This window comes from Nocardia ninae NBRC 108245 (assembly GCF_007990755.1).
In the GTDB taxonomy this organism is placed as follows: Bacteria; Actinomycetota; Actinomycetes; order Mycobacteriales; family Mycobacteriaceae; genus Nocardia; species Nocardia ninae.
Genome location: NZ_BJXA01000039.1, coordinates 1 through 55,542, shown reverse-complemented (window position 1 = coordinate 55,542; position 55,542 = coordinate 1). Strand labels below are relative to the sequence as shown.

The window sequence follows — 55,542 nt, the reverse complement described above, 5'->3', positions numbered from 1 at the left end:
TACTCGGTGGTGCTCGGCATGGGCATTCCGTGGGAGGTGGCGCTGTCCGGCACCCTGCTCTCCGGCATCATCTTCTTCCTGCTCGCGGTCACCAAGGTGCGCGAACGCATCCTCAATGCGATTCCCATGCAGATGAAGCTGGCCGTCGGCGCGGGCATCGGGTTGTTCGTGGCGTTCCTCGGCTTGAAGAACGCGGGCATCGTGGTGAACAGCGAAGCCACCCTCGTCACCCTGGGCGACTTCACCAAGGGCACCACGTTGCTCGCGCTGTTCGGGCTCGTGATCACCGTGGTCTTCCTCGTCATCGGCTGGCACGGCGCGGTGCTGTACGGGATCGTGCTCACCGCGGGTGTGGGCATCGTCAGCGGGCTGGTCGATCTGCCCAACGGTGTCGTCGCGGCGCCGAAGGGGCTGGACCAGACCTTCGGTCAGGCGATCATCCATCTGCCCGACGCGTTCACCGGCCAGATGGCCGTCGTGGTGCTGACCATGCTTTTCGTGGACTTCTTCGACGCCTCCGGCACCCTGATCGGTGTCGCCAACCAGGCGGGTCTGCTCGACAAGGACGGCAAACTGCCGCGTGCCGCGAGCGCGCTGGCCGCCGATTCCGTCGGCACCATGGCGGGTGCGGTCATCGGCACCTCCACCACCACCGCCTACGTCGAATCCACCGCGGGTGTGTCCGCGGGCGGGCGCACCGGATTGACCGCCGTCACCACCGCGGGGTGGTTCCTGATCGCCATGTTCTGCTACCCGATTTTCGCGGTCGTCGCGGGATCCGGCGAGGTCACCGCCCCGGCGTTGATCGTGGTCGGTGTGTTGATGTCTCGCGCACTCGGCGAGATCGACTGGAATCGGCTTGAATACTCGGTACCCGCATTCATCACGATCGTGATGATGCCGCTGACGTACTCGATCGCGAATGGCCTGGCCATGGGAATGCTGTTCTACCCGATTGTCATGGTCGCGAAGGGTCGGATCAAAGACGTGCACCCGGCGATGTGGGCACTGCTGGTCGTGTTCCTGGGTTACTTCTTCTTCCTCACGGAGTGAACCGAACCGGGGACGGAAAACGTAGTCAGGAATAAGACCAGGGTCTTGGAAGTTGAGATGGCCCGTGCGAGAATCGGACCGCAGTCCGCTTCAGCGCCGAAGCTATCTTGACCAGCTGTTTGGAATCTGACTTGCAGGGACGAGGACCAACATGACCACGAAATCCGTACTCGAAAGAGCTACCACCAACACCGAACTGGACGGCGTCGCCGCCGACATCGGACTCATGATCATCCGCGTCGCATTCGGCGGGCTCATGGCCGTGCACGGTGCCCAGAAACTGTTCGGCTGGTTCTATGGCTACGGCCTGGAAGCCACCGCCGCAGGCTTCGATGGCATGGGTTACAACCCCGGCAAGGTCTTCGGCACCCTCGCGGGCCTCACGGAACTCGGTGGCGGTCTGCTCCTCGCCCTCGGCCTGCTGACGCCGCTGGCCTCCGCCATCGTGCTGGGCACCATGATCAACGCGATCAACGCACTGTGGCCCATGGGCTTGTTCGGGGAGAACACCTACGAGATGCCGTTGCTGTTCGGCGTCGTAGCCGCGGGATTCGCCTTCACCGGCCCCGGCAAGTTCTCGCTGGATCACGGCCGCCCCTGGGCGCAACGGGGATTCGCGGTCGGCGCGGCGGCGATCGTGCTCGCCGTGATCGCCGCGGTGATCACCCTCATCCTGAAGTGGGTCATCTGACCTACTGGCCACACCTCTCGATCGCGGCGCGGTGACCCATTCGGGTCACCGCGCCGTTGTCATGTCACAGTCCGCGACGCTGCGTCGTCGTCTTCTTGTTCGGAACAGTTGAGAAATAGGAGACGGTGATGGCTATCGAGATCAGCAATCCTGCGGAGCTGCACGATCCGACGGGGTTCGGGTACAGCCATGTGGCGCGGGTCAGTGGGGAGCTGGTGCTCATCGCGGGTCAGTACGACTCGGATGCGGAGGGGCATACTACGAGTGCGGATTTCGGGGTGCAGGTCGACAATGCGTTTGCCAACCTCGGGATCGCTTTGCGCTCAGTGGGATTGGACTTCGCGGACGTTGCGCAACTGCGCACGTTCATTGTCGACCACAACCTCGACAAGCTTGCGGTGATCGGAAAGAAGATCGCGGAGATCTGGGGTGAGCGTCCGCCGGTGCAGACGTTGGCGGGGGTTGCCGCGCTCGCGTTGCCGGGGATGTTGTTCGAGGTGGATGCGGTAGCTGTGCGAGGTTGATCGGGGTCGGCCGCCGAGTTCCGCGGGTAGGGGTTGGCGCGGGATTCGGCGGCCGGACTGGAACGATCCAATTGGATTGCTCTAGTTTGAAGGGGAACCAGGGGGAGATCGTGTGCGTCTTATCCTGTGTCGGGGTGTCCCGGACCTAAGTCAGGAGAGATATGCGAACCGCCATTGTGTCGCCGAAGGTCGCGGTGCGGACGGTGCTCGCCGGGGTGGCGGTGGTCGGGTTGGTGGCGGGGTGCTCGCCGACCAAGGAAGGGACGCCTACGACAGAGGTCAGTGGGAAGCCGACGAATGGTGAGCCCACGGTGCAGTACAACCCGTGTACCGAGTTGTCTGATGACGCGTTGCGCACCATCAAGGTGGACCTTGCCTCGAAGAAGACCGTGACCGACGCCCCGTCGGGGCCGGTTACCTGGCGAATGTGTCAGTGGGCTTCGACCGATGGACCGTACGCGGTGACCGTGGGTGCGAGCTCGCACACCCTCGACGAAGCCCGAAAGAACGACACCGTCACCGGGTTCCGCGACGTAAAGGTCGGCCCGCGGGCAGGCCTGATCTACCAGGACAAGGCCGACGAGAACAAGCTGCGATGCTATGTGAGCATGCCTTCTTCGAAGGGCATGTTCGTTGTGATCATTGGCTGGTTCTATGGCCAGCGCGCCTCTCTCCCGCAGGCGCCACCATGCGACCTCGCTGCTCAGCATGCGGCACAGCTAGAGCCTTACCTGCCGAAATAGACGTCGATGAATCGACTGGCCACTGCCGGTGAATGTCGGGCGGCCTTCGCGGTTGGCAGTAGGTGCGATTGAAAGCGATGGAGGAGAGATGTCAGAGTCGGAGCAAGACACTGAAACTCAGATGCAGGGCATGCTGACGCGTTGGCAAACACTGAAGACGCAGGCCGAAAGCGGCGAACTTCGGTTGGACACCGAGATCGGCACAGCATTGGCTCGACACGCCCAGCGAATGAGTGACCAGCTCAGCCTCATGATGGACAGGGCGAGCAGTCTGGCCTTCTTGTCCGGTTTCGGCACCCTCCAGTCTGCGGACGCGCTGCGCAACAAGTTCGCGCAGAAGGCCAACAACGGCAATGATTCAGCCGTCAAACGACTGCAGCAGAGCATCGACGTCGTCACCCTGATGAAGGAAACCTACGAGCTCGCCATCGGCAAACTCCAGGAATCCGACCAGTCCGCCGCGGACAAGCTCGCCGCCCTGAACATGGGTGGTGCCTAATGCCTTCCTTCAACGACTGGCTCGTCGCGATCGGCGCGGGCCGTCTCACCGGCTCTCCGCACGAGGCGGACAAGAACAAGCAGACCGATCAGCAGCGTGCCGCCGACGAGAAGACGAAGTGGGATCAGGACCGCGGTTTCGTCAACAACGAGTGGTCGAGTTTGCTGTCCGAGTACGGCGGTGGCACGTTCGACGCGCCGGCCATCAAGGCGCAGGATCCGTTCGAGACGATGTCGCATCAGCAGATCTACAACGCACTCGAAGGGGTGCAAGAGGGCGAGATCAACGCCAAGGCCGACGGCTGGCGGAATCTGTCCACCGACGCGCGTAACGCCGTCGAAGAGTTCAAAAAGGGTGTCGAGCAGGACATTACGGAGCACTGGAACGGTAAGTCGGGCACGAGCGCGATCGATGCGACGCGCGAATTCTCGACGTCGTTCGCGAAGCTGGCCGCCACGTTCCAGATGGTCGGACACGGTCTGGACCTGACCCAGGGGCACCTGGCGCAGGCGAAAGCCAGTGTGGGGAAGCCGGATAGCTATACGGTCGGTGATCGATTGATCGACGCTTTGCCCTTGCAGAACGTCATCAAGGGCCCCACTCATCGCGCGCAGGAGGCGGAGAGTGAGGCGCGGTTCGTGATGACCCAGTACTACCGTCCCGGCGTGAACGAGGTCGACAAGATCACCCCGATCCTCCCGGAACCCACCACCACGGTGGACAAGAACAACCCGGGTGGCCCGATCAGCAACCCGAGCTCGAACCCGACCGGCAACCCGACCAGCGCCGATCCGACCGGCTCGCCGAATGCGACGGATCCGAAATCTGCGGACGATCCGAAAAAACCGGACACCACCACCCCGCAGTCGACGCAACCGGCCGGCACGAACCAGAACCCCACCTCGGACAAGCCGACCAGCACAACGCCGGCCTCGACCACCCCGGCGACCCCGAGCAACACCGACGATCCGACGAAATCACGCACCCCGTCGACCCCGTCCAGCACGCCGTCCACGACCTTCCCCGGCACCCCATCGCGCACCCCCGGCACCCCGAGTTCCACCCCGTCCCCGGGAAAAAGCGTGCCGGGCAAGGCAGCCACGCCCACCACCACGGCCGCATCGACCGCCGCCCGCGCGGCGTCGACGGGCAAGGCGGGCGCGGCAGGCATGCCGGGCATGGGCGCGCCCGGCGCGCGCGGCAAAGGCGACGAGGACGGCGAGCACAAAACCCCGGATTACCTGATCTACGACCGTGGTTCGGAATTGCTCGGCACGCAGCCGCCTGCACTGCCGCCGGGCGGGGTCATCGGCGGATGAGCGAATCCCGCTGGCGCCTGGACGGTTTGATGTTCGAGCTGGCGCTGGAGGCGCTCGGGCGGGACCGGCTGCCATATCCGTTGCGCTACACCGTCGATGGCGTGGAGGCCTACGAGGACTATCAGCGGCTGCGCGAGAATGCCGCGCGGCAGCTGTCGGGGTTCGCGACTCCCGACTTGTTCAATGCCTTGAATGTGTTGCTGGAACCGCAGGTTCGGGTCGAGGTGCACGGATTCTTCGGGCGCGACTTCAAACAGGTGGTGCGGGTGCACGCGGGTATGACGGCGCGCGCCGCGACCGTCGCGGTCCAATTACCCGGTCCCACGCAGGAATACGGCCGCGATATTCTGCTGAGCCGTTGTCCGCCCCAGGCTTTGCCCGGGCAGATCGCCGCGCAGTTCCCGAATTGTGTCGGCGGCAAATATCCGCCGATCAGTGGGCGCCGCTCGGATGTGCACCGGGTGGAGTACGCCAAGCACCCCACGCGCCTTTCACACACCGAGCAACTCAATCGCATCGTGCGCCGCCCACGCTCCGGGCTCGGCGAAGTCGGCGTGTTCGCGGGCGGCGCGATCGACAGCAGGCCGACCACCGACGGTCGCGGTTTCCACTGGATGGATTACCTGCCCGCCGACGGCCGCTACCTGCTGCACAACCACGGCGACGACGAGTTCACATTGACGCCGGGGCCGACCGAGGAGCTCCAGCGACAGCTGCACCGGCTCATCGAGACCACCTACCGCGCGGTGGCACACAGCTGGTGATCAGGGGTGTAAGACGAGCATCGTGTGCGCCCCGTGGTGGAATTCGTAGCCGGTTTCTCGCAGGCTGGTTCGGATGCCTTTGTCTTCGAGTTCCTTTCGGACGTGCGCGACCAGATCGTCCTGTTGGTTACCGAGGTGGTCGACCAGCGGATAGGCGCGGACCTCGCCGGTGCCGACCCTGGCCAGCTCGAGCAGGGCGGTGCGGTGGAAGTCGGCGTTGAGCCGATCGGCGTAGGTGAACAGCAGGTGGGAGCTGAGGACCAGGTCGAAGCTGTTATCGGGGAAGGGCAGCGACGGCAGTTCGGCGGCGACGTACCGATCGGGGCGGACGGTCTGATCGGCACCGAACAGCAGGGCGGCGGCGTGGCGCATCTCGCGGTGCTGCTGCGGGCCGCCGTACCAGTCCCACCGGTATCTGGCCGAATGTGCCGTGGCCCAACTGCTTCCGCGATCGGTTTCGGCGACCGCGAGAATCCGTAGCTCCTCGGCGGAGCGGGCGTAGACCGGATCGGCGGCGGTGACGTGGGCGCCGAGTGCACTCGCCTCGGCCGTGAAACTCGCTGCGCCGCCGGGGCAGTCGAGAATTCGGCCGTGCAAATCGGCGTCGGAGAGCATGAATATTGCGCGATACTCGGCCAATGATCTTGCACTGACCAGAAATTCGCCTAGGACATCGCTGTCTGCGGGGTGCTTCATCTGGAAACGGTCTCATGTGCGGACCGCGCGCGAGGGAGGATTTGTGGTGTCCCCGCGCCGCGTGCAGGGCTTGGCGCGGGGACCGCCGATACATTCGGTGTGGGAATTGGGGTTCACCGAAGTACCACCCTTAATTTACTTCTGTTCGGAAGTATGCGCGAGTATCGGCGCGGCGATGTGCGCGGTATCACACCGCGTTTTCGGTGAGTCGCTTCAGCGCCTTCACCACGACCTCGGGGTCGGCGGTCTCCCAGTACGGCGGCAGCGAGGCGCGCAGGTAGCCGCCGTAGCGGGCGGTGGCCAGCCGGGAGTCGAGGATCGCGACCACGCCCCGGTCGTCGACGCTGCGCAGCAGCCGGCCGGTGCCCTGCGCGAGCAGCAGCGCCGCGTGGTTGGCCGCGATCGCCATGAACCCGTTGCCGCCGCGCGATTCGACCGCGCGCTGGCGCGCGGTGAGCAGCGGATCGTCGGGGCGCGGGAACGGAATTCGATCCAGGATGACCAGGCTCAGTGACGGGCCGGGCACGTCGACGCCCTGCCACAGCGACAGCGTGCCGAACAGCGAGGTCTCCGGGTCGTCGGCGAACTTGCGGACCAGCGCGCCGGTAGAGTCGTCGCCCTGGCACAGCACGGGTGTGTCCAGCCGCTCGCGCAACGCCTCGGTCGCCGCCTTGGCCGCGCGCATCGAGGAGAACAGGCCGAGGGTGCGGCCGCCCGCGGCCTTGATGAGCCGCTCGATCTCGTCCAGGTAGGCGGGCGCGAGGCCGTCGCGCCCGGGCGGGGGCAGGTGCTTGGCGACGTAGAGGATGCCGGACTTGGCGTGGTCGAACGGCGAGCCGACATCGAGCGAACTCCAGCGCACCTTGTCGGCGTCGGCGGGTGCCTCGGCCCCGTTGGCCATGCCGGGATCGGACTGGCTCGACGATTGCGCGGGCAACCCCCAAGTGATCGCGAGTCCGTCGAACGAGCCGCCGATCTGCAGCGTCGCCGAGGTGAGGACCACGGTCGCGGTGCCGAACAGCCTGCTGCGCAACAGCCCGCCCACCGAGAGCGGCGCCATCCGCAGCGAGCGCCGGGTGACCCCGCGCATCTCGTCGGCGGACAGCCAGATGACGTCGTGCCGTTTCGCCGGATCTGGTTCGTCGAAGGCGGTGAGCGCGCGGACCGCGCTGTCGTGGATCTCATCGATCGCGGCGAGCGCCTGGGTGCGGGCCGCGGCGGTCTCGACGTCGCCCTGCTGGGTGGTGCCGCCCTGCGGGGCCAGCGCGGTGCGGGCGTTCCACGCGGCATCGCGGATCAGCGCGAGCACCGGGGCGACGCCGTCGGGAATCCGTTCCCAGCGGGCGGCGGGCAACTCGTCGAGCACGTCGTGCCACGCCTCAGCGGCGCCTTCGAGGCGGTCCACCTCTTTCTCGTCGATCAGCTTGGCGCAGCGCCGCGCGGCCGCGCTGATCGCCGTCGAGGCCAGCTCGGCGGTGGCCACGCCGGTGACGCGGTCGACCAGTTCATGGGCCTCGTCGATGACCACCACGTCGTGTTCGGGCAGCACCTGGATGCCGCTGATCGCGTCGATGGCCAGCAGCGCGTGGTTGGTCACCACCACGTCGGCCTGCGCGGACTCCGCCCGTGCACGCTCGGCGAAGCAGTCCTGACCGAACGGGCAGCGTGACTTGCCGAGGCATTCGCGCGAGGAGACGCTCACCTGTTTCCAGGCGCGGTCGGTCACGCCGGGCACCAGTTCGTCCCGGTCGCCGGTCTCGGTGTCGGAGGCCCACTCGTTGAGCCGCTGCACCTCGCGGCCTAGCCGGGAGATGGCGAACGCGTCGAACAGCTCGGCCTCGGGCTCGTCCGGGATCACGCTGTTGATCTTGTTCAGGCACAGATAGTTGTTGCGGCCCTTGAGAATCGCGAACTTCGCCGCGCGCCCGAGCGGCTTGCTCAGCGCCTCGGACAGCCGGGGCAGATCGCGATCCACCAGTTGGCGCTGCAGCGCGATCGTCGCGGTCGACACCACCACCGTGCGCCCGGTGCGCACCGCGTGCCGCAGACTGGGCACCAGGTAGGCCAGCGACTTGCCGGTGCCCGTTCCGGCCTGCACCGCAAGGTGCTCCTTGGTGTCGATCGCGTGGTCCACAGCGGTCGCCATCGTCACCTGCCCGACGCGCTCTTTCCCGCCGAGCGCCTGCACGGCAGTGGCCAAAAGGTCGGGGACGGCGGGGAGTTCGGGCACGCGAGCAGCCTACTGCCCGGGACCGACAGCGCAGGCGGCCGTCACGGTGATCGGTTAGCCGGAAACGCTTCCTTCGAGGTCGACGCCCGCGGCGCGCATATGACCCAGCGCGGCGTCGGTCGTGTCGCGGGAAACCCCGGCCGTCAGGTCGAGCAGCACACGGGTGTCGAAGCCCTCGATGCGCGCGTCGAGCGCGGTGGCGCGGACGCAGTGGTCGGTGGCGATGCCGACGATGTCGACCGACTCGATGCCGCGCGCGCGCAACCAATCGGCCAGGGTGGTGCCGTCCTCGGCGGTGCCCTCGAAACCGGAGTAGGCCGCGGAATACTCGCCCTTGGAGAAGACCTGCTGGACCGCCGAGGTGTTCAGATTCGGGTGGAAATCCGCGCCCGGGGTACCCGCGCGACAGTGCGGCGGCCAGGAGTCGACGTAATCGGGCTGCGCGGAGAAGTGGTCGCCGGGGTCGATGTGATGGTCCCGGGTCGCGACCACCGCGGTGTAGTGGGTGGCCGCGAGCAGGTCACTGATGCGCGCGGCGACCGCGGCGCCGCCCGCGACGGCGAGCGACCCGCCCTCACAGAAATCGTTCTGTACATCGACGATGATCAGGGCTCGGGTCATGCTGACCTCCCGCGGTGTGAACTGAGTACCCGTATTGCATTGTGCCGCTTCGCGAGACTGCCGACCCGGGCGGATCGGCAGGGCGGTGGTCAGCTCACGAAGGTCGTCGGCACGGCGGGCTCGCCCGCGGACAGCTTCAGTCCCTCCCACGGCAGGCTGATCAGCCCGTTCGCCACGTGATCGCGGCTGTCGGACAGCGTCGGCAGATCGTCGACGAGCTTGCCCTCGCGCACCAGCGGGACCAGCAGTTCGCGCGCCTCGAACCCGTTCGCCTCGGGCATCGGACCGGCCGCCGGGTAGACGATCTCCTCGACGATCGTGCCGGTCTCCCTGGACAGCCGGATCGCCTTCTTCGTGCCGCCGCGCGACTCCTTGTGACTGCTGCGCTTGGCGACCGGCACGCCCTCCACCTCGACCAGCTTGTAGACCATGCCCGCGGTCGGCGCGCCGGAGCCGGTCACCAGCGAGGTGCCGACGCCGTACACATCCACCGGCTCCGCCCGCAACGCGGCGATGGCGTATTCGTCGAGATCACCGGACACCACGATGCGGGTCTTGGTCGCGCCGAGCCCGTCCAGCTGATCGCGGACCTGTCTGGCCAGCACGCCGAGGTCGCCGGAGTCGATCCGCACCCCGCCCAGCTCCGGCCCGGCTACCTCGATCGCGGTCGCCACACCGCGGGTGATGTCGTAGGTGTCCACCAGCAGCGTGGTGCCGATGCCGAGCGCCTCGACCTGGCTGCGGAAGGCGGCCGCCTCACTCTCGGCCGCCCCGACACCGGCGCCTGCCGCCCCCGCGTGCAGCAGCGTGAACGCGTGCGCGCTGGTGCCCGCGCCGGGCACGCCGTAGCGACGCACCGCCGCCAGATTCGAGGTCGCGTCGAAGCCGGCCAGATAGGCGGCGCGCGAGCTGTCCGGCGCGGCGAGTTCATGGGTGCGCCGCGACCCCATCTCGATCATCCGGCGCCCGCCCGCCGCGCTCACCATCCTGGCCGCCGCGGACGCGATCGCGCTGTCGTGATTGAGGATCGACAGGACTAGCGTCTCCAGCACGACGCACTCGGCGAAGCTGCCGCGCACCGAGAGGATGGGGGAGCCGGGGAAGTACAGCTCGCCCTCGGCGTAGCCGTCGATATCGCCGGTGAACCGGTAGTCGCGCAGCCAATCGACCGTCTTGGCCGGCAGGAACGGCGCGATCACGGCCAGCTCCGGTTCGCCGAACCGGAAGTGCTCCAGCGCGTCGAGGACCCGGCCGGTACCGGCGACCACACCGTAGCGGCGGCCGTGCGGCAGGCGACGCGCGAACACCTCGAAGGTGCAGCGGCGATGGGCCGTATCGTCGGCCAGCGCGGCGGCCAGCATGGTCAGTTCGTACTGGTCCGTCAGCAGAGCGGTGCTGCCGACGCCGTCGCGGATGTCCACGCAGCCACTGTAGACAGACCGGTCCGGTATAGAGCGCTTGCGAGTGCGATACATGATAGGTGGGCGCTCGCTCGGTGACTTGTGAAATGCTCGAATCAGGTCCGATCGGGGTGTTGCTCATCCGGAGTCGAGTCGTACCCTTGACGTTATGGCCTTGTGCAACATAGTCGGAGGCGGCGTCGGGGTAGGCGCCGTGGACGCGACACTGTCAGCGGCACAGGCGACCCCCGAGGCGGTCGAATACACCGAGATCTTGGAGGCAGAAGATCGCCCGTGGGTCACTGTGGTCTGGGACGACCCGGTCAACCTCATGCACTACGTCGCCTACATCTTCCAAAAGCTCTTCGGCTACAGCAAAGCGAAGGCGACCGAGCTGATGCTCTGTGTGCACAACGAGGGTAAAGCGGTCGTCTCGTCGGGTTCGCGGGACAAGATGGAACACGACGTCCAGCGGCTGCACGCCGCCGGACTCTGGGCGACCATGCAGCGAGACGACTGACCAGGACGACTACCCTGACGCCGTGCGGAAGTGGAGCAGAAAGAACTCGCTGAGCGGTCTCAAACTGCGATCCGAGATGGACGCACGCGAGGCCAATGTGCTGCGCTCGCTGGTCGGTGCGGTCTCCGGGCTGCTCAGCGAGCGCGCCGAAGCCGCGCCCGAGGACGACCTCGCCGCGCTGACCGGGCTGCGTACCGGCAACACCGCAGCGCCGGACGATCCGCGGCTGCGCCGACTGCTGCCGGACTTCCATCGCAGTGAACCCGGTTCGCCCGACGCGGACCGGGCCGACCTCAACAGCGCGCTGCGCGGTCTGCACGAGCCGGAGATCATCGACGCCAAACTGGCGGCGGGCAGCGTCATCCTGAACACCGTGCCGACCTCGGGCGGCAAGATCGTGCTCACGCCCGAGCAGGCCGACGCCTGGCTGACCGCCCTCACCGACGTGCGCCTCGCGCTGGGCACGGTGCTCGGTATCGACGCCGACACCCCGGACCAGCTGAGCCCGGACGATCCGCGCGCGCCGCACCTGGACGTGTACCACTGGCTCACCTGGATGCAGGACTCGTTGCTGCAAGCCCTGGCTCCCTGAGGCGCGCGCACCGCCCCGCGCGAACCGGACCGGACAGGTAGAACAGAACCTGGATACGGGCGCAGTCGCGCCGCGACCGAGAGTCAGGAGCAACTGTGCAGGTGCAAGCGGGGCAACGTAATTCGCTCACCGACGTATCCGGTCTGCTGGTCGGGCACCACTACGCACTCGACCCGGACGCGACGCTCGGCTCCGGCGCGGCGACGGGCTCCACCGTCGTCTTCGCCCCCGGCGGCGCGACCGCCGCGGTCGACGTGCGCGGCGGCGGGCCGGGTACCCGGGAAACCGACGTGCTCGACCTGGCCACCACCGTGCGCCAGGTGAACGCGCTGCTGTTCACCGGTGGCAGCGCGTACGGGCTCGCGGCGGCCGACGGGGTGATGCGCTGGCTCGAAGAGCGCCGCGAAGGCGTCCCGATGGACGCGACCGACCCGAGCCGGGTGGTGCCGATCGTGCCCGCCGCGGTGGTCTACGACCTGCCGCTGGGCGCGTGGGACATTCGGCCCACCGCTGACTTCGGCTACCGGGCCGCGGACGCCGCGGCGCTCGACTTCGAACGTGGCGTGGTCGGCGCGGGCGTCGGTGCGCGGGCCGGTGCGCTCAAGGGCGGCATCGGGTCCGCGAGCGTGGTGATCGGTGAGGGTGTGGCGGCGGGCGCCACGGTCTCCGCGCTGGTGGTGGCGAACTCCGCGGGCTCGGCCTTCGATCCGCGCACCGGCCTGCCGTGGGGCGTCGGCACCGATGGGCCCGATCATTTCGGGCTGCGACCGCCGACCGCCGAGCAACTGGCCCACGCCAACACGTTGCCTGCGAAAGGTATGCGGCTCAATACGACCATCGGCGTGGTGGCCACCGACGCGCCGCTGAACCCGACGGGTTGTCAGCGCCTCGCGACCGCCGCGCACGACGGTCTGGCCCGCGCGATCCGCCCCGCGCACGCCCCGTTCGACGGCGACACCTTCTTCGCGCTGGCGACCGGTAACTGGGAGCCACCAGAGAGTTTCCCGCTGCCGCCGGCGTTCCCGCCGGACGTGTTCCTGGTCGACGTGCTGTGCACCGCCGCGGCCCTCTGTGTGGAACGCGCGATCGTCGACGCAATCTTGTCCGCGCATTCGGTCGGCGAAGTCCCCGCGTACAGCGCCTTATTTCCCCGCTAGTCACGGAGAATCCGGGACCGGGCGACGGACCCCGGGGAATAGCCGAATATTCTCACTCGTTGTCGACTGCGACAGGGTCGGCATTGCGAAAGGGTTCGACTAGTGCTGGTGATCAGGGCCGACCTCGTGGCGGCGATGGTGGCGCACGCGCGCGCCGATCATCCCGACGAGGCGTGCGGCATCATCGCCGGACCGGAGGGTTCCGATCGCCCGGAACGCTTTGTCGCCATGGTCAACGCCGAGCGTTCACCCACCTTCTACCGGTTCGACTCCGGTGAGCAGCTGAAGGTGTGGCGGGCCATGGACGACGCCGACGAGACGCCGGTGGTGATCTACCACTCGCACACCGCCACCGAGGCGTACCCGAGCCGCACCGATGTGTCCTACGCGTCCGAGCCGTTCGCGCACTACGTGCTGATCTCCACCCGCGACCCGGAGCAGCACGAACTGCGCAGCTACCGGATCGTCGGCGGCGAGGTCACCGAGGAACCGGTGCGGATCGTCGACGCGTACGAAACCGACTGAAACCGATGCTTGTTCGTGCAACCGAGGAGTCCCCATGCCGGTAACCGTGTCCATCCCGACGATCATGCGTTCGCTCACCAAAGGCGAGAAGCGTGTGCAGGCGCAGGGCGCCACGCTGAGCGCGCTGATCGATGACCTCGACGCGAACCACCCCGGCCTCGCCGAGCGACTGCTCAAGGACGGCAAGCTGAACCGCTACGTCAACATCTACGTCGACGACGAGGACGTGCGTTTCTCCGGCGGCCTCGACGCCGAGGTCCCCGCCGACGCGAGCGTGACCATCCTGCCTGCCGTCGCCGGAGGCTGACCGAACCGTGGCGCGTTATGAATCGCTGATCGCGACCCTCGGCAACACCCCGCTGGTCGGTCTGCGCACCCTGTCCCCGCAGTGGGACGGCGACAACCACGTGCGGCTGTGGGCCAAGCTGGAGGACCGCAACCCGACCGGCTCGATCAAGGATCGGCCCGCGCTGCGGATGATCGAGCAGGCCGAGGCCGACGGCCGGCTGACGCCTGGCTGCACCATCCTGGAACCCACCAGCGGCAACACCGGCATCTCGCTGGCCATGGCCGCCAAGCTCAAGGGTTACCAGCTGGTGTGTGTGATGCCGGAGAACACCTCGGTGGAGCGGCGGCAGCTGCTCACCATGTTCGGCGCGCAGATCATCGATTCCCCGGCCGCGGGCGGCTCCAATCAGGCCGTCGCGCTGGCCAAGCAGATCGCCGCCGAGCACCCGGACTGGGTGATGCTGTATCAGTACGGCAACCCCGCGAACGCGCTGGCGCACTACGAGACCACCGGCCCGGAGATCCTGGCCGACCTGCCGGAGATCACGCACTTCGTCGCGGGTCTCGGCACCACCGGAACGCTCATGGGTACCGGGCGCTTTCTGCGCGAGAAGGTGCCGGGCATCGAGATCGTCGCGGCCGAACCCCGCTACGGCGAGCTGGTCTACGGACTGCGCAACATCGATGAAGGTTTCATCCCCGAGCTCTACGACGAGTCGGTGCTGACCACCCGTTTCTCGGTGGGCCCGTTCGACGCGGTGAAACGCACCCGTGAGCTGGTCGGCGAGGAGGGCATCTTCGCCGGTATCTCGACCGGTGCCATCCTGCACGCCGCGCTCGGCGTCGCCCGCAAGGTGGCCAAGGCGGGCAAGCGCGCCGACATCGCGTTCGTGGTCGCCGACGGCGGGTGGAAGTACCTGTCGACCGGTGCCTACGACGGCACCTTGGAAGAGGCCGAGGAACGTCTCGACGGGCAGCTCTGGGCATAACTGCCCGCGGGCGGTCGCGCCGGTACCCTCGTCAATAGCGGGACGACGGTCGGTAGCCGCATCGTCGTGCTCCTGCTCGACGAGGAGGCTGCGATGACCGGTGGTTCGGGAATCGGTTCGTCATTCGACCCTGATCGGATCGCGGCGATCCGTGCGCAGTTGGGGAAGCCCGGCGCGCCGTTGCCGCGGACTACAACGCCCCCGGTGCAGTCGAACAACTTTTCTGCCGTCCGACAATTGTGGTTGCGCGCGGGCGTGCTCATCGCGGGATTCGTCGCGCTGCTGTACGGCATCGAAGGCGTGGACACCCTCGATAACAACGGACTCGATAACGCGGGCATCGAGCCCCGGCAGGCCGACGGGCTGTGGGGCATTCTGTTCGCCCCGGTTCTGCACCACGGCTGGCCGCATTTGATCGGCAACACCCTCCCCGTTCTGGTGCTCGGCTTTCTCGCGCTGGCCGCGGGCATCGGCCGTGGCCTGGCGGCGACCGCGATCATCTGGATCGTCGCAGGCCTGGGCACCTGGCTGACCGGTGCCACCGGCAGCGTGCACCTCGGCGCGTCGGCCCTGGTGTTCGGCTGGTTGACGTTCCTGATCTCGCGTGGGTGGTTCGCCCGTAATGTCGGGCAAATCGTGCTCGGACTCGTGGTGCTGGCGCTCTACGGGTCGTTGCTGTGGGGTGTATTGCCGGGACAAGCTGGAATCTCTTGGCAGGGGCACCTTTTCGGGGCGATGGGTGGACTGCTCGCCGGCTGGGTACTCTCTGGTGATGCACGCCGGAATCGTCGCGGGAATCAGGCCGGAGTCATTGCGTCGCCACGGTGATTCAGCGGCTCGTCGAGAAATGTGGGGGATAGTTTCTTGATGGAGAATTCGTCGTGGGAGCATGGGGGAATGCGCCTAACCGTCCTCGGGTGCTCGGGCAGCGTGTCCGGCCCGGACTCCCCAGCGTCGGGCTATTTGCTGACCGGGCCGGATATGACGCCCGTGGTGATCGATTTCGGGCCCGGCGTGCTCGGCGCGTTGCAACGGTATGCCGACCCCGGTGAGGTCGACATCTTCCTCACCCACCTGCACGCCGACCACTGCCTCGATCTGCCCGGCCTGCTGGTCTGGCGGCGCTACCACCCGACACCGCCGGTCGGCCGGGCCATCGTGCGCGGCCCGTCGGACAGCGCGCTGCGTATCGGCAACGCCTCGGCCGAGGTCGGCGGCGAATGCGACGACTGGTCCGACGTGATCGACCTGCGTCCGTGGAACGCCGGCGAGGAGATCGAGTTCGGGCCGGGCCATATCGTGTCGGCGAGCCGGATGTTCCATCCGCCGGAGTCGTACGGTCTGCGGATCGTGACGGCTGCCGGGCGCACCTTCGTCTATACCGGTGACACCGCGATGTGCGACTCGGTCAACGAACTCGCCCGGGGTGCCGACATTCTGATGGCCGAGGCATCGTGGACCCACGACCCCGCGAATCGGCCACCCGGCATTCATCTTTCGGGCACCGAGGCGGGCATGATCGCCGCCGAAGCGGGCGTCAAGGAACTGCTGCTCACCCACATTCCGCCGTGGACCTCCCGCGAAGACGTCATCGCCGAAGCCAAGGCGCAGTTCTCCGGACCCGTGCACGCCGTCGCACCGGGTGAGACGTTCGATCTCTGACCGGCTACCCGACTGACCGGCCGGTGTGACTAGGCTGTGGCGCGTGTCTAGACGAGCCGATGGCAGGGCGGACGACGAACTCCGCGAGGTAAGGATCACCCGTGGATTCACCACGCATCCAGCGGGTTCGGTGCTGGTCGAGTTCGGTCAGACCCGGGTGATGTGCACCGCGAGCGTCACCGAGGGCGTGCCCCCGTGGCGCCGCGACTCCGGCCTCGGCTGGGTCACCGCCGAGTACGCGATGCTGCCCGCGGCCACGCACACCCGCAGCGGACGCGAGTCGGTGAAGGGCAAGGTCGGCGGCCGTACCCAGGAGATCAGCCGCCTGATCGGCCGTTCCCTGCGCGCCTGCATCGACCTGGCCGCCATCGGTGAGAACACCATCGCGATCGACTGCGACGTGCTGCAGGCCGACGGCGGCACCAGGACCGCCGCCATCACCGGCGCTTACGTCGCGCTCGTCGACGCGGTCACCTACCTGGCCGCCAAGGGCGTGCTGGCCGACCCACAGCCGATCTCCTGCGCGATCGCCGCGGTGAGCGTCGGCGTGGTCGACGGCCGGGTGCGGCTGGACCTGCCCTACGAAGAGGATTCGCGCGCCGAGGTCGACATGAACGTGGTCGCCACCGACACCGGCACCCTGGTCGAGATCCAGGGCACCGGCGAGGGCGCCACCTTCCCGCGCTCCACCCTGGACAAGATGCTGGACTCCGCGCTGGTCGGCTGCGAACAGATCTTCGGCATCCAGAAGGAGGCGCTGGCGCTGCCGTATCCCGGCGTGCTGCCGGAGCCGTCCGAGCCGAAGAAGAAGTAGTCATGGCGCGTCGGGTACTGGTGGCCAGCCGCAATGCCAAGAAACTGAACGAGCTGCGGCGCATTCTCGCGGACGCGGGGATCGCGGGCATCGAGATCGTCGGGCTGGACGACGTGCCCGCCTACGACGAGGCGCCGGAGACCGGCGCGACGTTCGAGGAGAACGCGCTCGCCAAGGCGCGTGACGGTGCTGTTGCTACCGGATTAGCCTGTGTCGCAGACGATTCCGGCATCGAGGTGGACGCGCTCAACGGCATGCCGGGGGTGCTCTCGGCGCGCTGGGCCGGGCGGCACGGTGACGACGCGGCCAACAACGCGCTGCTGCTCGCGCAACTCGGCGATGTGCCCGACGAGCGGCGCGGTGCGCGGTTCGTGTCCACCTGCGCGCTGGTCGTCCCGGACGGCGCGGAGATCGTGGTGCGCGGCGAATGGCCGGGCTCGGTCGGCCGGAAACCGCTGGGCGACGGCGGGTTCGGTTACGACCCACTGTTCATTCCGGAGGGTGGCGACACTTCCGCCGCGCAGCTGACTCCCGCTGAAAAGGACGCGGTCTCGCACCGAGGCCGCGCGCTCACCCAGCTGTTGCCCGCGTTGTCCGAGCTCGCCGAAGACTGACTCGTTTGCCGAAGCCCGGCACTCGCCAACGGCGACCATTCGCCAGAGGCTGGCCGACCGGCTGCCCCGCCTGCCGAATGCTGAACCGCACACCGTTTTTGTAAGTCGCACACCTCGTATAGAGCGTGTGCGGCTCACGAAAAGGGTGTGCGGCTACAAAGCGGGTGGGGCGGTTAGATGTCGAACTCTTCTTTGACCTTTTTCGCGTTGATGTGCTCGACGACGAAGGACAGCAGGGGGATGGTGCCTGCGAGGAGGGTGCCGACGGTGCGCAGGACCGGCCAGCGCACCTTGACCGCGAGGTCGGCGGTGACCAGCAGGTAGACGAAGTACACCCAGCCGTGCACGACGGCGATCCAGCTGGGGGTGTGCACGTCGAAGCCGTACTTGGCGATCATCTCACCGGTGAGCAGCAGCAGCCAGAGGCCGGTGATCCAGGCCAGGGTGCGGTACCGCAGCAGTGCGGACTTGATCTTGGCGGCGCCGGTGCGCGCCGGTGCCAGGGTGCGCTCGGTGGCCGCGGTGCTCTCGGTGGAATTCTCGCTGGCGGTCAACCGGCGCTCCTCTCGGTGTCGCGGGTATGCAGGTCCGCCTCGCGGACCTGATCATCGATGTCTTGGGCGTGCAGTGCGGCCAGATACCTGTTGTATTCGGCGAGCACCGGGTCGTCGTCGCGGACCGCTTTCGGCCGTTCCGGCAGCAGTCCCGCCGGAATCTCGCGCGGCGCAACGGCTTTCGGGCTGGTCGTCGGCTTGTCGCCGGGGTTCTCGCTCTCCTCGGCTTCGCGTTCCAGCCGGACGAACCGGAAGTAGGCGAACACCGCGAACGCCGCGAACAACGGCCACTGCAGCGCGTACCCCAGATTCTGGCCGGTGCCGCTGGTCGATTCGAACCGCTGCCACTGCCACCACGCCAGCGCCAAGCAGCCGAGGGCAGCGACGATCACCAGCGCGATGAGGGCCGGGCGATTGTGTGCCGAGCGGCGGGGTGAAGCGGACACGGCTACTACGGTACCCGTCTACTACGCGGTCCGTAGGAGCAGGTAGGCGGTCGGAACCCGTTGCGACCCGCGCCGTGCCGTGCGGCACTCGGCACTGCGAACTGTGCGGGGGCAGGTGAGTCTCGACGGTGGCACGCTCACCGCAAGGGTGGTCGCGCCACCGCAGCGCATGCGACGACCCGCCCCCGGGTGGAGACGGGTCGCGCTTGACTCAGAACTTGTAGGTGACGCCGGTCAGTCGCTCGGATTCTTCCCAGAGCCGCTTCCAGAGTTCCTTGTTCTTGGACAGCCGGCTCGACGGCGACGCCTCCACCGGACCCTGGGTCTGGAAGAACCGACGCGGACCCCAGTAGACCTCGGGATCGGCATCCGGCATGGTGGCGGCGAACAGCGAGGAGTGCGCGGCCTTTTTCGGCGGGTGCCCGATGAGCGCGACGAACGGTTTGATGATCCGGTCGACCGGGGTCTCGGTCCTGGCGAACAGGTCGGTGGCCGAGACACCGGGGTGCACCGCGTAAGACCGCTTGGCGGAGCCGGATTCGGCGAGCCTGCGCTGCAGTTCCCTGGCGAACATCAGGTTGGACAGCTTGGCCTGCGCGTAGGCGAGATTGCGCTGGTAGCGACGGTTCTCGTAGTTGAGGTCGTCGATCCACAGCTTCGGGGTCTGCTTGTGCGCGATGCTGGCCAGCGTCACCACCCGGTCGCGGATGCGGTCCAGCAGCAGGCCGGTGAGCGCGAAGTGGGCGAGGTGGTCGACGCCCCATTGGGTTTCGAAGCCGTCCTTGGTGCGCGAGAACGGCACGTTCATCAGGCCCGCGTTGTTGATCAGCACGTCGATGTCGCCCGATTCGTCGGCGAATTTGCGCACCGACGCCAGGTCGGACAGGTCGAGCTCGGCGACGCGGACGTCGCCGGTGATGCCGTCGGCGACCGCCTTGGCCTTGGCCGCGTTGCGGCAGGCCATGATGACGGTCGCGCCGTTGGCCGCGAGGACATCGGTGGTCACGGCGCCCAACCCGCCGTTCGCGCCGGTGATCACGAAGGTGCGTCCGGTCTGATCCGGGATTTCAGTAGGTTTCCACGCCATGAAACAACCTTACTCTGGAGTAAGTTTCCGGGGAAGGGTTTCACCCCGGTTTGATGACGAGTGTCTCAGACGGAGGTGATACCTGTCACTCGGCCGCGTGAGGGAAACCGCCGCGAGAGATCACAGTCGCAAGCGATCACAGCAGCGCACCCGGCGGAACGCACGACCTTCGTCGAAGATCACATTCCGCGCACGTGAAGTTCACTCAGCGTCCGCTGCCGATTGGTTGCTGGAACACCGCCGTCAGTGTGGTGCCGACCGTCTCGTTCCACACCTGCCAGGTCGCCGGGTCGAGCATCATCGAGCCGACATCGGTGGTCGTCACCCCGGGTGCGACGGGTTTGCCGGCGAAGCGGTCGCGCAGCCACAGCAGGGCGCGCGGCGCGCCGATCGGGTCGAGCGTCAGGTGCTCGCTGAAGTGGTCGCGGACGTATTCGACGCGGGCGTTGGGGTCCTGCGCGTAAAAGGCGACGAGGTCGTTGACCGGGCCGACCGGGATCAGCCAGTCCGGGTTCGCCTGGAACATGAACATCGGCATGTCCGGCACCGCCTTGCCCATCTTGGTCTTGTCCAGCACCGCGGTGACCGTGGGATCGGTGAACGGATTCTTGGCCAGCATGCCGATGTTGTCGGCGAACGGGAAGAAGATGGACTGGTAGCTCGCGCAGAGCTGTTCCTTCGCCGCCATCATCAGCTTGCCGAGGCCGTTCATGTTGGTGTCGAGGAAGTTTCGCAGCTCCGGGTATTCGCGCGAAACGCCGAGCGCACCCGCGAAGATCAGTCCGGCGGAGAGATTGCCGTTGGCCATCTTCAGCGCGGCCGACAGGTCGGCGGGGATGCCGCCCTCGGCGACGCCGACGACATTCAGCTCCGGCGCGTAACTGCGCTTCAGCTCGGCGGCATGGCCGGTGGCGATGGCGCCGCCGGAGTAGCCCATCAGCCCGACCCGGGTCGCGTTCCCGGACAACTCCATCGGATCGAAGTTGGTCGCGGCCCGGATGCCGTCCAGGGTGATCCGGCCCGCCAACGGCCCTGCGGCGTAGGCGGAATCGGGTCCTTGATGATCGGGTACGACCACCGCCCAGCCCTGCGCCAGCGCCGCCTGCACCTCCAGGAACTGCGCGGCCACCAGGATCGAGCCGGTGAGCGTGGCCGGGATCGAGCCCATTTGCAGCTGGTAGGACGGCATGCAGTAGTTGCCGGTCGAGTCCTCGGCGATCTGATAGGAGAACAGTGGCCGATCGGCGACGTGACCGCGCGGCTTCAGCACCGTGGCCACCGCGGCGATCGGCTCGCCGCGGGTGTTGGTCGACCGATACGACAGCTGCCAGGAGTCGACGTTGACCGGGATCAGCGACAGATTCGCCACGTGCACCTGGCGGGCCGCGATGAGCTGGCCGGGCGCGAGATCCGTGTAGGTGTCCGGCGCCGGGCGATAGAACGCCGGATCGAAGCCGGGCGGCATCGGCGGAATCGGGAATTGCAGTGCGGGCTGGACCGGCGGCGTATCGGGCTCCGCGACGGCCGGCCCGGCGAGGACGAAGGGCAGCCCGGCCGCCAGCACGGCGAGGGCCGCGAGCAGCTTCGATGCGTGCTTGCGCGGTGTAACCACAGATCAACCTCTTTGTTACCCGGGCGCACATGTGAGCCCAATCGGTTTCAGACTGTGGTCGAGTATGCATCGCCATGACGTGAATCACAAACATGTGCTGTCGAGACCTGCCTCGCAGCAGGGGTTCATACCGCCGGAAACCGGAGCGAATGCGCAGGTACGCATGGGTCGCGCCCCGGCTCGGATACGGTGGGTGCGTGACCATGGTTGGCAGGCAGTATGGCGGACGCGCCGTCACGGAGCGCAAGGCCGAACGCCGCGAGCGCTTCCTCGACGCGGCGACCCGGATCTTCGCCGAACGCGGCTACGCGAACTGCTCGCTGGCCGACGTCTGCGCCGCCGCGTCGCTGTCCAAGCGGCAGTTCTACGAGGAGTTCCAGACCAGGGAAGACGTGCTGGTCGCCGCCTACGACCGGATCCAGGACGAGGCGGCCGCCGTGCTGCTCACGGCGCTGACCGACCTCGATCCGCGCTTCGACATGACCGCGGCGATGACCGCGATGGTCTCGGCCTATCTGGGGTCGATCGGGTCGGACCCGTATCGCGCCAAGGTCGCCTTCATCGAGGTGGTCGGCGTCAGTGACCGGATGGAGCGGCATCGGCGTGAACGGCGGCACGCGTGGGCGCAGCTGCTGGACACCAGACTGGTGCCCACGGTGGCGCCCGGCGCGCGGATTCGCGGCGGAAGTGCCTGGGGCGCAAGCGCACTGATCGGCGCGATCAACGGCCTGGCCCATGAATGGGTGCTGGCCGACCCGCGTCCCTCGGTGGGGGAGCTGGTGGACCTGCTGGTGCCGATCGCGCTGTCGCTGCTGGAAGTTGCGGATCAGCGCACGGCGTAAGCGGCCAGTGACGGTGCCAGCGCGTCGAACGCGATGGTGATGTAATCGGTGAGGGCCGCGGCGATTTCGTCGTTCGACTGGCCGTCGAGCGTGCGGCGCATGGTCTCGTCGAACAGCACCCGGTGCACCCCGCCCAGTTGAGCCGCCGCCACCCGCGGCGTGATATCCGTTGCCGCCGTATCGGTTTCGGCGGCGAGCGTCGCGGCGAGGGCTCGCTCGCGTTCGTCGTGGAATTCGCGCAGCCGCGCCGTCAGCGCGGGACTGTCGTCGATCATCTTGGCGAACTCCGGCCCGGAGAAGCCGGCCACCGGATCCTGTTCGGCCGCGGCCGTCAGGTAGGCGCCGCGCAGCGCCGCTAACGCGGACTCGCCGGGTTGGCGCTCGCGAACGGTGCGCGCGAGCTGGTCGACGAACACATCCGCCAAGTCGAGGGCCAGGTCCTCTTTGCGCGGGAAGTAGTTGGTCACGGTCATCTTGGCGACCTGTGCGGCGGCCGCGACGTCGGCAATCGTCACCTTGTCGAACCCGTGCTCGAGGAACAGCATGGTCGCGTGATGGGAGATGTTCTCCCTGGTCTGCAGCTTTTTTCGGTCCCGGAGGCCCAACGTCTCGGTGCTCATGGCACCACCATAGCTGATACCGACCAAAATTTATGCTTGACATATTTTTAGGTCTGTTCTAAGTTTGTGCTCGTAGCCAGAACGAAGGAGCAGCACCTCGATGAACCACGGACTTGTCGAAGCAACCCCGGCCCGCACCAGCTCCACCACCGACCGAAAGGGACCAGCCACCATGGCCGACAAGACCACCGCACAGACCACCATCGACGCCGTGCTCGAGCGCTTCGCGCCGACCGAAGCCGCGACCAAGCGAAAGAAGCCGCGCGCCAACGCTTTCCCCGGCACGCAGCGACTCGACCGCAAGGTCCTCTCGCCCAACCGGACCGCCTTCCGGGCAGCCCCGCAGCGCCCGCTGCGCATCCCCGGTCGCGGCTGACCAGCCGAGCACTTTCCCTGCCGGTCGTCGGCGCAGCCCCGCGCCGACGACCGGTTCGCTCCCTTCGGAAGGACTCACCCGTGACCAAGCTCTGCACCGCCCGCCCGACTCGCGTGTCCGGCACCGTCAGCGAAGACCCGGTCAACGACTACCTGCGGCTCATCGCGCGCACCCCCCTGCTCACCGCGACCGAAGAGGTCGAGCTCGCCCAGCGCATCGAGGCGGGGGTGCTGGCCGGCCAACGACTCGCCGACGAGGCCGAGCTCGACCCCGCGGAGCGCCGTGCACTGCGCCGCCGCGTCGCCGACGGTCAGCGCGCCAAGGACCACATGGTCGAGGCCAACCTGCGGCTGGTCGTCTCGATCGCCAAGCGCTACCCGACCCCCGTCGGCATGTCGCTGCTGGACCTGGTGCAGGAAGGCACGGTCGGCATGATGCGCGCGGTGGAGAAGTTCGATCACCACCGCGGGCTGAAGTTCTCCACCTACGCCACCTGGTGGATCAAGCAGGGCATCGGCCGCGCGCTGGCCGATCAGGGCCGCACCATTCGCATCCCGGTTCATGTTGTCGAGGTGCTGAATCGGGTGGTTCGTACCCAGCGGGCGCTCACTCAGCAGTTCGGCCGCGCTGTGAGCCCGGCCGAGCTGGCCGTCGAACTCGACATGACGCCGGAGAAGGTGCGCGAGGTGCTCGACCATGCGCGCGAACCCATTTCGCTGCACACGCCGGTCGGCGAGGACGACACCGCCGAGCTGGGTCAGCTCATCGCCGACACCGCACCGGACCCGTCCGCCGCGGCCCTGGCTGCGGCGGTGCGCGGCCAGCTCGATCAGGTCCTTGCCGCACTGACCGAGCGCGAAGCCGAGGTGATCGCCCTGCGCTACGGCCTGCACGGCGCCGAGCCGAAGACGCTCGACGAGATCGGCAAGACCTACGGGGTGTCGCGCGAACGCGCCCGCCAGATCGAGGCCAAAGGCATGGCCAAGCTGCGGCAACCGGCTCGTGCCAAGGTGCTCGAAGGCCTGCTCGGCTGAGCCCGGCCGCCGCCGCTGCTCGAGTCGCTGCCGTGTCGCTGGACGGACAGGACGGCGGATCAAGACCATACTGAGTCGATGACCGGTGCAGTCGCTGTCGCCGAGAAAGCCCCCGAGCCGATGAGCCGGGCGAAGACCAACATTGTGTTCGCCACGATTGTGCTGGGCATGCTGCTGGCCGCGCTCGATCAGACCATCGTGTCCACCGCGCTGCCGACGATCGTCGCCGACCTCGGCGAGGCGGGGCACATGGCCTGGGTGGTCACGGCCTACCTGCTCGCCGAGGCGGTGGCGACCGCGCTGGCGGGCAAGCTAGGCGATCTGTTCGGCCGCAAGCTGATCTTCCAGGTCAGCGCGTTGATCTTCATCATCGGTTCGATGATCGCCGGCCTGGCGAACGGGATGATGATGCTGATCATCGCCCGCGGCATCCAGGGCTTCGGCGGCGGTGGCCTGATGGTCACGGCAATGGCGCTCATCGCCGACACCATCCCGCTGCGCCAGCGCGGCAAGTATCAAGGTGCGCTTGGTGCGGTTTTCGGTGTCACCACGGTGATCGGGCCGACGCTCGGCGGCCTGTTCACCGACCACGCGAGCTGGCGCTGGTGCTTCTACGTCAACGTGCCGATCGCGATCCTCATGATCGTGATGTCGGCCCGCACCATTCCCCGGGTGCGCGCGGTCATCAAGCCGATCATCGACTACGCGGGCATCGGGCTTGTCGCCGTGGCGGTTTCGACGCTCATCCTCGGGCTCGAATGGGGTGGGCAGGAGTACCCGTGGGGCTCATCGATGATCCTCGGGCTGTTCGCGGCCTCGGTGGTGCTGTTCGCGGCGTTCGTGGTGATCGAACTGCGGGCCAAGGAACCCATGCTGCCGATGGGGCTGTTCCGCAGCCGGGTGTTCACGGTGTGCTCGATCCTGAGCTTCATCTGCGGCTTCGCGATGCTCGGCTCGATCACCTATCTGCCCGCGTATCTGCAGTACGTGGACGGGGTTTCGGCAACCATGTCCGGTGTGCGCTCGCTACCGCTGGTGGTGGGTCTGCTGGTCACCTCGATCCTGTCCGGCCAGGTGGTCGGCAAGACCGGCCACTACCGGTACTTCCCGATCGTCGGCACGCTGGTGATGGCACTGGGCTTGTACCTCATGTCGACCATGGGCCGCGACACCGGCTTCTGGGAAGAATCGTTGTACATGATGGTGCTCGGTTTGGGCATCGGCCTCACCATGCAGGTGCTCACCATCGTCGTGCAGAACACCGTGCCCTACGCGCAGCTCGGCACCGCGACCTCTGGCGTCACCTTCTTCCGCACCCTCGGAAGTACCTTCGGCACCGCGATTTTCGGCACCCTGTACAGCAACGAGATCGGCCCGAACCTGCGCGAGGGGCTGGCGCAGGCGAAGGTGGTGCCGCCGGAGGTCGCGGCGAATCCGCAGGCGCTGCAGGCGGTGCCCGACGACGTGGCGGCGCCCATCATCGACGCCTACGCGAAGACCATCGACCACGTCTTCGTCTGGGTGGTTCCGGTGGCGTTGGTCGGCTTCGTGGTCGCCTGGTTCCTGAAGGAAGTGCCGCTGCGCGACAGTGCACGCACCGGCGCGGGCGATGTCGGCGGCGGATTCTCGGTGCCCGACTCTGCGGACCGGATGGTGCAGCTGGAGCGGGCCATCGCGGGAACCCTGCGCAAATCGCACGCCGAGGGACCGATCGGGCCGCGCATCCTCGCCGACGCGGGCAGCACGCTGAGCCGCGGCGAGGCATGGGCGCTCGGCCAGGTCTACCTGCGCGACCGCGTCAAGGGCGGGGCCACGATCGACTCGGTCGCGCGGGCGCACAAGCTGCCCGACGACGTGCTCGAGCCGATCTATCGGCGGGTAGCCGCCAAGGGATATCTCATCGATGACGGCCGGGAACTGCGGCTCACCGACCAGGGCCAGGCCGAGCTGGACCGGGTGAAGGCCGCGTGGCGCCGGTGGCTCGACAGCACGCTCGACGACTGGAACAACGACGATCCGGCCGATCGCGCGCTGTTCGACCAGGCCCTGGACAACGTCGCCGCCAAGCTGCTCGAGGAAGAGACCGGCGAGCACGAGCCCGCCCGCGCCTGAAACAAGCCCCATTTTCGAACGCGCTACCACCTTGCATCGCAAATACTCGTGCACGTATATTCGTAGACGAGTAAGGAGGTGCGATGGCCAAGAAGCGCAAGGTGAACAACCTGCTCGCGCTGGCGGTGCTCTCCGTGATGATCGATCGGCCCAAGCACCGCTACGAGATCGCCCAGACGCTGCGCGACCGCGGCAAAGACCAGGACATGGACATCAAGTGGGGTTCGCTCTACACCGTCGTGCAGAACCTGGCGAAGGTCGGTTTCCTGGAGATCGTCGGCAGCGAGCGTGACGGTGCCCGGCCGGAGCGGGTGATCTACCGGATCACCGACGCGGGGCGCGCCGAACTCACCGACTGGACACGGGAATTGCTCGCCGAGCCGGAACCGGAACAGAACCGGTTCGTCGCGGGGCTTTCCGTGCTCGCGGTGCTGCCTCCCGACGAGGTCGTCGAGTTGCTCGGCCGACGCATCGAGGCGCTCGGCCGGCTCATCGGCTCGGGGCGCCAGGAACTCGACCAAGCTCTGGCCGGCAAACTGCCTCGCCTGTTCATCATCGAATCCGAATACGGGCTCGCCATGCTGAAAGCCGAAGCCGCCTGGGCCCGTTCGCTGCGCGACGAACTCGTCGACGGCACGTTCCCCGAGGTGGACTGGTGGCGGCAGGTGCACGCCGAGGACATCCCGGTGGCGGAAGTCATCGCGTCCGTAGAGAGGGGGATGACCGAACAGGAATCGTCCTGATCACGAGACCAGGCCCGGCGGGGTGCGGCAACACCGCCGCCGAGCCCGATTGAACAGTCTCGAACCGCGCCCGCGTACGCGCACCCGGCTACAAGGCTGGCAACCACAGGATAACTGGGTGCGTTGCGCACGGGCCGGTTCGGGGATTCGAAAAATCCGCAGTACCCGAACCTGGAGACAACCATGTCTGAAACTCGAACCGCACTGGTGATCGGCGGCGGCATCGCCGGACCGGTCGCCGCGACCGCCCTGTTGAAGGCGGGCATCGACGCCCGCGTCTACGAGGCCTATCCCGGATCGTCCGACAACATCGGCAGCGGGCTCGCGCTCGCACCCAATGGCATTGCCGCCCTGGACATCATCGGCGCGGGTGACGCCGTGCGCGGCATCGCCGTGCCGGTGCCGAAGATGGGCCTGTCCGTCAACGACAAGGACATGAACATGCCCGGCCTGTCCGGCCTGCCGCCACTACAACTGGTCGATCGCGGCGAACTGCATCAGACGCTGCACGATCACGCGGTCGCCGCCGGCGTGCCCTTCGAATACAACAAGCGCCTGGTCGATGTCGCCGAGACGGAGTCGGGCATCACCGCCCGGTTCACCGACGGCAGCACGGCCACCGGTGACGTGCTGATCGGCGCCGACGGCATCCGATCCACGGTGCGCGGCTTGATCGACCCGCAGGCGCCGGGGCCGGAGTACCTCGGCATGCTCGGCTTCGGTGCGCTGGTCGACTACGACGGCGAGATCCCGGCGGGCACCATGACCTTCGCGTTCGGCAAGAAGGCGTACTACCTGTACGGGCCGGGCGGCGACGGCCGGGTGATGTGGGGCGCGAACCTGCCGCACAAGGAGTACCTGTCGCTCACCGCGGCCCGGGCGATCCCGAAATCGCACTGGCTCGGCATCCTGCGCGAGACCTACGCCGAGGACACCCCCGGCGGCGAGCTGGCCAGGCGCACCACCGAGGAGCAACTGGAAGTCATCGGCGCACTGCACATCATGCCGTCGGTGCCGCACTGGTTCCGCGGCCGGATGGTGCTGGTGGGCGACGCGGTGCACGCGCCGTCCAACAGCTCCGGCCAGGGTGCCTCGCTGGCCATCGAGAGCGCCGTCCAGATCGCTCGCTGTCTGCGTGACCTGCCGGTACCCGCGGCCTTCGCCACCTATGAGCAGCTGCGCCGCGGCCGGGTGGAGGCCGTCGCGGCCCGTGCGGCGAAGGCCAATCACAGCAAGACCCTCGGTCCGGTCGGACGCAAGATGATGCAGCTGCTCGCTCCGCTGTTCATCAAGATGATGAACCCGGAGAAGACCATGGGACCCGAGCAGCGCTACCGGATCGACTGGGATGCGCCCGCACAAAGGGAATTGGCCGTAGTGGCCTGATTCGCCCGAACCGGGCGGGCTGGTGGTCCGTACTCTGTGGAGCACATCAAGTCGAGCGGACTCCGGGGGAACGATGCAACCTGACCACCAGCCTGCCCTGCACCTGACGGGCCTGTGTAAACGCTTCGGCGGTCCATGGGTCGTCGACAACGTGAGCCTGGCGGTCCCGCCGGGCTCCTTCTTCGGCCTGGTCGGCCCCAACGGGGCGGGCAAGACGACGACACTGTCGATGGCCTGCGGACTGCTGCGGCCCGACAGCGGCCGCGCCGAGATCTTCGGCGCCGACGTGTGGGCCGATCCGGTGCGCGCGAAAACCCTGGCGGGCGTGCTGCCGGACGGGCTCGCGCTGCCGGAACGGCTCACCGGACGGGAATTGCTCACCTACACCGGGCTTTTGCGCGGCATGCCGGAGCGCACGGTGGCCGAGCGCGCCGACGAACTGCTCGGGGTGTTCGAATTGACCGGCGCCGAAGGCACTTTGGTGGTCGACTACTCCGCGGGCATGCGCAAGAAGATCGGCCTCGCGACCGCGCTGCTGCACGCGCCGAAGCTGCTGGTCCTCGACGAGCCGTTCGAAGCGGTGGATCCGGTGTCGGCCAGCACGATTCGCACCATTCTGCAGCGCTTCGTCGCCGCGGGCGGCGCGGTGGTGCTGTCGAGCCATGTGATGGCGTTGGTGGAGAACCTGTGCGACCAGGTCGCGGTGATCACCGGCGGCCGGGTGGTCGCGGCGGGCACGCTGGAGCAGGTGCGCGGCGGAACCACATTGGAGGAGGCGTTCGTTCGCCTCGTCGGTGGCCGTGTCGGCGGCGAGGACGGACTGTCGTGGCTGGCATCCTGATCCGCATGCGGCTGCTGCTCACCAGGCGGTCGCTGACCAACGGCTGGCAGGGCTTCACCTTCGTGACCGGCATCCTGGCCGGTGCCGTCGTCGCGGTCGTCACGGCGGCGGTGATCGGTTTCGCGGCGCGCGACGGCGACGTGGCCCATGGAACGACGATCGCGGCAACGCTTTTCGGGATATGGACGCTCGGCTGGCTGTGCGGTCCGGTGCTGACCGGCAGCAGCGACGAGACCGTGCAGCCGGAGCATCTGCGGCTGCTGCCGATCAGCCATCGCGGGCTGGCGGCCGGGCTGCTGGCCGCGGCGTTCGCCGGCCCCGCGCCGGTGATCAACCTGATCGCGTTCAGCGGGTTGATCGTGCTTGCGGCGCAATGGGGTTGGGCCGCAACGCTGGTCGCGCTGATCGGTGTGCTGCTGCACCTGGTGTTCGTGGTGCTGCTGTCGCGGGTGGTGCTGGCCTGGGTCGGCGCGGCCATGCGGTCGCGGCGCGGCAAAGATCTCGGCGTACTGCTGGCCGGGCTGGTCGGCCTCGCCTACTACCCGTTGAGCTGGCTGCTGGGGCACGTGAGCGAGCTGCGCGACGTGCCGTCCGGTGTCGCGACGGCGCTGCGCTGGTCGCCGTCCGGTTGGGCGCCTGCCGCCGTAGAAGCTGCGGCACAAGGGGATTGGCTGATCGCGCTGCTGGCGTTGGGCGCGCTGGCCGTGGCGTCGCTCGGGCTGTGGCAAGCGTGGTCGGCGCTGCTGGCCCGGCGCCTGGCCGCGCCGATGAACTCGGTGGCAGGCAGCAGCGGCGGCGGTCTGCTCGGCCGGGTGCGCCAGGGCGGGCCGGTCGGCGCAGTGCTGGTCAAGGAGCTGCGTGCCTGGTGGCGGGACAGCAGGCGCCGGGCCACGCTGCTGCCGGTGCTGGTGGTCGGCATCCTGATGCCGGTATTCCCGGCAATTCAGGGCGGCAGCGCCGGTGGTGTGCCGTTCGCGGGTGTCACCGCGGCCTTGTTCGCCGTGCTGGCCGCCGCCAATCTTTACGGTTACGACGGCACCGCTCTGTGGCAAACCCTGGTCACCCCGGGTGCGGCCCGCGCGGACGTGCGCGGCCGCCTGCTGGCCTTGCTGCTGGTGGTCGGGGTGCCCACGCTGCCGCTCAGCCTGATTCTGCCTGGGGCGCTCGGCCGGTGGGAGATGTATCCGTGGGTGCTCTCGCTGTATGCGGTCGCGCTGGGTGTCGGGGCCTGCTCGGCGCTGGTGCTGTCGGTCATCGCGCCGTATCCGTTGCCGCCGCGCACCGGTAATCCGTTCTCCGGTTCGGGTAATCCGGGGTGCGCGAAGATGCTGATCCAGTTCGTCATGATCCTCGGGCAGATGTTCTCGGTGCTGCCGGTCGTGGCCATCCTGCTGGTCGGTCGTGCGACAGATCTGAAAGCGATCGAATGGCTGGCGGTCCCTGCCGGTCTCGGTCTCGGGATCGCGGCGGCCCTGCTCGGTGCTGGTATCGCCGAGCGGCGGCTGGCCACGGGTGGGCCGGAGCTGCTCGCCGCCGTCCGCCCGAAGTGAGGCACGGCAACATCGGTGAGGCAATAGACTGGATAAGTGAGCGATAGAGATTCCGATGGCAGTCTGGATCTGAATCAGTTGCGCACGTTTCTGGCCGTGCATCGGGCGGGGTCGATCACCGCGGGGGCCCGGCTGGTCGGGTTGTCGCAGCCGACGGTGACCGCGCAACTACAGGCGCTGGAGAAGCGGCTCGAGCAACGCCTGTTCGAGCGGCTGCCGCGCGGTGTCGCGCCGACCGCGGCCGCTGCGGAGTTGGCGGCGCGGATCGCCGAACCATTGGACGCGTTGAACGCGGTCGCCGGACGGAATGTCGCGGCGGAGTTCGAAGCTCAGCCACCGGTCCGGTTGGCAGGTCCGGCGGAAATGCTTGCGGTGCAGGCGCTTCCGGCGTTGGCACCGCTGGTCGCGGATGGTGTCCGACTCACCGTGACGGCCGGGCTGTCGGAAGATCTGCTGGCCGGGCTGCGCGCCGGCCACCACGACATAGTGGTGTCCACCGTGCGCCCGCGGGGCCGGACGGTGGTCGCCGAGGCGTTGTCGGACGAGGAATTCGTCCTGGTCGCCGCGCCCGTTGTCGCGGCACGGATCGACCTCGCACAGTTGAGCGCCGAGGGCCCAGCGGGGTTGACCACGATCCCGCTCGTCAGCTACGCCGCCGATCTACCGATCCTGCGCCGGTACTGGCGGCATGTCTTCGGCATCCGGCTGACCGGCGAGGCCGCGGTGATCGTCTCGGATCTGCGTGCGGTCGCCGCCGCGGTCGCCGCAGGCGCGGGGATCAGCGTGCTACCGCGTTATCTGTGTGCGGCCCAACTGGATTCGGGCGCATTGGTCACCCTGCTCGACCCGCCGGACCCGCCGATAAACACCGGCTTCCTGGTCCGCCGCCCCGGCACCATCGCCCGCCCGCACGTCGACCTGGTGCACGCACGCCTGCGCGCCGCCGCCCGCACCTGGTAGCCGCTAGGCGCGGGCCGCGCGGGTGCGGAGGATGTCGGCGGTCTGCGCGTCGGCGGGGAGGAACGCTTCCAGGTGTAGTTCGGCGAGGGTGATGTCGGTGGCCGTGGCGAACGAGGTGAGGGTGGTGATCAGCCGCAGCTCCCCGTCGTCGCTGCGCAGCCGCAGCGGCACCGCGAAGCCGAGATGGTCCGGGCCCGGTTCGGCCTGCGGCAGATAGCTTTCCAGCTCTTCGATCAGTTCGTCGAGGGCCGAGTCGGGGCTGCGGGAGACCCGGCCGCGCAGCGCCTCGATGACGTGCCTGCCCCACTCGGGCAGGTTCGCCACGCGTTTGGCGAGCCCATCCGGATGTAAAGCGAGGCGCAGCACATTGATCGGCGGCTCCAGCAGTTCTGGAGCGGCACCCTCGGTGAGTACTTCGAAGGCCGCGTTGGCGGCGAGCAGGATGCCGCGCGGGCGCACCACCAGCGCGGGGTAGGGCTGGTGGCCGTCCAGGATCGTCTTCAGCGCCTCCCGCACCGGACCCAATTCCGGTGTGTCCAGGTCGGATTCGGGAAAGGCGGGCGCGTATCCCGCGGCGAGCAGCAGGCTGTTGCGTTCCCGCAGCGACAGTTCCAGCGACTCCGCCAGCCGCACCACCATGGTGCGCCCCGGCCGCGATCGCCCCTGCTCCAGGAAGCTCAGATGCCGCTGGGTGGTGTCCGCCCGGATCGCGAGGTCGAGCTGACTGACCCGGCGCAGGGTCCGCCAGTGCTTCAGTTCGCGGGCGAATCCCGGTGCTGCTATCGCCGTTGTCATGTCCACAGTCTTATCCGATGTGGGTTCGCCGCGATTCCGCGGAGGGTATGAGCAGCAGCTCCCACCCGATACGGCTATTCCCTGCGGGGAATCGCGCGGTATCGCTGCGATCGCAAAGCTATGTCCCATGAGCAAGCAATTGAACGACAACGAACTGGCCTGCTTCGCCGAGCAGTACGCCGCGCAGTGGAACGAATCCGACCCGGCGGCTCGGCGTAAGCAGATTCAGGAACTGTGGGCGCCCACCGGTGCGCAGACCCTGGTCGACCCGCCGGTGGAGATGCGGGAAGAGGCTGAGCGACTGCAATTTCCGATGCCCGCACTGGAGGTGCGCGGCCACGATGCCATGGACCGCAGGGTGACTCGGGCCTACGAGATGTTCATCGCGTCGGGCGAGTACGAGTTCGCCGTGGCGGCACCGGCATTCCGGCTGCCCGCCGGACTCATCGGGGTGAGCTGGACCATGGTGGCCAAGGCCGACGGTGCGGTCGCCGCCGGCGGCTTCGAGGTCATCGGCCTCGACGACGAGGGCCGGATCCTGTCCGACCACCAGTACATCGAGGGCGTGCGATGAACGGCCTTGCCTATCACCTGGATCCACTGCGCGGCCTCGACGGCCTGACCACGGCGGCGCAGGACCTGCCCGAGCCCGGCCCGAACCAAGTCGTGATCGAGCTGCTGGCGGCCTCGCTCAACCGGCGCGACCTGATGCTGATGGACGGCGACTACCCGCTGCCCGCCACGCCGGGCATCATCCCGCTCTCCGACGGAGTCGGGAAGGTGATCGCGGCGGTCCAGGAACTGACCGGCGGCGACGGTGTCGAACACGTCGTGGACACCGTCGGACTGCCGACACTGTCGAAATCCGTTCGCTCTGGCGGATACAACGCGCAGATCACGATGATCGGCGCGATGCCGACGTCGGTGGCGGAGCCGGTCAGCGAGGTGTTCGGCACACAGTATGTGTCGATCCGCCGCATCGCCGTCGGCAGCCGCACCGACTTCGAGGCGATGAACCGGGCGATCAGCGAACATCGCACCCGGCCGGTCATCGATCGGGTGTTCCCGCTCGACGATGCGGTGCAGGCATACCGCTACTTCCGGGACGACGACCCGTTCGGCAAGGTTGTCGTGCGAATGTCCTGAGCGACGCTATCAGGGGCAGGTGCTGAGTTCCCGTGTCATGGCGTCTTTCTCGGCCTGGGTGACCCAGAGCTGGTAGGCCGCTTTGACCTGAATCTGCCTGGTCAGGTAGGCGCAGCGGTAGCCCTTGCTCGGCGGCAGCCAGCTGGCGGCGTCGGAGTCGCTCTTGGACTGGTTGGTCGGGCCGTCGACGGCCTGCAGGTTCAGCGGGTCGTTGGCCAGGTCACGGCGGCGCGCCTCGGAAAGCTGTTGCGCGCCTTTCTGCCAGGCGTCCGACAGCGCGATGACGTGGTCGATCTGCACGTCGTCGGAGGTCTTCGGGCCGCGGACGAACTTGATGGTCTTGCCGGTGTACGGATCGTTCAGGGTGCCGGTGGCGACCACGCAGCGGCTGTTGTCCTTGAAGGTGATCTCGGTGAGATCCCGCTGCAGGATGTCGTTGCGGGTGTCGCACTTGTTGTGGCCACCGGGGACGGACACGTCATCGGTCCAGGCGGGGCCGAATTGTTCACGGGTGTAACCGGTTTTGGGGGCGCGGCCGGCCACCCGGATCGTCTCCAGCAGGGCGAGGGTGTCGCGGCCGGGCATGCTGGCGGGCGCGTCGGCGCAGAGGGTGGAGCCGCACTGCGCGCTGGCTCTGGGAGATTCGACTCGGTTCACGTAGTAGTAGGACACTCCGATGAATGTCGCGATGGCCAGCCCGATGAGAGCGAGCCGCTGCACTGTGAACTTCATCGAGCTTCCTAACGCCAACCACCTGAACTATATCGGGCGCCAACGTATCCGGCGGCCGAGGTCGTGGAAGTGATTGGGGGGTATGACGTTCCGCACAGCCAAGGGGGCTGGATACAACACCACCCTCGAGTCGCCGTGCCGGCGCCGACTCGAGGGTGGCTGATCACGAGGGAGATCGACCGTCGCGCGGGGGTGCGAATGGGTGTCCAGTCCATGTTCCGCACCCACCGACACCGCGGGTCCGATGAGGGAGGACCCGAGCTGTCGAACCGCGCCGGGCGAGCTCGCTCGTGATGATCGTGAGTAGCTGGTTGCTACGTATTGAGACAGTAGATATCGGGACCTGATCTTGGCAAGCCGAATGCTCTGATTCGGGATTATTCTCAGGTTCATTTCAGACTGATTGTTAGTTCTACTGGATTCGTACGGATATGACGGTCGGTTGCGGGCCGCGTCGACGGCGCGGAACTCCCATGCGGCCGTGACGAGCGTCACCTCGGTGGCGGTCACAGCCGAGTGGATTCGCGTGTCCAAACCGAGTGAAGGCAAGAATGCCGGACCTTTGGAAGGACTGATCATGGCAACCGTCGACGTTCTCGACTCGTTCATCAACTACCGCGACACGGGGGCCGGTGCGGTGCCGGTGGTGTTCCTGCACGGCAACCCCACCTCCTCGCACCTGTGGCGCAACGTGATTCCGCACGTCAGCGACCAAACCCGGGCGCTGGCACCTGATCTCATCGGCATGGGGGCCTCCGGCAAGCCCGACATCGGCTACCGGTTCGTCGATCACGCCCGCTACCTGGACGCCTGGTTCGACGCGCTCGACCTGGACCAGGTGGTGCTGGTCGGCCACGACTGGGGCGGCGCGCTCGGCCTGGACTGGGCCGCGCGCCATCCGGGTCGCGTCCGCGGCATCGCGCTGATCGAGACCTTCCTGCGACCGATGCGCTGGGCCGATATGCCGCCGCTCGGCGCCGAACTGTTCCGGAAATTCCGCAGCGCCGAGGGGGAGCGAATGGTGTTGGCGGAGAATATGTTCATCGAGTTCAACCTGCCCAAGGGTGTCGCGGACCTGTCGTCGGAGGATCACGACGTCTACCGCGCGCCCTACCCGACGCCGGAATCCCGTAAGCCGCTGCTGGTCTGGCCGCGGGAGTTCCCGCTGGACGGCGAGCCCGCGGATGTGGTGGCGATCGTGCGCAACTACGGGGAGTGGGCGGCGCGCACGCCCGAGGTGCCGAAGCTGGTGATGGGGCTGGCGAACGGGGTCGGATTAGGCGCGCCCGAGGCGATCCAGTGGGCCGCAACCACCTTCGCCGGCGCCGAGGTCGCGTCGATCGGCCCGGCCGGGCATCACGCGCCCGAGGATCGGCCGGACGAGATCGGTGCGGCGGTGGCCGGGTGGCTCCGGCGGCACGCGCTGGTCGGTACGACTGCCGAGATCTCCTGATCGGAGCGGTTCCCCCTTAGCCGCGCGGTGCCGCCGAGGCGGCGAACCCATCGAGGAGGTGCCGCAGGCCGAATTCGAAGAGCCGGTCGATGTCGAACTGGAAGTCATTGCGCTCGTTGAGTCTCGCGAGCGTGGGAAACTGTCCGCTGGCCAGGAACTGTTCGAACTCCGGCTCGCGGACATCCCACGGTTCGACCGGTGCGCCTGCCCGGCGTACCCCGGCTTCCAGTTCCAGGTTCACGGCGATGCCGCGGACATAGCTGTACAGCGCGACGTGGGCGTAGATCACGGCGTCCGGACCGAGGCCGAGGTCGTCGAAGGCGCGCACCGCCCATTCGGTATGCGCCAGCAACTTCGGCGTCGGGTCCGGCTGATTCACCCAGATCGCCGCGACCACCCACGGATGCCGGTGGTACATCGCCCATTGCAGGCGGGCGAGCACCTCCAGGCGTTCGCGCCAGCCCACGGGTGCCGGGTCCGGGAATTCGGCTTCACCGAACGCCGCGTCCGCCATCAGCAGCACCAGTCGATCCTTGCTGCCCACATGGCGATACAGCGACATGGTCGGCACGCCGAGTTCGGTGGCCACGCGGCGCATCGACAGTGCCGCAAGACCTTCGGCGTCGGCGATGGCCATGCCCGCGCGCACCACCAGCTCCGCGGTGAGTTCGGTATCGCGGCTGTGCTCGCGCGCGGGTGCGGCGTGCGGGGTGTCCACCACGGTGCCGACGCCCGGCACCACTCGCACCACTCCGTCCTGGCGCAGCACGGCAAGCACCTTGGTCGCGGTGGCGATGGCGACGCCCCACTCCTTGGTGATCTGCCGTGCGGAGGGCACCCGGTCGCCGGCCCGCAGCTCGCCGGAGGTGATCCGCTGCCGGATCTCCGCCGCGATGCGCAGGTAGGGCGGAGGGGCATCCGCGGCGTCAGCTGTACTAGTACGCATGGCACGAATACTAGCCACTTCACCAGTGCAAGGCTTGCTAGAACACTATGTACAACGTACGGACTGTCATGTACGTTGTACTCCGACAGCTCGAAGCGCGGCAGAAGTGAGAACGCCATGACGAACACGAACATCCTGATTTCCGGTGCCGGAGTCGCAGGCCCGGCGCTGGCGTACTGGCTGCGCAGGCACGGCTACACCCCGACGGTGGTGGAGCGGGCGGCGGCGCCGCGCCCCGGCGGGTACGCGGTCGACTTCCGCGGCGCGGCGCTGACGGTGCTCGAACGGATGGGGATCCTCGACGAGGTGCGCAAGTACAGCACCACGATTCGCGACAGCGAGGTGGTGGACAGCGACGGGCGCCACGTCGTCACCATGCCGGCGGCGATCTTCGCCGGTGAACTCGAGGTGCTCAAGAGCGATCTGACGGACATCCTCTACGCGCTGACCAAGGACGAGACCGAGTACCTCTTCGACAACTCGATCACCGCGCTCGACGAGGACGCCGACGGTGTGCTGGTGCATTTCGAACGAGGCGAGCCGCGCCGCTTCGATCTGGTGGTCGGTGCGGACGGGATGTATTCGAAGGTGCGGGCCCTCGCCTTCGGCGACCACGCGGACTACATCCACCATCTAGGCGTCTACAACGCCATCTTCGCCACCGACAACTTCCTGAACCTCGACTACGAGGGCCGCGCCTGCCAGCTCGGCGGCGGCAGGTCGGCGAATGTGTTCAGCGCCAGGGATAACACCGAGGCCCGCGCCGCGCTGTACTTCGCCGCGGAACTGCTCGACTACGACCGACGTGACCTCGACGCCCAGAAGCGGCTCCTGGCGGAACGTTTCGCCGGGGACGGCTGGGAGATGCCGCGCCTGCTGGAGTATCTGGCCGCGTCGTCGGACCTATACCTGACGCCGGTCAGCCAGGTCCGGATGGACACCTGGTCGAAGGGCCGGATCGTGCTGCTCGGCGACGCCTGCGCCTGCGCGTCACCGCTGTCCGGTCGCGGCACCTCACAGGCGCTCATCGGTGCCTACCTCCTGGCGGGTGAATTGGCGACTGCCGCAGGTGATTACGCGGCCGCGTTCGCTAGTTACGAGAACCAGCTGCGTGACTACGTGAAAACCAACCAGGCAGGCGCTGAGGAAGTGGTCGGCATGATGTTCGCCGAACCGCCGCCGCAGGAGGTGTTCGACGCGATGGCCGCCAACCCGCCGGAGGCCGACCCCGAACTCGTCACGTTGAAGGACTACTGACCCGCGCCGGGCGGCGCTACGGCTCCAGTGGACATCGCCCGGGCGGTACGACGGTCCCGGTAAACATCGCTTGCGCCACAGCCGGGTTCGCCGAAGGATGGCTGGATGAGCACGCAGGCGCAGGACGACGAGCTGGTCGCGGCCGAGGAGCGGGCGCTGGTCGAGCGCGCTGTCGCCGGTGACCGCGACGCGCTCGCCGAGGTGGTGCGCCTGCTGCAAGATCCGCTGTACCGGCTCGCGCTGCGGATGGTGTGGCGGCCCGCGGAGGCCGAGGACGCGACGCAGGAGATCCTGTTGCGGGTGCTCGCCCATCTCGGCACCTGGCGCGCCGAGGCCAAGCTCCTCACCTGGGCCTACCGGATCGGCGTCAACTATCTGCTGAACCTGAAAAGACAGACACCGCAGGAAGCCGCGCAGCTGAGCCTGGATGCTTTTCGGGACGGCTTGGCCGACGGGCTGGCCGAGGCGGACTATCGCGGACCGGAAGCAACGCTGCTGGCCGACGAGGTCCGGCTGACGTGCAGCCAGGCCATGCTGCAATGCCTGGCCCGCGACGAGCGGGTCGCCTTCGTGCTCGGTGACGTCTTCGAACTCAACTCCACCGACGCCGCCTGGGTACTCGACGTCACCCCGGCCGCCTACCGAAAGCGCTTGCAGCGGGCCAAGAAACGTCTCGGCTCGTTTCTGACCGCCACCTGCGGCCTGGTCAACCCCGAGGCCTTCTGCCGCTGCTCGCGCCGGGTGGACAAGGCCGTCGCGCTGGGCCGGATCGACCCGCGCAAGCCAGGCCTCGCCCGCCATCCGGTCAGCCCGGGCGGCCGCACCGTCGCCCAGGCCGAACAGCAGATGATCCGGTTGCACGACGCGGCCGCCGTCCTGCGCGCGCACCCGGATTACGCAGCGCCGCAGGCGAAGATGGACGCGATCACCGGGCTCCTGGACTCCGGCCGCTTCCCGCTGCTGAGCTGACGGTCGGCCGCGGCGCATCGGTCAACTGGTCGCAGGGGCGGGCCGAAGCAGCGCGCCGTTCAGTACGCCGCGAGCAGTGCGCACCGCCACCGCCGACCACGCGGCGACCAGCACGACATACAGGATCATCGCAATGGCCGCGAAAAAGTCAGCGCCGGTGTGGGTATAGAGCACGGTGCTTCCGGTGACACAGGTGCCGAGCGGGAAGGTGAAGCCCCACCAGGTCAGGTTGAAGGTCAATTCGCCTGCACGATAGGTCTTTACGGTGACCGCACACGCCAGTGCCAGCCACAGCATGGCGAAGCCCCAGGTGGCGAGGCCGAAGATGACCGAGAAGACCAGGAGGCCCTTCGCATAGAGGTCGGGCATGGCCGCGGGCGCCACATTGGCGAGCAGACCTGCGGCGGTGACGGATTGACCGAGCGGCCCGAGCACGATCCACAAGGTAGGCACCATGCTTGCGGCCGGGGTGCCGTGATGCACCAGCCGCGACCAGATCATGGTGATGGTGATCAGGGCGGCGATCAGACTGAGACCGAACATCGCGACACAGAGCAGCATCATGGTCATCCGCGGCTGACCCGCGGGGGTGTGCGGGATGAGCAGGGCGCCCATCGCGGCGGACACCATCGGCGGAACCACCGGCATCAACCAGCCACCGAACGCGGCATCGGCGTCGATGCGGTGCCTGGTGAACATCCGGTAGGGGACGGCGAAGGCGGTCAGCAGGCCGAGCACGGTGCCCGCGGTCCACAGCACCCAGTCGATCGCCACCGCGGCGGGCATTCCGATCACGTCCGAACCGAGCAGCAGGGTGCCGCCGCCGACGGTGAGCAGCGCCATCGGTGGGGCGCCGAAGAACTGCGACATCACCGGATGGTTGCGATGGTCGCGGGCGGTGTCGGGGAAACGCACCCAGTGGGCGACCCACGCGACGCTCAAAGCAACCAGCAGTGCGGCGGCCAGCGCCCACACGACAGTCGCGGCGCCGCGCAATCCGGGGAACTGCCACGGCAGGGTGGCCGCGGCAGTGGCGACGATGCCCGTGCCCATCACCGCGGCGAACCAGTTGGGGCCGAGTTGGCGCAGCGAGCCGGACCGGTGCGGACGGCGGTCGAGCTCGCCGACCAGACGCCGTGGTGCGGGGCGGAAGGTCACGGTGGCGGTCATGTCTCCAGCGTCGCCGGAGGTCGCCGGGTCGGGTAGCGGGCATGTTCCTATGTATGCATAGACTCGTTCTATGCCCCTGTCGCCGCGAGTCCCCGACCTGGCCGCGCTCGACCTGCTGCTTTCGGTCATCGAGCTTGGCAGTCTCGGCCGGGCGGCGGCGGCACATGGCATCAGTCAGCCCTCCGCGTCCTCGCGCATCCGGTACCTGGAGAAGCTCGTCGGCGTGCCGGTGCTGGAGCGCACCACGCTCGGCTCCCGGGCAACCCCCGCCGGTTCGCTGATCGCGGAGTGGGCCCGCGGGGTGATCCGCGCGGCCGAGCAACTCGACGCCGGAATCGACACCCTGCGCGCCGAACGCGACTCGCACCTGCGGGTCGCGGCCAGCCAGACGATCGCCGAATACCTCTTTCCCGCCTGGCTGATGAAGCTGCGGGCCACCGCGCCGGGTACCGCGATCGCCTTGGAATCCGGCAACTCCGTCGAGGTCGCCGAGCAGGTCCTGGACAACAAGGCGGCCATCGGTTTCATCGAAAGCCCGCAGAGCTTCCGCGGTCTGGAGTCCCATGTCGTCGCGCACGACCGCTTGGTCGTCGTGGTGGCCCCCGCACACCGCTGGGCGCGGCGCGGCTCGGTCGGCCGCGCCGAACTCGCCGAAACCCCGCTGATCCAACGGGAATCCGGCTCCGGCACCCGAAACTGGTTCGAGCACGCGATGTCTCGGGAAATCCCCGGCTGGCGACCCGAGGTCGCGCTGGAGCTGTCCTCCACCACCGCCATCAAGACGGCGGTCGCCTCGGGCGCGGGCCCGGCCGTGCTGAGCTCCCTGGCCGTGGCAGCCGAAGTCACCGCAGGCGCCCTGGTCTCCCCGAAGGTCACCGACTTGGCATTGGAGCGCACCTTGCGCGCCGTGTGGCCGACCGGACAGCGGCCGACCGGTCCGGCCCGCGACCTCTACACGATCGCCCGCGCCACCGCCCGGTAGCGCCTACGCACTGTCGGCGGGCTGGGCGGTCGGGGGAACTCCGGTGTCCAGGAAGCGGATCAGGCGATCGATGCGGGCGGTGTGGTCGACGCAGCGCTCGAGGTGGTTGGCGAGCAGGGCGATGGTGATGGCGGTGGTGGTCGACTGCTCCGCTTCGGGGGCGGCGAGGGCCGAATGTAGTTGCTTGTGCAGCAGTTCCATCGCGTGCAGGCCGGGATCCTGCTCGGCGGGCGGTTCTTGGTGACCGGTCGCGACGGCCTGACCGCTGAGCGCGGTGCGGGTCGCGGCGAGTGTGCCCATCGCGGCCAGGATGTCGAGGATCGGTTGCGGCGCAACATGTCCCGGATGGCTTTGATAAACCTGGTCGGCGACCCGGCTGAACAGCGCGCCGATCCGCGACAACTCGGTAGCGATCTGGATGGCGGTGACCACGTGACGTAGGTCGCGGGCGACCGGCGCCTGCAACGCGAGCAGCACCACCGTCCGCGCCTCGCACGCGCCGTACATCGTCTGTAGTCGCTCATCGAGTGCGAAAACCTCATACGTGGCGGTGAGGTCGGCACCGACCAATGCGTCGGTCACCCGCTCGGCCGCGTCATGGGTAAGCCTGCACATCAACGTCAAATCATTGGTCAACGCGACTAGCTCGCGAGTGAACTGGGTGCGCACGGGCAAATTCTCGCCCATAACCGCGCGGCCGGTCGCATTAATCCCCACCTGGCCATGAATTGACGGTGCAGATGATGCCAACTCGCCGTTATCTGGTCGAGAATAGGCAGGGCACTTGACCGCGACGGACAGGATTGTGGTGTGAAGCGCGATGTCTCAGCTCAGCTCGAGGTGGCGATCACCGCGCCGACCACCCTCGAATTCCAGATCGCCGTCGCCCGCCAGCCGAACCTGGACCTGACCGAGTCGCTGGTGTTCGAACTGGACGGCTGGGCCATCACGCCCTGGGAAATACTCGGCCCGCACGGCACCCGAATCCACAAATTCTCGGTCGGCCCAGGCACTTTGCGGGCGCACTACCACGCGACCGTGCTCGGTCACGCCACCCCGGAGACCACCACCGACTACGACCGCGCGCTGTACCTGCGCCCCAGCCGATTCGCCGAGTCGGACAAACTGCTCGGCTTCGCCGCCACCGAATTCGGTTCCGGCACACCGGATGCCCAGCTCGCGGTGCTGGTGTCGCAGTGGGTCGGCCGCCGGATCCGTTACGTCGCGGGCAGCAGCGACCCGATCGACGGCGCGGTGGAGACGCTGCTGTCCGGGGCAGGCGTGTGCCGCGACTTCGCGCACCTGGTCGTGGCGCTGCTGCGCGCGGTGAAGGTGCCCGCGCGGGTGGCGTCGGTGTACGCGCCGGGCTGCGCGCCGATGGACTTCCACGCCGTCGCCGAGGCCTACATCGACGGCGCCTGGCGCGCCCTCGACGCCACCGGCCTGGCGCCGCGCTCGACCCTGGTCCGGATCGCCACCGGCCGGGACGCCTCCGATATCGCGTTCCTGGACAACCACGGCGGTGAGATGAAGGTGCGCAGCTTGCAGATTCACGCCACGGTAGACGGCCTGCTGCCTTTCGACGACAACCTCACCCCGACCGCGGTCTGCTGAGCGCGATCAGGAGATGTTCTTCAGGAACGACACCGCGTTCGCGCTACCCGCCACCACGATGTCGAGCTTGCCGTCACCGTCGAAGTCGGCAACGACCGGCGTCTGCGGCTGTGCTGTTACGCTGAAATCTCCTGTCTTGCTGATGGTTCCGCCGTTGCCGGTGAAGATCACCATCTTGGAGTTCAGCACCGCCGACATCGCGGCGTCCAGCTTGCCATCCCGATTGAAGTCGCCGGCGGCGATGCTGGTCGGCCCGAGGCCGGAGATGTTCACCCGGTCGGTCTTCTTGAAGTCCCCCTGACCGTCCGACAGCAGCAGCGTGGTGCTGAAGGAGAACGAGTCGGCGGTGATCACGTCGTCGATGCCGTCGTTGTCGAAATCGCCCGCGCGCACATCCTCGGTGATCAAGCCGCTGGTGCTCGCGCCGCGCCGGGTGAAGCTGCCGTCGCCGTTACCGGTGAACACATGCACCTGTTGCAGCACGTCATTGTTGATCGCGATATCGATCTTGTTGTCCGAGTTGAACTTTCCAACGGTGAACGCCGCGGCGACGCCCGGGATCAGGCTGGTCGACCCGTCTTCGAGGGTGCCGTCGCCCTTGCCGAGCCAGGTCTTCACCCCGGCGGGCACCAGGCTGAGCACATCGGCCTTGCCGTCGCCGTTGGCGTCCGCGACGATCACCTCCTGTTGTGCGCCTTCGAGTGTCAGGTACTTTTCGGCCGGCTTGAAAGTGCCGTTGCCGTTGTTCAGGAAGGTCGCGACCGTCGTCCAAGCCTGCGCGACGACGTCGGGCTTGCCGTCGCCGTTGAGGTCGCCTACCCCTACCGCGCCGAATCCGTTGCCCGCGTCGCCAACTCTGGTGCCGGTGTTGAACCGGCCGTCGCCCCGGCCGGTCATCAGAATCGGCCCTGCCCCTTGGAAATCGGCCGAGACGATATCGGCCTTGCCGTCGCCGTTGAAGTCGGCGGTGACGGTGCCGATCGCGGACGGACCGGGGCCCCACGACGGAAATTGGCCACCGGAGGGCGAATCCACCTTAGGCGCGAAATTGATCGCTCCCGCGGCATGCGCGGGAGCGGGGGTGGTCAGGACGGAGCCGAGTAGGCCGAACGTCGCGGCGGCCGCGGCGAGAATCACGCCGCGCGGGCGAGGGGAGAGAGCGTACATGAATTGTCCTGGTGTGCGCAGTGATAAAGCGGGGGACCCGGACTTTATGATGTGTGTCACAGTGGAACAGCGGTTATTCCGATAATTCGTCGGATTGCCCACCGCGATGGTATTCGGCTGTGGCACTGTGCCAACGGTTTCGGTGCTCGCGGGTCGCGCCCCGGTGCTACCGTCGCCGCATGCCGAGCAAGCGCGATATTCAACATCGAGTGGTCACCACGTTGCAGCGCCGCGTCGTCAATCCGTTGCAGCGCAGGGTGCCCGCCCAGCAGCTGCTGGAGACCGTCGGCCGGGTGAGCGGACAGCCGCGCGTCACCCCGATCGGCGGCCGCAAGGTGGGCAACGAATTCTGGCTGGTCTCCGAGTTCGGCGACCGCTCCCAGTACATCCGGAACATCAAGGCGAACAACCGCGTTCGGGTACGCCTGCACGGCCGCTGGCACACCGGCACCGCGCACCTGCTGCCCGAGGACGACGCGCGCGCCCGGCTGCGCGAGCTGCCCCGCGGCAACAGCGCGGTGGTCCAGCTGGTCGGCACGGACCTGCTCACCGTCCGCGTCGACCTGGACGACTAAGCGCGCGCTACTCTTTCGCGCACTTCGACCAGAACTGGAACGGCCCCGCGAGATCGAAGGCGTTCTGTCCCCTGGCCGCCGCTTTGTCCTGCGCTTCGGTGATGGTGCCGCCCCAGTCGGAGGCCCAGCCACCGTTCCTGCCGAAGGCGAACGCGACACAGTTGTCCTTCGACCAGACGGGTTCCAGACAGGAAGCGCCACAGGCGATTTGCGCCTGGCCGACCGCGGCGTCCTGGCTGATCGAGCTCCTGGCCCAGTGCACCTCCTCGGTCGCCTCGTTGTAGGCCGCCGCGATCCACACGTTGGCCACCTTCGGCGTGGTCGGCGGTGCCGTGCTGATCGGGGGGAGCTTGGCAGTCGTCCGGGTGGTCGGCGCCCCTGCGGTACTGGTGGCGACGGCGAAGCTGGTGGTGTCGGCGCCGCTCGCGTCGACCCGGTCGTTCTTGGCCGAGTTCTTCAGCACCTTCAGCCCGATGACCCCGCCGATCACCAGCAGGGTGAGCAGGACCGAACCGATCACCGCGAGCACCTTGCCGCCGCCACCACCGCCCGAGCCGGGCCCGCCGGGTCCGTACGGCGGCGGGAACCCCTGCCCGGGCGGACCGGGCGGGAAGCTGCCCTGCTGCGGCGGATACTGCTGCGGCGCTTGCTGATACATCGGCGCTTGCTGATATGGCGCTTGCTGGTATTGCGGTGCCTGCTGGTATTGCGGGACCGGATACTGCGGAACCGACGGGTACGGCTGCCCTTGCGGATCGTAGGGCTGACCTTGTTGGTACGCCGGATCCTGCTGACTCAGCGGGTTCAGCAATGTCGGATCCGCGGGCGGCACCGGTTGGTAGGCCTGGTTCGGTTGACTCAGCGGGTTCAGCATCGTCGGATCGGCGGGCGGTACCTGCTGATACCCCGGATCCGGCCGGCCGAGCGGATTGAGCATCGTCGGGTCCGCGCGTGGATGCGGCGACTGCGCCCCGCCGTCGGCGGCGCTCGGCTGGTTCAGCATGGTCGGATCGGCGCGCGAGTAGCCAGGAGCCTGCTGTTCGTCCTTCGCTGCGCTCTGCTGCGCGTGTGGATCGTATGGCTGCCCGGGGTAGGGGCCGGGTGGGTTTGACATGCGTCCCCGCTGCTGGTCGTCTCGATCAAGGCCGAGCCAGGGTATCGACTCGGCGCTCGGTTATCTGCCCCTGCCAGTGGGGGCATTGTCCGATTCGGTGCCATTTCCGGGGCGGCACACCGCGCTGACCTGTGTGCGGAGGGTTAGCTGCAACGATGGATCTCATGATCCGTGTGTTGACCGACCGCTGGACCGTGTTCGTACCAATCATCGCCGCCCTCGCGCTGGCCGTCACCTGGGGGCGAAGTCTCTCCGGAGCGGCGGTGGTCGTGGTGGCCGCCGCGCTGATCGGGGCGGTGCTCGCGGCGGTCTATCACGCGGAGGTGGTCGCGCACCGGGTCGGTGAGCCGTTCGGGTCGCTGGTGCTCGCGGTCGCGGTGACCGTCATCGAGGTGGCGCTCATCGTCACGCTGATGATCTCCGGCGGCGACAAGGCCGCGTCGCTGGCCCGCGATACCGTCTTCGCCGCGGTCATGATCACCTGCAACGGCATCTTCGGGCTGTCCCTGCTGGTCGGCGCGCTGCGCAGACGGGTGGCGGTGTTCAATGCGGAGGGCACCGGCGCGGCACTGGCCACGGTCGCGACGCTGGCCACGCTCAGCCTGGTGCTGCCGACCTTCACCACCAGCCAGGCCGGGCCGGAGTTCTCCGCCGGCCAGCTCGCCTTCGCCGCGGTCGCCTCGCTCGCGCTCTACGGGCTGTTCGTCATGGTCCAGACGGTGCGGCACCCGGACGACTTCCTGCCCGTCGAGGGCAACGGCGTGGTCACCGACGAGGACGTGCACAGTGAGTCGCCCACCGCCAAGGCCGCGCTGCTCAGCCTGGTGATGCTGTTCGTCGCGCTGGTCTGCGTGGTCGGGCTGGCGAAGGTGGTGTCACCGTCGATCGAGTCGGCCGTCGCCGACGCCGGGCTGCCGCCGTCCGCGGTCGGCGTGGTGATCGCCTTGCTCGTGCTGCTGCCGGAGACCCTCGCCGCGGTGCGGGCCGCGCGCCGCGATCAGGTGCAGATCAGCCTCAATCTCGCGCTCGGCTCGGCCATGGCGAGCATCGGCCTGACCATCCCGGCGATCGCCGTGGCCACCATCTGGCTGGACGGGCCGCTGGTGCTCGGGCTCGGCGCCACGCAGATGGTGTTGCTCGCGCTGACGATCGTGGTCGGTGTGCTGACGGTGGTGCCCGGCCGGGCGACGCTGCTGCAAGGCGGCGTCCACTTGGCCTTGTTCTCCGCATTCGTCTTCCTCGCGGTGAGTCCATAGATCGTGATTCGACGCACACGACGCGGTCGAGGCCGAGCCATGTGGGCGGTGTGCTGACTATTGGCCCAGCTCCGGCCCTTTAGCCGGTGTGCGGCCGCCCCGCTTGTCCCATTTGCCGATTACGCCCTTTCGTAATCGGTCCGTGATCTTGCTGGCGGTTAGCTAAATCACATGATGCACGTCACAGTTATGCGAAAACGTGCTGATAACCCGTACCAGAACGGCCATTTACTTCCATCTCGTGCTGTTGACCGGGCAACGAAGCTAGTCGCCGGCAAGCGTTGAGGAGGCGATGGTCACACCGTGATCGGCTTTACTGTTACCGGTTGTCACCGATAGCTTCATGGTGGCAGTGACGCCCATCATGGAGAGAACGACTGTGAAACCTGAGACACACCGGCCCGGCTCGGGCCCCGAGTGGCGTCTATGACCCGGGCGCGCTCGAGTGCCACCGCCGTCCGCGTCGTCCGCAAGAACTTCTCCGACACTGTCGTTTCGTCGTTGCGGACCTTCGGTCGCGCCGTGGACATCGCACGGGAATCGGTGACCGGCACGGTCACCGGGATCGCGCGCGGCCAGTTCGAGTGGCGCGAGGCGACCACGCAGGCCTGGCGGTTGGTCACCGTCACGGCCATCCCGGCGATCCTGATCGCCATCCCGTTCGGCGTCATCGTCTCGATCCAGGTCGGCAACCTCATCCACACGCTCGGCGCGGACTCGCTGCTCGGCGCGACCGGCGGCCTCGGCGTCATCAAGCAGGGCGCCCCGCTGGCCACCGGATTCCTGCTCGGCGGTGCGGGCGCCGCCGCCATCGCCGCCGACCTGGGCGCGCGCACGATCCGCGAGGAGATCGACGCGCTGAACACCATGGGCATCAGTCCGATTCCCCGCCTGGTCATTCCGCGATTGGTCGCGATGATCCTGGTGGCGCCGCTGCTGAACATCCTCATCATCTTCGTCGGCATCGTCGCCGGTTACGCGGTTGCGGTGGGCGGCCAGAACGTCACGCCCGGCAGCTACTGGGCCACCTTCGGTTCCTTCACCACCGTCGCCGATGTCTGGGTCTCGCTGCTCAAGGCGGCCCTGTTCGGCTTCCTGGTGGTGGTGATCGCCTGCCAGCGCGGGCTGGAGGCCAAGGGCGGACCGCGCGGGGTGGCCGACGCGGTGAACGCGGCGGTGGTGCTGTCGGTGGTGTCGATCGCCGTCGTCAACCTCGGCGTCACACAGGTGGTCGAGATGTTCCTGCCGACAAGGCTGGTCTGACATGTCCGCATCGACCTATGTGCCCAAGGGTTTGGGCTGGCTCAGCCGCTTCTACCAGCGCCGCGGCCTGCTGCTCGCCCGGTTCGAGGCGCTCGGCTTCGTGCTGGCCTTCGTCTGGCAGGTGCTCTCCTCGATCCCGTCGACGATCAAGCACTACCGCGACGAGACGCTGCGCATCATCTCCGACATGACCTGGGGCCGCGGCTCGGTCATCGTCGGCGGCGGCACCGTGCCGATGATGATCGTGCTCGGCCTCGTCATGGGCGCCTCGGTGGCCGTCGAGTCGTTCACCATGCTGAACATGCTCGGCATGGGCCCGGTCACCGGCATCGTCTCGGCCTACGCGACCACCCGCGAACTCGCGCCGATCGCCGCGGCCATCGGCTTCGCCGCGCAGGCGGGCTGCCGCATCACCGCCGAGATCGGCTCCATGCGCATCTCCGAGGAGATCGACGCGCTGGAGGCGATGGGCCTGCGCTCGGTGCCCTTCGTCGTGACCACCCGGGTGATCGCGGGCGCCATCTCGATCGTGCCGACCTTCCTGATCGGGCTGATCCTGGCGTACCTGTCCTGCCGTGGCCTGATCACGTTGGTGCACGGGCAGTCCGCGGGCGTGTACGACCACTACTTCTTCCAGTTCGTGGCCGGGTTCGACGTGATCGCCGCGGTGATCAAGGTGGCCATCTTCGCCACGGTGGTCATCCTCATCCACAGCTACTACGGCTTCTTCGCCACCGGCGGACCCGAGGGCGTCGGTATCGCCTCCGGCCGCGCGGTGCGCGCCTCCTCGGTGGCGATCGTGGCCATCGACATGGTGCTCACCATCGTGCTGTGGGGTTTCAACGCGACGATCAGTTTCACGGGGTAATGGCGATGCCGAAGTATGGATTGCCCGGAGTGGCGGTCGACAAGCAGCGGTCCCGGCTCGTCGGCCTGGTCGCGGTCGCAGTGATCGTGGCGGTGGTCGCGGTCCTTGCGCTGCAACGCGAGCTGCGCACCGACGACGGGATGCATATCTCGCTGCACACCGAACAGGTCGGCGACGGCATCCTGGCGGGCACCCCGGTGCGGGTGGACGGCGTGCAGGTCGGCACGGTCACCGGGGTCGACCCGGCCGAGCGCGGCACCCAGCGCATCGGGTTGCGGCTGGATCGTTCGCAACTGCACGGCATCGACGACAGCATGCGGGTCGACTACGCGCCCGCAAACCTGTTCGGCATCAGCGAGATCGAGCTGCGCCGCGGTGCGGGCGGATCCGCGCTGCGCGACGACAGCGTGCTCGACCTGACCGGCGCCAATTCCGCCGCGATCTTCGACGCCACCATGGGCAGCATGCTGCGCAGCCTGTCGGCGTCCGGTGACTCGGTGCTCACCCCGCAGATGGCGACCGTGATCAGCCAGGTCTCGCACGACATGAAGGCGTTCACGCCGCTGGCGCAGGCGATCATCCAGGCGGCCCAGATCGTCACCGACAACCAGCGGATGCCGTTCTCCGAGCTGGCCGCCGCGCTGGGCCCCGCGTTCTACGGCGCGGGCAACTTCGCCGGCGCCAACGAGGTGATGGTGGACATGATCCGCAATATCCCTCGGCTGCAATCGAATCGGGAATCCTTCGATGCCGGCGTGCGGATGCACACCGACACGTTGCTGCCCGGTATCGCCAACCTCGGCACCGCACTGGGCAACGATCTGTCCGGCGTCACCGACATGCTCGCCCCGGTGCTGACGCTGCTCGCGCAGATGGTGCCGCAGCCGCGGCAGTCGGGGGCCGACCTCACCGAGTTGCTGCGCAGGTTGCGTGCGGCCATGCCCGACACCCCGAACGGTCCGGTGCTGAACGCCGAGATCGATCTGAGTGGCATGCCCGTCCTGGCACCGCTATTGGGAGGTGCCCGATGAAAGTACGTTCCGCCGCTTGGCGGCTCGGCCTGTTCGCGGCGGTGATGATCGGCGTGCTGATCATCGTCTGCACGGCGATCAAGCGGCCGGTATCGGGGCCGACCGAGGACCACAGCGCGTTGTTCACCGATGCCAACGGCTTGAAAGTGGGCGACGACGTGCGCATGTACGGCGTGCAGGTCGGCAAGGTGAACGGGATCGAGCTCGACGGCGTGCAGGCGCGAGTTCGGTTGTCGCTCAAGACCGATGCGTCCATCTACGACAACTCGAAGCTGGCTATCCGCTACCAGAACCTCACCGGTCAGCGCTATATCGACCTGCAGCAGCAGCCGCAGCCCGGTAAGCGCATCCCGGGCGGCGCGACGGTCGGCACCGATCACACCGTGGCCTCGTTCGATGTGACCAGCATGTTCAACGGCCTGAAGCCGGTGCTGGCCACCATCTCCCCGGAGGAGATCAACCAGTTCAGCGCGAGCATGGTCGCGCTGATCGAGGGCGACGGCAACGGCATCGGCCCCGCGCTGGCGGCGATCGACAAACTCGCGGCGCACGTCAAAGACCGGCAGGTGGTGATCGACAAGGTGCTGCAGAACCTGTCCGACCTGCAGGAAACGGCCGGCGGGAAGGTCCACTACATGGTGCCGCTGCTGGCCAGGCTGGCCGACATCTTCTCCGGCCTGGAGTCCAATATGGCCGGGCTGGCCCAGTTCGCCGCGGCCGCGCCGTCGGTGCTCGGCCCGCTGGACAACCTGTTCAACGCCCTCGGGCTACAGAGCCCCGACGATGTGGACGCGTTGATCCACCAGATCTTCCCCGACCCGCAGCAGGCCCTCGAGATATTCGACAAGCTGCCCGGGCTGCTGGCCGGCTTCGACGCGGCGATCCCCAAGTCGGCGGTCGCGGGCTGGAAGCCGCAGTGCACCAAGGGCGCGGCGGACGTGCCGCAGGTATTCGGCGTACTGATCGCGGGACAGCAGGTGGCGGTATGCGCTGGGTGAGCGGCATGTTCGCCGATCGTCGTGTGATCGGCGAGCAGGAGACCAAGCGGCGCGAGATCCGGCTCGGCATCATCGGCGTGGTCCTGGTGGCGATCGTGGCGGTCGCGGCCGGCGTGCTCTACGTGGTGCCGATCGGCAAGAAGACCTACACCGCCGATCTCGCGGAGGCGCAGTCGGTGAAGGCCGGTGACGACATCCGCGTGGCCGGGATCAGCGTCGGCACGGTGAAATCGCTGGAGCTGAAGCCGGATCGGGTGGTCATGCGCTTCACCGTGGACTCCGGGTTGTTCGTCGGCGATCAGTCCACGCTGGATGTCCGCATGCTCACCGTGGTCGGTGGCAACTATGTGGCGCTGTTCCCCTCGGGCACAACACCGTTGGGCGACAAGCACATTCCGATGGATCGGGTGCGGCTGCCGTACAGCCTGGTGCAGACCTTCCAGGATGCGGCCGAGCCGGTCAGCAAGATCGACGGAGATACCTTGCGGCGCAACCTCGCCGCGCTCGGCACCTCCGTCGCGGAGGCGCCGGACACGTTGCGCACCACCCTCGACAGCCTCAGCAGCTTCGTCGACGACCTCAACCGCCAGCACGAGATGATCTCCAAGGCGATCGCCAATGCCGATGAGTACGTGACCATGTACGACGGCGCCAAGGGCTCGCTCGGCAGGCTGGTGCAGGCCACCAACCGGATGGAAGACCTGGTCCTCGGCAAGCGGGCCGAGTTGCAGGAGGGTCTGCGGTTGCTGAACGCCGTCATCAGCAAGGCCGCGGCGATCGCGCCGACCTACGCCGAGCTGAAGCCGAAACTCCAGCCGCTGTTCGACGCCGTGCCCCGGATGTCGGAGCTGCTGAACAAGCTGGATCCCGTCATCGGTTCGGTGCAGGACATGCAGCAGAAGCTGTCGGCGCTGGCCGGGCCCGACGGCGGCGTGACGATCGACCAGTCCGGGCAGACCATCACCGCGCCCGCGGGCGCGCTCGCGCGGGTCTGCGTGCCGTTGCCGGGGAGGGACTGCTGATGCTGCACAAGGTGCTCGGCTCGCGGGCGTTCATGTCGGTCTCGGGTGCGCTCGTCGCGGTCGTGCTCGTCGTCGTGGGGTACTTCATCGCCTTCGACCCGATGAAGAAGACCGAGAGTTACTGCGCGATCATGCCCGACAGCGTCGGGTTGTACGTCGGCAACCAGGTGACCATGCGCGGCATCCCGGTGGGCACGGTGACTTCGATTGCGCCGCAGGGTAAGTCGGTGAAGGTCGAGTTCGACGTCGAGGCCGACAAGCCGGTCTACGCCGACGCGGGCGCCACCACGCTCGCCGACAGCATCGTCGCGGCCCGTCAGCTCGCCGTGGTGACCTCCGGCCAGAACACCGCGCGCTGGAATGCCGGTCAGTGCATCACCAAAACGCTGACGCCCAAGAGCATTTCCGAGACGTTGAACGCGGTGGCGCAGCTCTCCGCGCAGATCTCCGGACCGGACAACAAGACCCCCGACGCACTCGCCCAGGGGTTGTCGCAGCTGAACGCGGCGACCGCGGGGACCGGGCCGCAGGTCAACGACATCATCAAGAAGCTGAGCGGGGCTATGGCCTCGCCCGACGCCGATATCGGCCATCTGGTCGGGGTTTTCGACGCCTTCGCCTCGGTGGGCAAGAAGGTCGAGGAGCACTGGGGCGACATCGAATCGATGTTCCGCCGGTTGGCGCCGACGCTGAACGCGGCGCGCACCGACCTCCTGGAACCCGGTGCCCAGGTGATCGACGGACTCGGGCAGCTGCTGCCGATCCTCAACGACCTCACCACGGCCTTCGGCGATCCGATCATGAAGTCGCTCGATGTCACCGTGCCGCTGGTGAAGTTCCTGCGCGCCCGGGTCGGCTCGCTGGCCCAGATCGTGTCGATGATGCCGGTGCTGACCGACGCCTTCCGGTCGTTCGGGCAGTCCGGGATCACTTATACCCCACCGAAGGTCGCGATTCCGCAGCAGCAGGCCGATCAGGTCTGCGCGGTGGTGAACGCGATGGCGCCGGGTCGCTGCGACGCCGCGGGCGGCATGGCGAAGGTCGATATGGCAGCACTGCTGTTCGGAATGGCGGGTGCACGATGAACATCCATCGGGACGAGACCGGGCGACCGGTCGTCACACTTGCCCGTCGGGAAAAGGGCAGCGGCGGTAGTCGTTTCGTCGCCGGACTGGCGTTGGTGCTGGCGGCCGCGCTGCCCGCCGCGGGCTGCGCGTTCGATCCGTCGTCGGTGCCGGTGCCCGGCTCCGAGGTCTCCGGCGCCACCTACGACGTGCACATCCAGTTCGCCAATGTGCTGAATCTGCCCGCGCGGGCCAAGATCATGGCCAACGGCGCCCAGGTCGGCACGGTTTCCGGTGTGTCCGTGGTGGATTCGGCCAAGGCGGGCGGCCGCGGCGGTTACGTGGTTGTCGACGCCCGGATCTCGAAGTCGGCGCGGTTGCCCGCGGCCACCCTGGCCGAACTGCGGCAGAACACGGTGCTCGGCGACATCCATCTCGCGCTGATCACCCCGTCGAACGGCTTCGACAAGCTGCTGCCGGAGGGCGGCACGATCCCGCTGTCGCAGACGAAACCGCCGGTGCAGCTGGAGGACACGATGGCCGCGCTGGCCACCTTCACCCAGGGTGGCGCGGTGCAGCAGGTGCAGGACACCATCGAGCAGCTCAACGATGTGCTGCCCGCGGACCCCGCCCGGACCAAGCAGATCGGCAAGACCCTGGCCGACGACGCGGTGGACCTGGGCAACCACCTGGACGACCTCGACTCGCTGCTCGACGGGATCGACAACAACACCAATGTGCTGCACGGCATCCGGCCGGTGCTCGCCGACCTGCTCACCCAGGAGTCGGTGGACCAGATGAACGGCATCGCCCCGTCGATCGTCGGGGTGACCAAGATCTTCAACCAGCTCGGCCCGATCGGCACCTCGCTCACCTGGCTCGGCCCGCTGCTGAACAGCGCCGACGGTACCGTGCAGGCCTTCCTGCCGCTGCTGGCCTCGGCCCGCCCGCTGGACCTGAGTCAGCCGTCGAATCTGCAGGCGCTGGTCTCGCTGGTGCGCGAGAAGATCATTCCGTTCGCCGAGCACGGGCCCAAGGTGAACATCACCGGCGTGAAAACCGATGCGCCGGTGCCGATTCAGGACCAGACGGATCGGATCATCCAGACCCTACGCATGATCGGAGTCGTCCGATGAAGCTCGGGCCGATCGCCTCGCTCGGCGGCATCGCCGCCATCACCGTGCTCGGCGCGGGCTACCTGACGTTCAACGTGGTGCAGGCCGACCCGCTGGCCGAGTACACCGATGCCAGCATGGTGCTGACCAATTCGGGCGGGCTCGCCGTCGGGTCGCCGATCCTGCTCACCGGGATCGAGGTGGGCCGGGTCAGCTCGGTGCGCAAGAGCGCGGACGGTGTCGAGGTCGGTCTGAAGCTCGCCGCGGACCGCCGGGTACCCACCGACAGCACGGTCACCATCGAGCACCTGTCCGCGCTCGGCGAGCCATATGTCGAGTTCCGGCCGAACGGCGACGGCGGACCGTACCTGCGCGACGGGCAACAGCTGACGACCTCGAATGTGCGGATGCCGCTGTCGATTCCGGAGGTCGCTCGGCTCGCCACCAAGACGCTGAACCAGCTCGACCCGACGGTGGTCGGCTCGCTGGTGAGCACCGCGGAGCAGTCCCTGGCCGGCACCGACGGCGCGATCCCGAATCTCGCCCGCTCCGGCGATCTGCTCGCGGCCGCCATCATGAGCCGCAACCCGCAGATCGCCTCGCTGCTCAACAGTTTCCAGAACACGGCCACCAACATGGATTGGGTAGGACCGTCGTTCAGTGCCGCCGCGCCCGAGTGGGTCCAGTTCACCCAGGCGCTCAGCGATCTCGTCGCCCACGTCGGCCGGATGGTCGACAGCCAGCCGATCGACCAGTACACGACGGGAAACGGGATCGCCCCGTTCACCGCCAAGACGGTCGACGCGTTGCGTGAGCTCGAGCCGGAGCTGAGTTCACTGGCGCCGGTGCTGCGCCCGCTCGTCGATGCGCTGGTCGCGGCCGCGCCGCGCATCGATATATCCGACCTGATCTCCCAGGCCCTCGCCGAGGTCGACGCCGATGGCGCCGTCAAGGTGCGGGTGGCCGTCAAATAGGAAAGGAGGACGCGATGTCGAACGACGTTGTGACCGAACCGAAGCAGGACGTCGACACCGAGGCCACGCCCGCCCCGGCCCGCGACCCGAAGACCGTCTCGATTCGCCTGTCGACCGTCGCGGTCGCCGCGGCGCTGGTGGCGCTGACCGCCGCGACCGTGGTGTTC

General features: G+C 67.8%; 59 protein-coding genes (1 of these 59 only partly in view). 43 read left to right on the top strand and 16 right to left on the bottom strand.

Annotated elements, in window-relative coordinates; all coding sequences use genetic code 11:
* The 7 genes from NN4_RS25495 to NN4_RS25465 all read left to right on the top strand — a co-directional run.
* Window positions 1-1,053, top strand: the 3' portion of a protein-coding gene (locus NN4_RS25495) for an NCS2 family permease (protein ID WP_107654473.1). It extends 309 nt beyond the left edge of the window; 1,053 of the gene's 1,362 nt are visible here — the last part of the coding sequence; its start codon lies beyond the left edge, outside the window; the stop codon is at window positions 1,051-1,053.
* Between the two features lie 151 nt (window positions 1,054-1,204).
* Window positions 1,205-1,744, top strand: coding sequence for a DoxX family protein (locus NN4_RS25490; RefSeq protein ID WP_147136316.1), 540 nt, complete (start codon window positions 1,205-1,207; stop codon window positions 1,742-1,744).
* Between the two features lie 128 nt (window positions 1,745-1,872).
* Complete coding sequence (locus tag NN4_RS25485; RefSeq protein ID WP_107654475.1) at window positions 1,873-2,268, top strand: RidA family protein; 396 nt, start codon at window positions 1,873-1,875, stop codon at window positions 2,266-2,268.
* A gap of 161 nt (window positions 2,269-2,429) precedes the next feature.
* A complete protein-coding gene (locus NN4_RS25480; RefSeq protein WP_147136314.1) occupies window positions 2,430-3,011 on the top strand; it encodes a DUF3558 domain-containing protein in 582 nt (193 codons plus the stop codon).
* An 88-nt stretch (window positions 3,012-3,099) separates the two neighbouring features.
* Window positions 3,100-3,510 (top strand): hypothetical protein, encoded by a 411-nt coding sequence (locus NN4_RS25475; RefSeq protein ID WP_147136311.1) that lies wholly within the window; start codon window positions 3,100-3,102, stop codon window positions 3,508-3,510.
* Entirely contained in the window at window positions 3,510-4,829 is a 1,320-nt protein-coding gene (locus tag NN4_RS25470; RefSeq protein ID WP_147136308.1) for a hypothetical protein, read from the top strand. The genes NN4_RS25475 and NN4_RS25470 overlap by 1 nt, the downstream gene beginning before the upstream one ends.
* Window positions 4,826-5,593: an ESX secretion-associated protein EspG gene (locus tag NN4_RS25465; RefSeq protein ID WP_186818630.1), complete on the top strand. Its 768-nt coding sequence runs from the start codon at window positions 4,826-4,828 to the stop codon at window positions 5,591-5,593. The genes NN4_RS25470 and NN4_RS25465 overlap by 4 nt, the downstream gene beginning before the upstream one ends.
* Here NN4_RS25465 and NN4_RS25460 read toward each other — a convergent pair whose 3' ends face one another.
* From NN4_RS25460 to NN4_RS25445, 4 genes are all read right to left on the bottom strand, one after another.
* A complete protein-coding gene (locus NN4_RS25460) occupies window positions 5,594-6,289 on the bottom strand; it encodes a methyltransferase domain-containing protein (RefSeq protein WP_246181073.1) in 696 nt (231 codons plus the stop codon).
* Window positions 6,290-6,476: 187 nt separating this feature from the next.
* Entirely contained in the window at window positions 6,477-8,519 is a 2,043-nt protein-coding gene (locus tag NN4_RS25455; protein WP_147136305.1) for an ATP-dependent DNA helicase, read from the bottom strand.
* A gap of 54 nt (window positions 8,520-8,573) precedes the next feature.
* Entirely contained in the window at window positions 8,574-9,140 is a 567-nt protein-coding gene (gene pncA / locus NN4_RS25450; RefSeq protein ID WP_147136303.1) for a pyrazinamidase PncA, read from the bottom strand.
* Window positions 9,141-9,229: 89 nt separating this feature from the next.
* A complete protein-coding gene (locus NN4_RS25445) occupies window positions 9,230-10,561 on the bottom strand; it encodes a nicotinate phosphoribosyltransferase (protein ID WP_147136300.1) in 1,332 nt (443 codons plus the stop codon).
* 148 nt (window positions 10,562-10,709) lie between these two features.
* Here NN4_RS25445 and clpS point away from each other — a divergent pair, with 148 nt between their 5' ends.
* From clpS to rdgB, 10 genes are all read left to right on the top strand, one after another.
* A complete protein-coding gene (gene clpS, locus NN4_RS25440) occupies window positions 10,710-11,060 on the top strand; it encodes an ATP-dependent Clp protease adapter ClpS (protein ID WP_107654482.1) in 351 nt (116 codons plus the stop codon).
* Window positions 11,061-11,082: 22 nt separating this feature from the next.
* Window positions 11,083-11,652 (top strand): oxidative stress transcriptional regulator AosR, encoded by a 570-nt coding sequence (aosR, locus tag NN4_RS25435; protein ID WP_147136297.1) that lies wholly within the window; start codon window positions 11,083-11,085, stop codon window positions 11,650-11,652.
* A 95-nt stretch (window positions 11,653-11,747) separates the two neighbouring features.
* Window positions 11,748-12,809 carry a P1 family peptidase gene (locus tag NN4_RS25430; RefSeq protein ID WP_147136294.1) on the top strand — a complete coding sequence of 354 codons (1,062 nt, stop codon included), beginning with the start codon at window positions 11,748-11,750 and terminating at the stop codon, window positions 12,807-12,809.
* Between the two features lie 102 nt (window positions 12,810-12,911).
* Window positions 12,912-13,334, top strand: a complete 423-nt coding sequence (locus NN4_RS25425) for a M67 family metallopeptidase (protein ID WP_147136290.1) — start codon at window positions 12,912-12,914, stop codon at window positions 13,332-13,334.
* Between the two features lie 34 nt (window positions 13,335-13,368).
* Window positions 13,369-13,641 carry a MoaD/ThiS family protein gene (locus NN4_RS25420; RefSeq protein ID WP_107654486.1) on the top strand — a complete coding sequence of 91 codons (273 nt, stop codon included), beginning with the start codon at window positions 13,369-13,371 and terminating at the stop codon, window positions 13,639-13,641.
* A 7-nt stretch (window positions 13,642-13,648) separates the two neighbouring features.
* Complete coding sequence (locus tag NN4_RS25415) at window positions 13,649-14,611, top strand: PLP-dependent cysteine synthase family protein (RefSeq protein WP_147136287.1); 963 nt, start codon at window positions 13,649-13,651, stop codon at window positions 14,609-14,611.
* 93 nt (window positions 14,612-14,704) lie between these two features.
* The gene (locus NN4_RS25410) at window positions 14,705-15,439 is read left to right on the top strand and encodes a rhomboid family protein (protein ID WP_147136284.1); all 735 of its coding nucleotides are present in this window, start codon (window positions 14,705-14,707) and stop codon (window positions 15,437-15,439) included.
* 69 nt (window positions 15,440-15,508) lie between these two features.
* The gene (locus NN4_RS25405; protein WP_147136281.1) at window positions 15,509-16,273 is read left to right on the top strand and encodes a cyclic nucleotide-degrading phosphodiesterase; all 765 of its coding nucleotides are present in this window, start codon (window positions 15,509-15,511) and stop codon (window positions 16,271-16,273) included.
* A 43-nt stretch (window positions 16,274-16,316) separates the two neighbouring features.
* Window positions 16,317-17,087 (top strand): ribonuclease PH, encoded by a 771-nt coding sequence (gene rph / locus NN4_RS25400; protein ID WP_107654489.1) that lies wholly within the window; start codon window positions 16,317-16,319, stop codon window positions 17,085-17,087.
* Between the two features lie 2 nt (window positions 17,088-17,089).
* On the top strand, window positions 17,090-17,701 hold the full coding sequence (rdgB, locus tag NN4_RS25395) for an RdgB/HAM1 family non-canonical purine NTP pyrophosphatase (protein ID WP_135235106.1): 612 nt from the start codon (window positions 17,090-17,092) through the stop codon (window positions 17,699-17,701).
* A gap of 173 nt (window positions 17,702-17,874) precedes the next feature.
* On the opposite strand, the gene NN4_RS25390 is transcribed toward rdgB, so the two are convergent.
* From NN4_RS25390 to NN4_RS25375, 4 genes are all read right to left on the bottom strand, one after another.
* Window positions 17,875-18,255, bottom strand: a complete 381-nt coding sequence (locus tag NN4_RS25390; protein WP_186818629.1) for a DUF3817 domain-containing protein — start codon at window positions 18,253-18,255, stop codon at window positions 17,875-17,877.
* The gene (locus NN4_RS25385) at window positions 18,252-18,701 is read right to left on the bottom strand and encodes a transcriptional regulator (protein ID WP_147136278.1); all 450 of its coding nucleotides are present in this window, start codon (window positions 18,699-18,701) and stop codon (window positions 18,252-18,254) included. Before NN4_RS25385 ends, NN4_RS25390 begins: the two co-directional genes overlap by 4 nt.
* Before the next feature lie 211 nt (window positions 18,702-18,912).
* Window positions 18,913-19,788 carry an oxidoreductase gene (locus NN4_RS25380; RefSeq protein ID WP_147136276.1) on the bottom strand — a complete coding sequence of 292 codons (876 nt, stop codon included), beginning with the start codon at window positions 19,786-19,788 and terminating at the stop codon, window positions 18,913-18,915.
* A 205-nt stretch (window positions 19,789-19,993) separates the two neighbouring features.
* Complete coding sequence (locus NN4_RS25375) at window positions 19,994-21,400, bottom strand: lipase family protein (protein WP_147136270.1); 1,407 nt, start codon at window positions 21,398-21,400, stop codon at window positions 19,994-19,996.
* A 203-nt stretch (window positions 21,401-21,603) separates the two neighbouring features.
* On the opposite strand from NN4_RS25375, the gene NN4_RS25370 reads away from it, so the two are divergent.
* Window positions 21,604-22,242: a TetR/AcrR family transcriptional regulator gene (locus tag NN4_RS25370; protein ID WP_246181075.1), complete on the top strand. Its 639-nt coding sequence runs from the start codon at window positions 21,604-21,606 to the stop codon at window positions 22,240-22,242.
* Here the strand turns inward: NN4_RS25370 and NN4_RS25365 are convergent.
* Window positions 22,227-22,862: a TetR/AcrR family transcriptional regulator gene (locus NN4_RS25365; protein ID WP_147136264.1), complete on the bottom strand. Its 636-nt coding sequence runs from the start codon at window positions 22,860-22,862 to the stop codon at window positions 22,227-22,229. The genes NN4_RS25370 and NN4_RS25365 overlap by 16 nt on opposite strands.
* A gap of 100 nt (window positions 22,863-22,962) precedes the next feature.
* On the opposite strand from NN4_RS25365, the gene NN4_RS25360 reads away from it, so the two are divergent.
* The 8 genes from NN4_RS25360 to NN4_RS25325 all read left to right on the top strand — a co-directional run bounded on the left by NN4_RS25360 (window position 22,963) and on the right by NN4_RS25325 (window position 31,864).
* On the top strand, window positions 22,963-23,238 hold the full coding sequence (locus tag NN4_RS25360; protein ID WP_135235112.1) for a hypothetical protein: 276 nt from the start codon (window positions 22,963-22,965) through the stop codon (window positions 23,236-23,238).
* Window positions 23,239-23,318: 80 nt separating this feature from the next.
* Complete coding sequence (locus NN4_RS25355) at window positions 23,319-24,272, top strand: sigma-70 family RNA polymerase sigma factor (protein WP_147136262.1); 954 nt, start codon at window positions 23,319-23,321, stop codon at window positions 24,270-24,272.
* A gap of 78 nt (window positions 24,273-24,350) precedes the next feature.
* Window positions 24,351-26,384, top strand: coding sequence for an MDR family MFS transporter (locus NN4_RS25350; protein ID WP_147136260.1), 2,034 nt, complete (start codon window positions 24,351-24,353; stop codon window positions 26,382-26,384).
* An 83-nt stretch (window positions 26,385-26,467) separates the two neighbouring features.
* Window positions 26,468-27,127, top strand: coding sequence for a PadR family transcriptional regulator (locus NN4_RS25345; protein WP_147136257.1), 660 nt, complete (start codon window positions 26,468-26,470; stop codon window positions 27,125-27,127).
* Between the two features lie 183 nt (window positions 27,128-27,310).
* Window positions 27,311-28,513 (top strand): FAD-dependent oxidoreductase, encoded by a 1,203-nt coding sequence (locus NN4_RS25340; protein WP_147136254.1) that lies wholly within the window; start codon window positions 27,311-27,313, stop codon window positions 28,511-28,513.
* A 73-nt stretch (window positions 28,514-28,586) separates the two neighbouring features.
* Window positions 28,587-29,354 carry an ABC transporter ATP-binding protein gene (locus NN4_RS25335; RefSeq protein ID WP_147136251.1) on the top strand — a complete coding sequence of 256 codons (768 nt, stop codon included), beginning with the start codon at window positions 28,587-28,589 and terminating at the stop codon, window positions 29,352-29,354.
* Entirely contained in the window at window positions 29,339-30,904 is a 1,566-nt protein-coding gene (locus NN4_RS25330) for a hypothetical protein (protein ID WP_147136248.1), read from the top strand. Before NN4_RS25335 ends, NN4_RS25330 begins: the two co-directional genes overlap by 16 nt.
* Window positions 30,905-30,940: 36 nt before the next feature.
* On the top strand, window positions 30,941-31,864 hold the full coding sequence (locus tag NN4_RS25325; protein ID WP_147136245.1) for a LysR family transcriptional regulator: 924 nt from the start codon (window positions 30,941-30,943) through the stop codon (window positions 31,862-31,864).
* Window positions 31,865-31,867: 3 nt separating this feature from the next.
* Here the strand turns inward: NN4_RS25325 and NN4_RS25320 are convergent, their stop codons facing one another.
* Window positions 31,868-32,659 (bottom strand): helix-turn-helix domain-containing protein, encoded by a 792-nt coding sequence (locus NN4_RS25320; protein WP_147136242.1) that lies wholly within the window; start codon window positions 32,657-32,659, stop codon window positions 31,868-31,870.
* Window positions 32,660-32,786: 127 nt separating this feature from the next.
* Between NN4_RS25320 and NN4_RS25315 the strand changes: the two genes are divergently transcribed.
* Entirely contained in the window at window positions 32,787-33,233 is a 447-nt protein-coding gene (locus NN4_RS25315; RefSeq protein ID WP_147136237.1) for a hypothetical protein, read from the top strand.
* Window positions 33,230-33,805: a zinc-binding dehydrogenase gene (locus NN4_RS25310; protein ID WP_147136234.1), complete on the top strand. Its 576-nt coding sequence runs from the start codon at window positions 33,230-33,232 to the stop codon at window positions 33,803-33,805. Before NN4_RS25315 ends, NN4_RS25310 begins: the two co-directional genes overlap by 4 nt.
* A gap of 9 nt (window positions 33,806-33,814) precedes the next feature.
* Here NN4_RS25310 and NN4_RS25305 read toward each other — a convergent pair whose 3' ends face one another.
* Complete coding sequence (locus NN4_RS25305) at window positions 33,815-34,537, bottom strand: HNH endonuclease family protein (RefSeq protein ID WP_147136231.1); 723 nt, start codon at window positions 34,535-34,537, stop codon at window positions 33,815-33,817.
* Window positions 34,538-35,114: 577 nt separating this feature from the next.
* Here NN4_RS25305 and NN4_RS25300 point away from each other — a divergent pair.
* The gene (locus tag NN4_RS25300; protein ID WP_147136228.1) at window positions 35,115-35,990 is read left to right on the top strand and encodes a haloalkane dehalogenase; all 876 of its coding nucleotides are present in this window, start codon (window positions 35,115-35,117) and stop codon (window positions 35,988-35,990) included.
* A gap of 16 nt (window positions 35,991-36,006) precedes the next feature.
* Here the strand turns inward: NN4_RS25300 and NN4_RS25295 are convergent, their stop codons facing one another.
* A complete protein-coding gene (locus NN4_RS25295) occupies window positions 36,007-36,936 on the bottom strand; it encodes a TetR/AcrR family transcriptional regulator C-terminal domain-containing protein (RefSeq protein ID WP_147136225.1) in 930 nt (309 codons plus the stop codon).
* 117 nt (window positions 36,937-37,053) lie between these two features.
* On the opposite strand from NN4_RS25295, the gene NN4_RS25290 reads away from it, so the two are divergent.
* Together NN4_RS25290 and NN4_RS25285 are read left to right on the top strand one after the other, a co-directional pair.
* The gene (locus tag NN4_RS25290) at window positions 37,054-38,193 is read left to right on the top strand and encodes an FAD-dependent monooxygenase (protein WP_147136222.1); all 1,140 of its coding nucleotides are present in this window, start codon (window positions 37,054-37,056) and stop codon (window positions 38,191-38,193) included.
* Between the two features lie 105 nt (window positions 38,194-38,298).
* Window positions 38,299-39,162 carry an RNA polymerase sigma factor gene (locus NN4_RS25285; RefSeq protein WP_147136219.1) on the top strand — a complete coding sequence of 288 codons (864 nt, stop codon included), beginning with the start codon at window positions 38,299-38,301 and terminating at the stop codon, window positions 39,160-39,162.
* A gap of 21 nt (window positions 39,163-39,183) precedes the next feature.
* Here the strand turns inward: NN4_RS25285 and NN4_RS25280 are convergent, their stop codons facing one another.
* The gene (locus tag NN4_RS25280) at window positions 39,184-40,332 is read right to left on the bottom strand and encodes a TDT family transporter (protein ID WP_147136216.1); all 1,149 of its coding nucleotides are present in this window, start codon (window positions 40,330-40,332) and stop codon (window positions 39,184-39,186) included.
* A 70-nt stretch (window positions 40,333-40,402) separates the two neighbouring features.
* Here NN4_RS25280 and NN4_RS25275 point away from each other — a divergent pair, with 70 nt between their 5' ends.
* Entirely contained in the window at window positions 40,403-41,314 is a 912-nt protein-coding gene (locus NN4_RS25275; protein WP_147136213.1) for a LysR family transcriptional regulator, read from the top strand.
* A 3-nt stretch (window positions 41,315-41,317) separates the two neighbouring features.
* Here NN4_RS25275 and NN4_RS25270 read toward each other — a convergent pair whose 3' ends face one another.
* Window positions 41,318-41,983 (bottom strand): phosphate signaling complex PhoU family protein, encoded by a 666-nt coding sequence (locus NN4_RS25270; protein WP_246181072.1) that lies wholly within the window; start codon window positions 41,981-41,983, stop codon window positions 41,318-41,320.
* Between the two features lie 141 nt (window positions 41,984-42,124).
* On the opposite strand from NN4_RS25270, the gene NN4_RS25265 reads away from it, so the two are divergent.
* Window positions 42,125-42,928, top strand: a complete 804-nt coding sequence (locus NN4_RS25265) for a transglutaminase-like domain-containing protein (RefSeq protein WP_147136208.1) — start codon at window positions 42,125-42,127, stop codon at window positions 42,926-42,928.
* A gap of 6 nt (window positions 42,929-42,934) precedes the next feature.
* Here the strand turns inward: NN4_RS25265 and NN4_RS25260 are convergent, their stop codons facing one another.
* Window positions 42,935-44,095 (bottom strand): FG-GAP repeat domain-containing protein, encoded by a 1,161-nt coding sequence (locus NN4_RS25260; RefSeq protein WP_147136204.1) that lies wholly within the window; start codon window positions 44,093-44,095, stop codon window positions 42,935-42,937.
* A 179-nt stretch (window positions 44,096-44,274) separates the two neighbouring features.
* On the opposite strand from NN4_RS25260, the gene NN4_RS25255 reads away from it, so the two are divergent.
* Window positions 44,275-44,670 carry a nitroreductase/quinone reductase family protein gene (locus NN4_RS25255; protein ID WP_147136200.1) on the top strand — a complete coding sequence of 132 codons (396 nt, stop codon included), beginning with the start codon at window positions 44,275-44,277 and terminating at the stop codon, window positions 44,668-44,670.
* Between the two features lie 7 nt (window positions 44,671-44,677).
* On the opposite strand, the gene NN4_RS45165 is transcribed toward NN4_RS25255, so the two are convergent.
* A complete protein-coding gene (locus NN4_RS45165) occupies window positions 44,678-45,784 on the bottom strand; it encodes a DUF4189 domain-containing protein (RefSeq protein ID WP_186818628.1) in 1,107 nt (368 codons plus the stop codon).
* Between the two features lie 164 nt (window positions 45,785-45,948).
* On the opposite strand from NN4_RS45165, the gene NN4_RS25240 reads away from it, so the two are divergent.
* The 9 genes from NN4_RS25240 to NN4_RS25200 all read left to right on the top strand — a co-directional run bounded on the left by NN4_RS25240 (window position 45,949) and on the right by NN4_RS25200 (window position 55,375).
* Window positions 45,949-47,040: a calcium:cation antiporter gene (locus NN4_RS25240; protein ID WP_222595160.1), complete on the top strand. Its 1,092-nt coding sequence runs from the start codon at window positions 45,949-45,951 to the stop codon at window positions 47,038-47,040.
* 426 nt (window positions 47,041-47,466) lie between these two features.
* Window positions 47,467-48,303 carry an ABC transporter permease gene (locus NN4_RS25235; RefSeq protein WP_147136191.1) on the top strand — a complete coding sequence of 279 codons (837 nt, stop codon included), beginning with the start codon at window positions 47,467-47,469 and terminating at the stop codon, window positions 48,301-48,303.
* 1 nt (window position 48,304) lies between these two features.
* Window positions 48,305-49,171, top strand: a complete 867-nt coding sequence (locus NN4_RS25230; RefSeq protein WP_147136188.1) for an ABC transporter permease — start codon at window positions 48,305-48,307, stop codon at window positions 49,169-49,171.
* A gap of 5 nt (window positions 49,172-49,176) precedes the next feature.
* Entirely contained in the window at window positions 49,177-50,202 is a 1,026-nt protein-coding gene (locus tag NN4_RS25225) for an MlaD family protein (protein WP_147136185.1), read from the top strand.
* Window positions 50,199-51,200, top strand: coding sequence for an MlaD family protein (locus tag NN4_RS25220; protein WP_147136182.1), 1,002 nt, complete (start codon window positions 50,199-50,201; stop codon window positions 51,198-51,200). Before NN4_RS25225 ends, NN4_RS25220 begins: the two co-directional genes overlap by 4 nt.
* Window positions 51,188-52,222: an MlaD family protein gene (locus NN4_RS25215; RefSeq protein ID WP_147136179.1), complete on the top strand. Its 1,035-nt coding sequence runs from the start codon at window positions 51,188-51,190 to the stop codon at window positions 52,220-52,222. Before NN4_RS25220 ends, NN4_RS25215 begins: the two co-directional genes overlap by 13 nt.
* Window positions 52,222-53,307, top strand: a complete 1,086-nt coding sequence (locus tag NN4_RS25210) for an MlaD family protein (RefSeq protein ID WP_186818627.1) — start codon at window positions 52,222-52,224, stop codon at window positions 53,305-53,307. The genes NN4_RS25215 and NN4_RS25210 overlap by 1 nt, the downstream gene beginning before the upstream one ends.
* Window positions 53,304-54,422 (top strand): MlaD family protein, encoded by a 1,119-nt coding sequence (locus NN4_RS25205; protein WP_147136173.1) that lies wholly within the window; start codon window positions 53,304-53,306, stop codon window positions 54,420-54,422. The genes NN4_RS25210 and NN4_RS25205 overlap by 4 nt, the downstream gene beginning before the upstream one ends.
* The gene (locus NN4_RS25200) at window positions 54,419-55,375 is read left to right on the top strand and encodes an MlaD family protein (protein ID WP_147136170.1); all 957 of its coding nucleotides are present in this window, start codon (window positions 54,419-54,421) and stop codon (window positions 55,373-55,375) included. Before NN4_RS25205 ends, NN4_RS25200 begins: the two co-directional genes overlap by 4 nt.
* The last annotated feature ends 167 nt before the right edge of the window (window positions 55,376-55,542 follow it).

Excerpts from the sequence above, each read along its gene's own strand:
- NN4_RS25490 (WP_147136316.1), top strand. The coding sequence starts at position 1,205 with ATGACCACGAAATCCGTACTCGAAAGAGCTACCACCAACACCGAACTG.
- NN4_RS25485 (WP_107654475.1), top strand. The coding sequence starts at position 1,873 with ATGGCTATCGAGATCAGCAATCCTGCGGAGCTGCACGATCCGACGGGG.
- NN4_RS25480 (WP_147136314.1), top strand. The coding sequence starts at position 2,430 with ATGCGAACCGCCATTGTGTCGCCGAAGGTCGCGGTGCGGACGGTGCTC.
- NN4_RS25475 (WP_147136311.1), top strand. The coding sequence starts at position 3,100 with ATGTCAGAGTCGGAGCAAGACACTGAAACTCAGATGCAGGGCATGCTG.
- NN4_RS25470 (WP_147136308.1), top strand. The coding sequence starts at position 3,510 with ATGCCTTCCTTCAACGACTGGCTCGTCGCGATCGGCGCGGGCCGTCTC.
- NN4_RS25465 (WP_186818630.1), top strand. The coding sequence starts at position 4,826 with ATGAGCGAATCCCGCTGGCGCCTGGACGGTTTGATGTTCGAGCTGGCG.
- NN4_RS25460 (WP_246181073.1), bottom strand. The coding sequence starts at position 6,289 with ATGAAGCACCCCGCAGACAGCGATGTCCTAGGCGAATTTCTGGTCAGT.
- pncA (WP_147136303.1), bottom strand. The coding sequence starts at position 9,140 with ATGACCCGAGCCCTGATCATCGTCGATGTACAGAACGATTTCTGTGAG.
- clpS (WP_107654482.1), top strand. The coding sequence starts at position 10,710 with ATGGCCTTGTGCAACATAGTCGGAGGCGGCGTCGGGGTAGGCGCCGTG.
- NN4_RS25420 (WP_107654486.1), top strand. The coding sequence starts at position 13,369 with ATGCCGGTAACCGTGTCCATCCCGACGATCATGCGTTCGCTCACCAAA.
- NN4_RS25410 (WP_147136284.1), top strand. The coding sequence starts at position 14,705 with ATGACCGGTGGTTCGGGAATCGGTTCGTCATTCGACCCTGATCGGATC.
- NN4_RS25405 (WP_147136281.1), top strand. The coding sequence starts at position 15,509 with ATGCGCCTAACCGTCCTCGGGTGCTCGGGCAGCGTGTCCGGCCCGGAC.
- rdgB (WP_135235106.1), top strand. The coding sequence starts at position 17,090 with ATGGCGCGTCGGGTACTGGTGGCCAGCCGCAATGCCAAGAAACTGAAC.
- NN4_RS25380 (WP_147136276.1), bottom strand. The coding sequence starts at position 19,788 with ATGGCGTGGAAACCTACTGAAATCCCGGATCAGACCGGACGCACCTTC.
- NN4_RS25370 (WP_246181075.1), top strand. The coding sequence starts at position 21,604 with ATGGTTGGCAGGCAGTATGGCGGACGCGCCGTCACGGAGCGCAAGGCC.
- NN4_RS25365 (WP_147136264.1), bottom strand. The coding sequence starts at position 22,862 with ATGAGCACCGAGACGTTGGGCCTCCGGGACCGAAAAAAGCTGCAGACC.
- NN4_RS25360 (WP_135235112.1), top strand. The coding sequence starts at position 22,963 with ATGAACCACGGACTTGTCGAAGCAACCCCGGCCCGCACCAGCTCCACC.
- NN4_RS25350 (WP_147136260.1), top strand. The coding sequence starts at position 24,351 with ATGACCGGTGCAGTCGCTGTCGCCGAGAAAGCCCCCGAGCCGATGAGC.
- NN4_RS25345 (WP_147136257.1), top strand. The coding sequence starts at position 26,468 with ATGGCCAAGAAGCGCAAGGTGAACAACCTGCTCGCGCTGGCGGTGCTC.
- NN4_RS25340 (WP_147136254.1), top strand. The coding sequence starts at position 27,311 with ATGTCTGAAACTCGAACCGCACTGGTGATCGGCGGCGGCATCGCCGGA.
- NN4_RS25335 (WP_147136251.1), top strand. The coding sequence starts at position 28,587 with ATGCAACCTGACCACCAGCCTGCCCTGCACCTGACGGGCCTGTGTAAA.
- NN4_RS25320 (WP_147136242.1), bottom strand. The coding sequence starts at position 32,659 with ATGACAACGGCGATAGCAGCACCGGGATTCGCCCGCGAACTGAAGCAC.
- NN4_RS25315 (WP_147136237.1), top strand. The coding sequence starts at position 32,787 with ATGAGCAAGCAATTGAACGACAACGAACTGGCCTGCTTCGCCGAGCAG.
- NN4_RS25310 (WP_147136234.1), top strand. The coding sequence starts at position 33,230 with ATGAACGGCCTTGCCTATCACCTGGATCCACTGCGCGGCCTCGACGGC.
- NN4_RS25305 (WP_147136231.1), bottom strand. The coding sequence starts at position 34,537 with ATGAAGTTCACAGTGCAGCGGCTCGCTCTCATCGGGCTGGCCATCGCG.
- NN4_RS25300 (WP_147136228.1), top strand. The coding sequence starts at position 35,115 with ATGGCAACCGTCGACGTTCTCGACTCGTTCATCAACTACCGCGACACG.
- NN4_RS25295 (WP_147136225.1), bottom strand. The coding sequence starts at position 36,936 with ATGCGTACTAGTACAGCTGACGCCGCGGATGCCCCTCCGCCCTACCTG.
- NN4_RS25290 (WP_147136222.1), top strand. The coding sequence starts at position 37,054 with ATGACGAACACGAACATCCTGATTTCCGGTGCCGGAGTCGCAGGCCCG.
- NN4_RS25285 (WP_147136219.1), top strand. The coding sequence starts at position 38,299 with ATGAGCACGCAGGCGCAGGACGACGAGCTGGTCGCGGCCGAGGAGCGG.
- NN4_RS25280 (WP_147136216.1), bottom strand. The coding sequence starts at position 40,332 with ATGACCGCCACCGTGACCTTCCGCCCCGCACCACGGCGTCTGGTCGGC.
- NN4_RS25275 (WP_147136213.1), top strand. The coding sequence starts at position 40,403 with ATGCCCCTGTCGCCGCGAGTCCCCGACCTGGCCGCGCTCGACCTGCTG.
- NN4_RS25260 (WP_147136204.1), bottom strand. The coding sequence starts at position 44,095 with ATGTACGCTCTCTCCCCTCGCCCGCGCGGCGTGATTCTCGCCGCGGCC.
- NN4_RS25255 (WP_147136200.1), top strand. The coding sequence starts at position 44,275 with ATGCCGAGCAAGCGCGATATTCAACATCGAGTGGTCACCACGTTGCAG.
- NN4_RS45165 (WP_186818628.1), bottom strand. The coding sequence starts at position 45,784 with ATGTCAAACCCACCCGGCCCCTACCCCGGGCAGCCATACGATCCACAC.
- NN4_RS25240 (WP_222595160.1), top strand. The coding sequence starts at position 45,949 with ATGATCCGTGTGTTGACCGACCGCTGGACCGTGTTCGTACCAATCATC.
- NN4_RS25235 (WP_147136191.1), top strand. The coding sequence starts at position 47,467 with ATGACCCGGGCGCGCTCGAGTGCCACCGCCGTCCGCGTCGTCCGCAAG.
- NN4_RS25230 (WP_147136188.1), top strand. The coding sequence starts at position 48,305 with ATGTCCGCATCGACCTATGTGCCCAAGGGTTTGGGCTGGCTCAGCCGC.
- NN4_RS25225 (WP_147136185.1), top strand. The coding sequence starts at position 49,177 with ATGCCGAAGTATGGATTGCCCGGAGTGGCGGTCGACAAGCAGCGGTCC.
- NN4_RS25220 (WP_147136182.1), top strand. The coding sequence starts at position 50,199 with ATGAAAGTACGTTCCGCCGCTTGGCGGCTCGGCCTGTTCGCGGCGGTG.
- NN4_RS25215 (WP_147136179.1), top strand. The coding sequence starts at position 51,188 with ATGCGCTGGGTGAGCGGCATGTTCGCCGATCGTCGTGTGATCGGCGAG.
- NN4_RS25210 (WP_186818627.1), top strand. The coding sequence starts at position 52,222 with ATGCTGCACAAGGTGCTCGGCTCGCGGGCGTTCATGTCGGTCTCGGGT.
- NN4_RS25205 (WP_147136173.1), top strand. The coding sequence starts at position 53,304 with ATGAACATCCATCGGGACGAGACCGGGCGACCGGTCGTCACACTTGCC.
- NN4_RS25200 (WP_147136170.1), top strand. The coding sequence starts at position 54,419 with ATGAAGCTCGGGCCGATCGCCTCGCTCGGCGGCATCGCCGCCATCACC.